This is a genomic window from Ktedonobacterales bacterium (genome assembly GCA_036557285.1).
GTDB lineage: Bacteria > Chloroflexota > Ktedonobacteria > Ktedonobacterales > DATBGS01 > DATBHW01.
Genome location: DATBHW010000081.1, coordinates 1 through 57,671 on the forward strand (window position 1 = coordinate 1; position 57,671 = coordinate 57,671).

Annotated in this window: 47 protein-coding genes (1 of these 47 running past the window's edge); 22 read left to right on the plus strand and 25 right to left on the minus strand. The window is 59.6% G+C overall.

What is annotated here, in order from left to right:
• Positions 1 to 235 precede the first annotated feature (235 nt).
• Both VH599_21805 and ltaE read left to right on the plus strand, forming a co-directional pair.
• On the plus strand, positions 236 to 460 hold the full coding sequence (locus VH599_21805; GenBank protein ID HEY7350959.1) for a hypothetical protein: 225 nt from the start codon (positions 236 to 238) through the stop codon (positions 458 to 460).
• Positions 461 to 476: 16 nt separating this feature from the next.
• Entirely contained in the window at positions 477 to 1,535 is a 1,059-nt protein-coding gene (gene ltaE / locus VH599_21810) for a low-specificity L-threonine aldolase (GenBank protein ID HEY7350960.1), read from the plus strand.
• 5 nt (positions 1,536 to 1,540) lie between these two features.
• Here ltaE and VH599_21815 read toward each other — a convergent pair whose 3' ends face one another.
• A complete protein-coding gene (locus tag VH599_21815; GenBank protein ID HEY7350961.1) occupies positions 1,541 to 2,167 on the minus strand; it encodes a DNA-3-methyladenine glycosylase I in 627 nt (208 codons plus the stop codon).
• A 216-nt stretch (positions 2,168 to 2,383) separates the two neighbouring features.
• Here VH599_21815 and VH599_21820 point away from each other — a divergent pair, with 216 nt between their 5' ends.
• The 3 genes from VH599_21820 (at position 2,384) to VH599_21830 (ending at position 5,316) form a co-directional block, all read left to right on the plus strand.
• Positions 2,384 to 3,079 (plus strand): metal-dependent transcriptional regulator, encoded by a 696-nt coding sequence (locus VH599_21820; protein ID HEY7350962.1) that lies wholly within the window; start codon positions 2,384 to 2,386, stop codon positions 3,077 to 3,079.
• Between the two features lie 81 nt (positions 3,080 to 3,160).
• Positions 3,161 to 3,964, plus strand: coding sequence for a ZIP family metal transporter (locus VH599_21825; protein HEY7350963.1), 804 nt, complete (start codon positions 3,161 to 3,163; stop codon positions 3,962 to 3,964).
• A 17-nt stretch (positions 3,965 to 3,981) separates the two neighbouring features.
• A complete protein-coding gene (locus VH599_21830; protein HEY7350964.1) occupies positions 3,982 to 5,316 on the plus strand; it encodes a heterodisulfide reductase-related iron-sulfur binding cluster in 1,335 nt (444 codons plus the stop codon).
• Positions 5,317 to 5,335: 19 nt separating this feature from the next.
• Here VH599_21830 and VH599_21835 read toward each other — a convergent pair whose 3' ends face one another.
• The 7 genes from VH599_21835 to VH599_21865 all read right to left on the minus strand — a co-directional run bounded on the left by VH599_21835 (position 5,336) and on the right by VH599_21865 (position 11,998).
• On the minus strand, positions 5,336 to 5,554 hold the full coding sequence (locus VH599_21835) for a hypothetical protein (GenBank protein ID HEY7350965.1): 219 nt from the start codon (positions 5,552 to 5,554) through the stop codon (positions 5,336 to 5,338).
• A gap of 28 nt (positions 5,555 to 5,582) precedes the next feature.
• Positions 5,583 to 6,944 carry a protein kinase gene (locus VH599_21840; protein HEY7350966.1) on the minus strand — a complete coding sequence of 454 codons (1,362 nt, stop codon included), beginning with the start codon at positions 6,942 to 6,944 and terminating at the stop codon, positions 5,583 to 5,585.
• A gap of 144 nt (positions 6,945 to 7,088) precedes the next feature.
• Positions 7,089 to 7,877, minus strand: a complete 789-nt coding sequence (locus VH599_21845) for a Sir2 family NAD-dependent protein deacetylase (protein ID HEY7350967.1) — start codon at positions 7,875 to 7,877, stop codon at positions 7,089 to 7,091.
• A gap of 141 nt (positions 7,878 to 8,018) precedes the next feature.
• Positions 8,019 to 8,207 carry a hypothetical protein gene (locus VH599_21850; protein HEY7350968.1) on the minus strand — a complete coding sequence of 63 codons (189 nt, stop codon included), beginning with the start codon at positions 8,205 to 8,207 and terminating at the stop codon, positions 8,019 to 8,021.
• Positions 8,208 to 8,314: 107 nt separating this feature from the next.
• Positions 8,315 to 10,624, minus strand: coding sequence for an NAD-dependent DNA ligase LigA (ligA, locus tag VH599_21855; protein HEY7350969.1), 2,310 nt, complete (start codon positions 10,622 to 10,624; stop codon positions 8,315 to 8,317).
• Positions 10,625 to 10,894: 270 nt separating this feature from the next.
• Positions 10,895 to 11,188 (minus strand): antibiotic biosynthesis monooxygenase family protein, encoded by a 294-nt coding sequence (locus tag VH599_21860; GenBank protein ID HEY7350970.1) that lies wholly within the window; start codon positions 11,186 to 11,188, stop codon positions 10,895 to 10,897.
• A gap of 60 nt (positions 11,189 to 11,248) precedes the next feature.
• The gene (locus VH599_21865) at positions 11,249 to 11,998 is read right to left on the minus strand and encodes a class I SAM-dependent methyltransferase (GenBank protein HEY7350971.1); all 750 of its coding nucleotides are present in this window, start codon (positions 11,996 to 11,998) and stop codon (positions 11,249 to 11,251) included.
• On the opposite strand from VH599_21865, the gene VH599_21870 reads away from it, so the two are divergent.
• On the plus strand, positions 11,991 to 12,266 hold the full coding sequence (locus VH599_21870; protein ID HEY7350972.1) for a hypothetical protein: 276 nt from the start codon (positions 11,991 to 11,993) through the stop codon (positions 12,264 to 12,266). The two genes, VH599_21865 and VH599_21870, sit on opposite strands and share 8 nt — an antisense overlap.
• A 48-nt stretch (positions 12,267 to 12,314) precedes the next feature.
• On the opposite strand, the gene VH599_21875 is transcribed toward VH599_21870, so the two are convergent.
• A complete protein-coding gene (locus VH599_21875; protein ID HEY7350973.1) occupies positions 12,315 to 14,537 on the minus strand; it encodes a sodium-translocating pyrophosphatase in 2,223 nt (740 codons plus the stop codon).
• A gap of 568 nt (positions 14,538 to 15,105) precedes the next feature.
• On the opposite strand from VH599_21875, the gene VH599_21880 reads away from it, so the two are divergent.
• Both VH599_21880 and lpdA read left to right on the plus strand, forming a co-directional pair.
• Positions 15,106 to 16,131 (plus strand): alcohol dehydrogenase catalytic domain-containing protein, encoded by a 1,026-nt coding sequence (locus VH599_21880; GenBank protein HEY7350974.1) that lies wholly within the window; start codon positions 15,106 to 15,108, stop codon positions 16,129 to 16,131.
• Between the two features lie 33 nt (positions 16,132 to 16,164).
• Positions 16,165 to 17,586 (plus strand): dihydrolipoyl dehydrogenase, encoded by a 1,422-nt coding sequence (lpdA, locus tag VH599_21885; GenBank protein HEY7350975.1) that lies wholly within the window; start codon positions 16,165 to 16,167, stop codon positions 17,584 to 17,586.
• A gap of 18 nt (positions 17,587 to 17,604) precedes the next feature.
• Here lpdA and VH599_21890 read toward each other — a convergent pair whose 3' ends face one another.
• On the minus strand, positions 17,605 to 18,414 hold the full coding sequence (locus tag VH599_21890) for a PIG-L family deacetylase (GenBank protein ID HEY7350976.1): 810 nt from the start codon (positions 18,412 to 18,414) through the stop codon (positions 17,605 to 17,607).
• 18 nt (positions 18,415 to 18,432) lie between these two features.
• The gene (locus tag VH599_21895; GenBank protein HEY7350977.1) at positions 18,433 to 19,158 is read right to left on the minus strand and encodes an RluA family pseudouridine synthase; all 726 of its coding nucleotides are present in this window, start codon (positions 19,156 to 19,158) and stop codon (positions 18,433 to 18,435) included.
• A 288-nt stretch (positions 19,159 to 19,446) separates the two neighbouring features.
• Here VH599_21895 and pgsA point away from each other — a divergent pair, with 288 nt between their 5' ends.
• The 6 genes from pgsA to VH599_21925 all read left to right on the plus strand — a co-directional run bounded on the left by pgsA (position 19,447) and on the right by VH599_21925 (position 26,385).
• The gene (gene pgsA, locus VH599_21900) at positions 19,447 to 20,067 is read left to right on the plus strand and encodes a CDP-diacylglycerol--glycerol-3-phosphate 3-phosphatidyltransferase (protein HEY7350978.1); all 621 of its coding nucleotides are present in this window, start codon (positions 19,447 to 19,449) and stop codon (positions 20,065 to 20,067) included.
• A 438-nt stretch (positions 20,068 to 20,505) separates the two neighbouring features.
• Positions 20,506 to 21,783 (plus strand): branched-chain amino acid ABC transporter substrate-binding protein, encoded by a 1,278-nt coding sequence (locus VH599_21905; GenBank protein ID HEY7350979.1) that lies wholly within the window; start codon positions 20,506 to 20,508, stop codon positions 21,781 to 21,783.
• Positions 21,784 to 21,989: 206 nt separating this feature from the next.
• Positions 21,990 to 22,967, plus strand: coding sequence for a branched-chain amino acid ABC transporter permease (locus VH599_21910; GenBank protein HEY7350980.1), 978 nt, complete (start codon positions 21,990 to 21,992; stop codon positions 22,965 to 22,967).
• 31 nt (positions 22,968 to 22,998) lie between these two features.
• The gene (locus VH599_21915; protein HEY7350981.1) at positions 22,999 to 24,366 is read left to right on the plus strand and encodes a branched-chain amino acid ABC transporter permease; all 1,368 of its coding nucleotides are present in this window, start codon (positions 22,999 to 23,001) and stop codon (positions 24,364 to 24,366) included.
• The gene (locus VH599_21920) at positions 24,363 to 25,685 is read left to right on the plus strand and encodes an ABC transporter ATP-binding protein (protein HEY7350982.1); all 1,323 of its coding nucleotides are present in this window, start codon (positions 24,363 to 24,365) and stop codon (positions 25,683 to 25,685) included. The genes VH599_21915 and VH599_21920 overlap by 4 nt, the downstream gene beginning before the upstream one ends.
• Complete coding sequence (locus VH599_21925; GenBank protein ID HEY7350983.1) at positions 25,678 to 26,385, plus strand: ABC transporter ATP-binding protein; 708 nt, start codon at positions 25,678 to 25,680, stop codon at positions 26,383 to 26,385. Before VH599_21920 ends, VH599_21925 begins: the two co-directional genes overlap by 8 nt.
• 131 nt (positions 26,386 to 26,516) lie before the next feature.
• On the opposite strand, the gene VH599_21930 is transcribed toward VH599_21925, so the two are convergent.
• Complete coding sequence (locus VH599_21930; protein HEY7350984.1) at positions 26,517 to 26,723, minus strand: hypothetical protein; 207 nt, start codon at positions 26,721 to 26,723, stop codon at positions 26,517 to 26,519.
• 34 nt (positions 26,724 to 26,757) lie between these two features.
• On the minus strand, positions 26,758 to 28,098 hold the full coding sequence (locus tag VH599_21935) for a hypothetical protein (protein ID HEY7350985.1): 1,341 nt from the start codon (positions 28,096 to 28,098) through the stop codon (positions 26,758 to 26,760).
• A 163-nt stretch (positions 28,099 to 28,261) separates the two neighbouring features.
• On the opposite strand from VH599_21935, the gene VH599_21940 reads away from it, so the two are divergent.
• Both VH599_21940 and VH599_21945 read left to right on the plus strand, forming a co-directional pair.
• Positions 28,262 to 29,092, plus strand: a complete 831-nt coding sequence (locus VH599_21940; protein ID HEY7350986.1) for a chlorite dismutase family protein — start codon at positions 28,262 to 28,264, stop codon at positions 29,090 to 29,092.
• A 220-nt stretch (positions 29,093 to 29,312) separates the two neighbouring features.
• Positions 29,313 to 31,313, plus strand: a complete 2,001-nt coding sequence (locus VH599_21945) for a bifunctional homocysteine S-methyltransferase/methylenetetrahydrofolate reductase (protein HEY7350987.1) — start codon at positions 29,313 to 29,315, stop codon at positions 31,311 to 31,313.
• Between the two features lie 144 nt (positions 31,314 to 31,457).
• On the opposite strand, the gene VH599_21950 is transcribed toward VH599_21945, so the two are convergent.
• The 4 genes from VH599_21950 to VH599_21965 all read right to left on the minus strand — a co-directional run bounded on the left by VH599_21950 (position 31,458) and on the right by VH599_21965 (position 37,625).
• Complete coding sequence (locus VH599_21950) at positions 31,458 to 32,876, minus strand: prolyl oligopeptidase family serine peptidase (GenBank protein ID HEY7350988.1); 1,419 nt, start codon at positions 32,874 to 32,876, stop codon at positions 31,458 to 31,460.
• A gap of 358 nt (positions 32,877 to 33,234) precedes the next feature.
• Positions 33,235 to 34,215, minus strand: a complete 981-nt coding sequence (locus VH599_21955; GenBank protein HEY7350989.1) for a dihydroorotate dehydrogenase — start codon at positions 34,213 to 34,215, stop codon at positions 33,235 to 33,237.
• A gap of 105 nt (positions 34,216 to 34,320) precedes the next feature.
• Positions 34,321 to 35,781 (minus strand): MFS transporter, encoded by a 1,461-nt coding sequence (locus VH599_21960; protein HEY7350990.1) that lies wholly within the window; start codon positions 35,779 to 35,781, stop codon positions 34,321 to 34,323.
• Between the two features lie 395 nt (positions 35,782 to 36,176).
• Positions 36,177 to 37,625: an MFS transporter gene (locus VH599_21965; protein ID HEY7350991.1), complete on the minus strand. Its 1,449-nt coding sequence runs from the start codon at positions 37,623 to 37,625 to the stop codon at positions 36,177 to 36,179.
• A 342-nt stretch (positions 37,626 to 37,967) separates the two neighbouring features.
• Between VH599_21965 and VH599_21970 the strand changes: the two genes are divergently transcribed.
• The 5 genes from VH599_21970 to VH599_21990 all read left to right on the plus strand — a co-directional run bounded on the left by VH599_21970 (position 37,968) and on the right by VH599_21990 (position 45,897).
• The gene (locus VH599_21970; protein HEY7350992.1) at positions 37,968 to 38,675 is read left to right on the plus strand and encodes an LppX_LprAFG lipoprotein; all 708 of its coding nucleotides are present in this window, start codon (positions 37,968 to 37,970) and stop codon (positions 38,673 to 38,675) included.
• Positions 38,676 to 38,684: 9 nt separating this feature from the next.
• Positions 38,685 to 40,460 carry an MFS transporter gene (locus VH599_21975; protein HEY7350993.1) on the plus strand — a complete coding sequence of 592 codons (1,776 nt, stop codon included), beginning with the start codon at positions 38,685 to 38,687 and terminating at the stop codon, positions 40,458 to 40,460.
• Positions 40,461 to 40,513: 53 nt separating this feature from the next.
• Entirely contained in the window at positions 40,514 to 41,230 is a 717-nt protein-coding gene (gene radC / locus VH599_21980) for a DNA repair protein RadC (protein ID HEY7350994.1), read from the plus strand.
• 403 nt (positions 41,231 to 41,633) lie between these two features.
• A complete protein-coding gene (locus tag VH599_21985; GenBank protein HEY7350995.1) occupies positions 41,634 to 44,885 on the plus strand; it encodes a GAF domain-containing protein in 3,252 nt (1,083 codons plus the stop codon).
• A 4-nt stretch (positions 44,886 to 44,889) separates the two neighbouring features.
• Positions 44,890 to 45,897: a DMT family transporter gene (locus tag VH599_21990; protein HEY7350996.1), complete on the plus strand. Its 1,008-nt coding sequence runs from the start codon at positions 44,890 to 44,892 to the stop codon at positions 45,895 to 45,897.
• A gap of 66 nt (positions 45,898 to 45,963) precedes the next feature.
• Here VH599_21990 and VH599_21995 read toward each other — a convergent pair whose 3' ends face one another.
• From VH599_21995 to VH599_22030, 8 genes are all read right to left on the minus strand, one after another.
• On the minus strand, positions 45,964 to 46,257 hold the full coding sequence (locus VH599_21995; protein HEY7350997.1) for a hypothetical protein: 294 nt from the start codon (positions 46,255 to 46,257) through the stop codon (positions 45,964 to 45,966).
• A gap of 104 nt (positions 46,258 to 46,361) precedes the next feature.
• The gene (glnA, locus tag VH599_22000; protein ID HEY7350998.1) at positions 46,362 to 47,738 is read right to left on the minus strand and encodes a type I glutamate--ammonia ligase; all 1,377 of its coding nucleotides are present in this window, start codon (positions 47,736 to 47,738) and stop codon (positions 46,362 to 46,364) included.
• A gap of 9 nt (positions 47,739 to 47,747) precedes the next feature.
• On the minus strand, positions 47,748 to 49,430 hold the full coding sequence (locus tag VH599_22005; protein HEY7350999.1) for a molybdopterin-dependent oxidoreductase: 1,683 nt from the start codon (positions 49,428 to 49,430) through the stop codon (positions 47,748 to 47,750).
• Between the two features lie 60 nt (positions 49,431 to 49,490).
• On the minus strand, positions 49,491 to 50,801 hold the full coding sequence (locus VH599_22010; GenBank protein HEY7351000.1) for a pitrilysin family protein: 1,311 nt from the start codon (positions 50,799 to 50,801) through the stop codon (positions 49,491 to 49,493).
• A 148-nt stretch (positions 50,802 to 50,949) separates the two neighbouring features.
• Positions 50,950 to 52,923: an ATP-dependent zinc metalloprotease FtsH gene (ftsH, locus tag VH599_22015; protein HEY7351001.1), complete on the minus strand. Its 1,974-nt coding sequence runs from the start codon at positions 52,921 to 52,923 to the stop codon at positions 50,950 to 50,952.
• Between the two features lie 104 nt (positions 52,924 to 53,027).
• Complete coding sequence (locus tag VH599_22020) at positions 53,028 to 54,377, minus strand: sodium:proton antiporter (protein HEY7351002.1); 1,350 nt, start codon at positions 54,375 to 54,377, stop codon at positions 53,028 to 53,030.
• A gap of 125 nt (positions 54,378 to 54,502) precedes the next feature.
• Positions 54,503 to 54,943, minus strand: a complete 441-nt coding sequence (locus tag VH599_22025) for a DUF4190 domain-containing protein (GenBank protein ID HEY7351003.1) — start codon at positions 54,941 to 54,943, stop codon at positions 54,503 to 54,505.
• A gap of 261 nt (positions 54,944 to 55,204) precedes the next feature.
• Entirely contained in the window at positions 55,205 to 55,642 is a 438-nt protein-coding gene (locus VH599_22030) for a DUF4190 domain-containing protein (GenBank protein ID HEY7351004.1), read from the minus strand.
• 290 nt (positions 55,643 to 55,932) lie between these two features.
• Between VH599_22030 and VH599_22035 the strand changes: the two genes are divergently transcribed.
• Positions 55,933 to 57,671, plus strand: the 5' portion of a protein-coding gene (locus VH599_22035) for an SMC family ATPase (GenBank protein HEY7351005.1). 1,393 nt of this gene lie beyond the right edge of the window; 1,739 of the gene's 3,132 nt are visible here — the first part of the coding sequence; the start codon lies at positions 55,933 to 55,935; its stop codon lies beyond the right edge, outside the window.

Sequence of the window (57,671 nt, forward strand, 5' to 3'; positions counted from 1 at the left end):
CAACTTGATACAAGTGGTTCTTATGAGGGTTTCGCTCATAGGAATGAGTATACTACAGACGAGCCTATCTGTCAAGCGAGAGGAGGGGGCGCTTCCTCCCACGTCGAAAGCGCGTGGGTATCCGCGCCCAAAAACTCATGAAATAATGCCTGCAATGGGACTTGCAATTTATGCAAAAGGAGGGTATTTCTATGGGTGCGAAACGCACTAACTGGACAAGGCTGCCGATACGCATGTGCTAATAGCAAGCAAGGGGCTAGGGCTGATTGGGGCCAAGGTGTCTGCGGACCAGGCGCACGTAGTCTTTGAGCGCATCGTGCCCGCCGAGTGGGCGTACCCCTTACATGTGAATCTGATTCGGCATGGGCGGCGGGTCTGCCACGCGCAGCGCCCAGACTGCGCGCATTGCCCGCTGCGGCTGGAGTGCGCCTATTATGCAGGCTTGCAAACAGAAATATAAAATATAGAGGGATGCCATGATTGATCTGCGAAGCGATACTGTAACTCTGCCCACGCCCGCGATGCGCGAGGCGATGTACCGCGCGGAGGTGGGCGATGATGTCTTTGGCGACGACCCAACCGTCAAAAAGCTGGAGGAACTGGCCGCCGCGCGTATGGGGAAAGAGGCAGCTCTGTTTGTACCCAGCGGCACGATGGGCAATACGGCTGCGGTGATTACGCACTGCCAGCGCGGCGATGAGGTGATTTTGGGGGATCGCGCGCATATCTTGCTCTATGAAGGCGGAGGCGCGGCGACGTTTGGCGGATTGCCCCTGCGGGTATTGCCGAATCTGGAGAATGGTTCGCTGGACCCGGAGCAGGTCGAGCGAACGCTCCAGCCAGCCGACTGGCCCTGGCCGGGTACGGGGCTGCTGTGCCTCGAAAATACGCACAACGATTGCGGCGGGCGCGTGGTGACGATGGAGCAGATGCGCCGATTGAGCGAGATTGCGCATCAGCGCGGCACGCCGGTCCATCTCGATGGGGCGCGCATCTTCAACGCCGCGCTGGCGCTGGACGTGCAGGCCAGCGAGATTGCCGCCTATGTTGATTCGGTGATGTTCTGTCTCTCCAAGGGACTGAGCGCGCCGGTTGGCTCGCTGCTGACCGGAACAGGTGAGTTTATTGCGCGCGCCCGCCGGACGCGCAGAATGCTGGGCGGCGGGATGCGCCAGTCGGGTGTGCTGGCCGCAGCCGGAATTGTGGCGCTGGAGCAGATGGTGGACCGTATGGCCGAAGATCACGCCAACGCGCGCCGATTGGCCGATGGGCTGGCCGAGATTCGCGGGCTAAACGTTGATCCGGCGGTAGAGACGAATATGGTCTTTTTCAACCTGCGCCGCGCCGATGGCACGCCGCTTGACCAGCAGCCCTTTATGCGGGCGGCACGCGAGGCGGGCGTGCTGGTGATTGATATGGGGCCGGGCCGCATTCGCACCGTGGCGCATTATGGTATCACGGCTGAGCATATTGATACGGCGCTGGTGGCTTTCAATAAGATTTGCCGGGAACAACCGGCGCTGATTGGGCGCTAGAGCGTCTAAAGCTCTGGTTTGCCTTTGTCCTGGTCCACCAGCGAATAGCGAAAGCAATCGCTGGTGTGATCGTTGACCATCCCCGTTGCCTGCATGAAGGCGTAGCAAATGGTCGAGCCGACGAAGGCAAACCCACGTTTTTTCAAGGCTTTGCTCATGGCAGCGGATTCTGGTGTCTGCGCCGGAACGTCTGCTAATGTGCGCCAGGTGTTTGTTCGGGGCTGGCCGCCGACAAACTGCCAGATATAGCTGGCAAAACTGCCGTACTCGGCGCAAATGGCAAGGAAGGCTCTGGCGTTCTGAATGGCTGCCGCAATCTTCAGGCGATTGCGGATGATGTTCTCATTGGCGAGCAGTTGCGCGACTTTGCGCTGGTCATAGGCGGCGATGCGGGCAGCATCAAATTGATCGAAGGCCACGCGGTAGCTCGCGCGTTTTTTCAAAACGGTTTCCCAACTCAAGCCTGCCTGGACCCCTTCCAGGATAAGGAACTCGAAGAGCTTCCGGTCATCATGGACCGGCACGCCCCACTCTTCGTCGTGATACTGCATCATCAGCGGGCTTTTTGCCCAGGCGCAGCGGGTGAGCGCAGCAGAAGGATGCGTTGTTACTTGATCTGGCTGTGATTCCATATCGCTCCTCTCGGTTTCAATGGACCTGCTCATAGAACGAACGAGGGCAATCGGAACGTTGTATGTTCTTTCTTATCTATTGCTCTTGACCGTTTTATCTTTGCTATGCTACAATCCTGGCAGACATTAGCATGCCCTAATATCCTAGTAAGCAACTAGGATATTGGCGCACCCCCGACTCTGTTATTCATCCAACGATGCTGAGGAAAAAGCTCTATGGTGTCTCAACACACGGGAGCCGCGACGGCCAAGGTCGAGGAATATCTGGAGACGATTTATAACATGGCGATGGAGGGTGAGGTGGTAATTGGCGCGCGGCTGGCTGAAAAGTTTCAGGTTGCGCCGCCGTCTGTGACGGAGATGCTCAAGCGGCTGGTGCGCGATGGCTATGTGGAGATGGACAGCCGCCGCCTGGTGACGCTTACCAGCCAGGGTCAGGAGCTTGCCGAGGGGGTGCTGCGCCGCCACCGGCTGACGGAGCGTTTTCTGGTTGATATGCTGGGTATGGGCTGGCATGAGGTGCATGAGGAAGCCTGCCGTCTGGAACACTTCATCTCCGGCGCGATGGAGCAGCGGGTGGTTGCCACGTTAGGCAATCCGACGACGTGTCCACATGGGAATCCTATCCCTGGGGCAGTGCCGGATGCCAAAGGCTATCTCGCTGCCCAAAACGCTTTCCGGCTCACCCAGGCCGATACCGGGGAACTGGTGCGTATTCTGTGCATCTCGGAGGTGGTGGAGGATGAGCAGGAGTTGATCTCCTATCTCAATGAGAAGGGACTGAAACCCGATCAAACTATTCGCCTGGACGGCTACAGCGAGGCCGAGGCATCGGTCTTGCTGAACGTGGCCGACCACGAGGTACACATTCCTGAACGAGTTGCCAATAAAATCTGGGTGGTGATGGCCTGAGCCGTTGCGCCCATCCCCGATGAAAGAAAAAAATTGTAGATCATCCGGGAAGCCTCATTACCGGAAAGGATAGTAATACGAATGTCCAATGGGATGATTCTCCTCTTAGGCGCGTTTGCCGGTTTCACCATTTACTTAGGACTTCCCTTTGCGCGACTATCAAATCCCCCGCGCACGCTGCAAGCCTTCCTGAACGCGCTGGCAACGGGTATCCTGATCTTTTTGCTCTACGATGTGGTCGCAGAGGCTAGTGAGCCGATTGACGATGCGCTGAAGAGCGCGGGAGAGGCGGGAGGTTCGATGGGGCCGCTGCTGGGCGATGTGGCTCTGCTGGCGGTGGGGCTGGGTGTGGGGCTGCTGGGGCTGGTGTATTTCAATAAGTTTGTGATCGCGCGCGCGAAGCCGCAGGTGACGGGCACAGAAATCACCGAAGTGAATCCGCGCACGCTGGCCCTGATGATTGCCGCCGGGATTGGCCTGCATAACTTTTCTGAGGGTCTGGCGATTGGGCAATCGGCGGCGATTGGCGCGTTGCAGCTTGCCTGGGTGCTGATTATCGGGTTCGGGCTGCATAATATGACTGAAGGCTTTGGCATCGCTGGCCCGGTGAGCGGTTCGCGCGTTTCCTGGGGCTTCATTGGCCTGGCGGGCCTGATTGGCGGCGGTCCGACGTTCCTGGGAACAGCCCTGGGTATTTCGGTGCATTCTCCCCAAATCTTTATCCTCTTCCTGGCGCTGGCGGCAGGCGCTATCATCTATGTGGTGGCTGAACTGCTGGCCGTGGCGCGCCGCTTCAAGGCGCAGGAAGTGATTATGTGGGGCTTACTGGCCGGGTTCCTGCTGGCCTATTGCACTGATTTGATTGTGTCGTTCGCCGGTTCGTGAGATGAGCGCGATTTCCCATGCTGCCTGTTATCCAGGGTTTTGACGAGCGGGATCGCCCCGATCCCGCTATCTTTTCTGCCTGCGTGCGCTGTGGCCTCTGTCTGCCGCACTGCCCCACGTATCTGGAGACGCTGCGCGAGACTTCTTCGCCGCGTGGGCGCATTCATTTGATTCAGGCCGTCTCTGAGGGGCGCTTGAGTGTGACCAGCCCTGGCTTTGTGGGCCAGATGTATCAATGCCTTGATTGCCGGGCGTGCGAAGATGTTTGCCCATCCGGCGTGCAGTATGGTCGGCTGGTGGAGGCGGCGCGCACGCAGATTGAGCGCGCCAGACCGCGCCCGCTCTCGCAGCGCGTGCTGCGGCGGTTTGTCTTCGGCGTCTTATTTGATGATATGCGCCTCTTTCGCGCGGCCAGCCGTCTGCTCTGGCTCTATCAGTGGAGCGGCGCGCAATGGCTGGCGCGTCGGCTGGGCATTTTGCGCGCGCTGGGGCTGCGAGAAGCTGAAACGCTTTTGCCGACGCTGCCAGCGCGCTTTTTGCGGCCAGGCGGCCAGGTCTTTGCGCCGACCTGGGGCGAACAGGGTCGGCCCTATAAGCGGGTCGCCCTGTTTGCGGGGTGTATCATGAGTACCGCCTTCGCGGAGACGGATCGCGCGACGGCGCGGGTGCTGGCGGCCAATGGCTGCGAGACGCATATTCCGGCGGGCCAGGGCTGCTGCGGCGCGCTGACTATCCATGCGGGCGAGATTGATCGCGCCCGCGTGCTTGCCCGCCGCACGATAGAGGCGTTCGAGCGCCTGGAGGCGAAGGTACCCTTTGATGCAATTATCGTCAATGCGGCAGGCTGTGGCGCGGCGCTCAAAGAGTATGGGCATCTGCTGCGTGAGGACCGGCAATTTGCTGGACGCGCCGCAGCCTTCAGCGCGAAGGTGAAAGACATCACCGAGTTTCTGGGCGATCTGGAGCAGCGCGGCGCGCTGAACCCGAATATGCGCCCGCTGAAGCTGACCGTTACCTATCAGGAGGCGTGCCATCTGGCGCATGCTCAGCGCGTCAGCGAACAGCCCCGACGCCTGCTGCACGCTATTCCGGGTTTGTGTCTGGTGGAGATGGATGAAGCGGCGCTGTGTTGTGGCAGCGCGGGTATCTACAATATCACCGAGCCGGGGATGTCGCGCCGCCTGCTCGCGCGCAAGATGCAGCACGCGCTGGCGACTCAAGCAGAGATGATTGTCTCCACGAATCCCGGCTGTATGCTGCAACTTCAGGCGGGCGTGCGCGCCGCTGGCGCGCCTGTGCGCGTGGCGCATCTGGTTGATCTGTTGGATGCCGCCTACAAGACAGAGCGATGAAGCAGGCTGCCCGATGGGTCTATGCTTTGGGGCGCTTGAAAACGAGTTGGGACCAGACAGGCGTGCTGCTGATGGTGCTGACCAGTTCCCATCCTTGATCCCCCAGGTGATTCGCGTAGGCATAGGCGAGCCATCGTTGGCCCCATACTTCCTGGCCGTTTACTGAAAATACTTGCTGGCCCTTATCCGAGCGTATTTCGCCCGCCACGGTTACGAACAAATATTCCCACTTCTGCATGGCTCGCTTCTTTCCAGTACTCTTCTGGTTAATACTCGAAAATCATCTGGAGCAGGCCAAGCTTGATGGTATCGTGACGGCGCAGCAACTGGCGCTCGTAGGGGGTGAGTTCCAGTTCGCCCAGCGCGGTTTTGTTGACGCTGCCTAAATCTTCGATGTAAAAGAGGCCACGCTCGTACCAGATACGGGCGTGCAGACGGCTAATGCTGCGTTTCGTATCGTAGGGGGCCAGGTCAATATCTGGCCTTTGCTGGCGGTTTGGGTCGGCGCGGCCCAGGATGGCGGGGAAGCGCGCGATGGGGACGACTTTTTTGCGCTCGCTCTTGCCCAACAGGAGCCGCGCCCGGCCAGGGATATGCAGGGTATCTCCTTCGTGCTGATCTACGTGGTCGAGGGTGATGTCTGCGTCAGGATCAACCGCTGGTGTGGCCTGCGCGGCGGCTGATTGCGCGCTGGCTGTTCCACTTTTGAGCGATTCGAGCGGGGCAGTGCGGAAGGAGTACAACTGGGGAGCCAGCCTGCTAGAGCCGGGCGCGCGTTTTGGCAGGCGCTCTTGCAAGGCTTCGATGGTAGCCCCAAAGGTCGGCATGTCGGGAAAGCGCAGCGAGGGATGCTTGGAGAGCGCCTGCTCGATGAGGGTCTGAAGCTCAGGCGGCGTTTCGCCGCGCAGAGGCCGCAGATTGGGGACGGGCTGGCTCAATTGAAGGACGCGCGTGTCAGCCGCCGAGCGTCCTACAAAAGGCGCTCGCCCGGCGATCATCTCGAATAAGACCAGGCCCAGCGTATAGACATCGGTTGCCGGACTCATGTCGCCATTCTGAAGCTGCTCCGGGGCAGCGTAGCGCGGGTCGGTCTGAAGCAAGGGGGTTTCGGCGCGCTCTTGCTCATCATAGCCCAGCGCCTGGAGGAAACCGCGCAGGCCAATATCCGCCGCCAGCGCGGTGTCGTAGCGCCCGGCGGTTTCGATATGGATGCGTTCGGGGCGCAGGTCCAGCCCGACAACCTTTCGGCTGTGAAGGGCGTTGATGCCTTGCGTAAGCTGCTGGGTGATTTCCAGGGCGCGAGCCAGTGGCAGCGCCTCTTGATTGAGGAGTTCGCGGAGCGGGCGGCCTCGCAGGTCGGTGACGAGAAAATATTCCCCTTGATCGAAGCCAGCCTCTTGCAGATGCAGCAGGTGTGGATGGAGCAAGGTGGTCAACGTCCTGGCCGAGCGCAGTGCCTGCTGCGCGTGGGTGTGATCGGCTCTGGCTGGAGGGCGGGCGAGCAGAAGCGCCACCGGATCGTTTGTTGCTGTGTAGGTGGCACTGAAGAGAGCGGCAGCCGCGCCGGGGATCAAAGCTGGTCCCAGGTGGTAGAGGCCATTTACGATGCGAGGGGGCTGCTGCGCCAAGACTCTTCACCCGCTTTCCTGGTGGAAAATCCTGTCCTCTTCAGGATTCCCTGCGCCCTGTATTCTAAATTGCCTTTCTCTGAATGTCCAGCGCGGCAGGAAATCTTATGTACCTGGCTTGATAAGAAAGAAGGTCAGGGTGAGCTAGCTCCTTTCGTGAAGCAGAGCCATGAGGCGCGACATCGTTTCGCCCGCGTTGGCGCGCAGCACGATGTCGGCGCGCTGGTCGAGCGGCGTGGGTTCGCGGTTGATGATCACCAGCGGCGCTCCACGCTCCACTGCCAGCATTGGCAGGCGCGATGCCGGGCTGACACGCAGGGATGAGCCGATGACCAGAAAGAGATCACACGTTTTTGCCAGGGCGATGGCTCGATCCAGTTCGGCGCGCGGCACCGGCTGGCCGAAGAGGATGGTGGCGGCTTTCAGATAGCCGCCACAGCGTTCGCACTGCGGGTCTTCATCTCCGGCCTCGACGCGCTGCTGAAGTAGACTGATTGACGAGCGCGTGCCGCAGCGCGTGCAGGCTGCCATGCGCGACGTGCCATGTAATTCGATGACGCGCTCTGGCGAGTTTCCGGCGTCCTGGTGCAGCCCGTCAAAGTTCTGGGTGATGATGCCGCTGAGCTTATTCAGACGCTCTAGTTCGGCCAGCGCGTAATGCGTCGGGTTCGGTTTGGCTCCAACAACCTGCCCACCCAGCACGCGGCGTAGTTCCCAATAGCGTTTGCGCGCCTCTGGTTTGCTGATGAAATCCTGATACGTGCCAGGGGGATAGCGCCGCCAGATGCCATCCGGGCTGCGGAAGTCGGGGATGCCCGATTCGGTGCTGGCTCCCGCGCCGGTGAGTACGACAATCTGGCTGGATATTTCCAGAAACTCAAGAAGGTCTTCAATCGCTTCTTGTGGGCCAGAAGAGAGCGATTCAGATGCCATGAGGCGCCCCTATCTCTCACGCCTATTTCTCAAAAGAAGCCCTCCAGATGGCTGCCAGGTAGTTCAGATGGCTGGCGGCCTCCCTGAAGGGCTAGATCATACCATGCGTACTGTTGGTGGGCGTGCTGGCAGGCTAGCGCGCTAGGAAAGCTGGTAGTGGGTCTTGTGGTAATAGACCATGCCCTGGTTAGCTACCTTGACGGGCAGCAGTTCCTTGAGCATGATGAATTCGCCGCATTTCGCGCACTGCCGCGCGGTGAGGTGGTTCATTTCCTCGCGGTTTGCCAGCGAGGCGCGCGCTGTCTTGGAAAGTTCGCCCCTTCTCGCCATCTTGTTGTACTCCTTCGGGTTGGATGATGTTGTGAGACTCTATCGAATAGTACTGGAGAGGTTGTCGTTTTGCCGCACTGCGCCGGGCAGCGCGCTCCTCTATTATATCATGCCTGCCCCGGCTTGTCTAATAGCTCCTGGCTTCCGCTGGCGCTTTCGACGCCAGGGCCGCGCTGCTTGTGCTGGGCAAGCAGCGCAATCAACCAGGTTTCGTCGCGGATGGGTACGCCGAGCTTCTGCGCTTTGGGCAGTTTGGAGCCTGCGTCCTCGCCGACGATCAGATGGTTGAGTCCTTTGCTGACGCCGCTGGCAATAGCTCCGCCAAGCTGCTGAATAGCTTCTTCGGCCTGGGGGCGCGACATGCTTTGCAGCCGTCCGGTGAGCAGGAAAGTCTGCCCGGCCAGCGGCCCCGTTGCCAGCGCAGCGCCGCTGCGGTCATTTTCCATGCGCGCGCCTGCCACCTGGAGTTTTTCGATGACTTCGCGGTTGCGCGGCTGCTGAAGCCAGAGATAGAGGCTGTGGCCGATCTTGGGGCCAATGCCAGCCAGCGCGGTGATCTGCTCTTCGCTGGCGGCCAGAAGCTTCTCCATCGTCTCAAATGAAAGCGCAACGGTCTGAGCGGCTTTTTCGCCGACGTAACGGATGCCCAGCGCAAAGAGCAGGCGCGAAAGCGGGCGCTGTTTGCTGGCCTCAATGGCATTGATGATGTTATTGGCTTTCTTTTCGGCGAAGCCTTCCAACTTAAGCAGGTCGTCTTTGGTCAGGCGATAGATGTCGGCAGGGTCTTTCACATAGCCAGCCTTGATGAGATCGTCGCAGAGTTCATCGCCCATGCCTTCGATGTCCATTGCGCCGCGCGAAACAAAGTGGCGGATCAGTTCGGTCAACTGCGCCTGACAGTTTTCCGGCAGGTTGGAGCAATAGGCCATCGCCTCGTCTTCGTTGCGAATGACGGGCGCGTCGCAAGACGGGCATTTGTCGGGCAACTGGTATTCGGGCGGTGGAGGATCGGGCCGCTTCTCGATGATCGGCTTGACGACCTGGGGAATGACATCCCCTGCGCGCTGCACCACGACCCAATCGCCGATGCGCAGGTCTTTGCGGCGAATGTCGTTTTCGTTGTGCAGGGCGGCGGCCCTGATGATGGTGCCGCCGATGTTGACGGCTTCCAGCACAGCATACGGATTGAGCGAGCCGGTGCGGCCCACGTTGACGCGAATGTCGAGCAGGCGTGTCGTCTGCTGGATGGGCGGAAACTTGAAGGCGATGGCCCAGCGCGGGTCGTGAGCGACGACACCTAGCTCATCCTGCTGGTGGCGATCATTGATTTTGACGACCACGCCGTCAATCTCGTAGGGAAGCTGGAAACGATCCTGCTGCCATTTCAGACAAAAGGCGATGACATCTTCCAGGTTATCGAAGAGTCGGGCGTTCGGGTTGACCGGAAAGCCCCAGCCGCGCAGCAGTTCGAGCAACTGCCATTGAGTGTCAACGCGCAAGTTGTCATCCTGGATGTACCCGATCTGGTAGCCGAAGTATTCCAGGTTGCGCCTGGCAGTAATTGACGGGTCTTTCTGGCGCAATGAGCCAGCGGCGGAGTTGCGCGGATTGGCAAAGAGCCGGGGGCCTTTCTGCTCACCCGTCACGGCTGCGGCGGCTTCGGGGAGGGTGGCTGCAATGGCCTCAACGTTTGCTGCTTCTGTGGCAGCGGCGGGCGAGGCGTTGGTAGTGGAGCTGGCCTGGCGCGCGCGCTCGGCGGCAAGGGCGATCTGTTCGTTAAGCTGCTCAAAGCTCCTGGTGGGCATGTAGACTTCGCCGCGCACCTCTACCTTCCGTGGGGTGGGTCCGCCGTTGTTTGCGCGCAGGCGCTGCGGGATGGGGCGAATGCTGCGGATATTGGGAGTGATGTCTTCGCCCACAAAGCCATCGCCGCGTGTGGCTCCCAGGGTCAGGCGGCCATCTTCGTAGGTGATAGCTGTCGCCAGGCCATCAATTTTGAGTTCGCAGACATAGGCGAAGGTGGCGTTGGGCAAGATCGCGCGGGCTCGACGCTCCCAGGCGCGCAGTTCCTCGACGTTGCGGGCGTTTGCCAGACTGAGCATCGGGACCGGATGGATGTGCTTGGCAAAGTCGGTGGTGACGGCGGCAGCGCCTACGCGCTGTGTGGGCGAGTCGGGCGTCTGAAGTTCGGGATGCTCCTGCTCGATGGCTTGAAGCTCGCGCACCAGCATATCGTAGTCGTAATCGCTGATGGTCGGGTTGTCCAGCACATGATAGTTATAGTTGGCATCGTCTATCTGGCTGCGCAGTTCGTCAACGCGCTTGATCAGCGCGTCGGCGCTTTCCAGGGTAGATTGGCCCTCGGCGGCTGGCGCGCGTGGCGCGACCTCTTCAGAAGCAGTTGGGTCGTAGGCCATAGAAAACCCTCCCTTGCTACAAGCTGATGGGTGATGAGCGTGTTACTGGTCTATTTCTTCCGGCTTTTCTTTCTCTAGCTTTTCTTTGTCTTTCCCTTCTTTTCGATTCTTTCGGATGCGGCAATGAGTGTTCCCGCCTATTGGGGAGAGCCAGGAACCAATGGCTTCTTAGAATGCCTCACACAACCGACGGGTGGCCCCACCCCTGCCGCCTGGAAGGACGGCGCTCCAACCCCGCCCCTGCTCGTGCGGAGGTTGTGTGAGGCGCTCTTAGGAACTGATGGCTTCGTAGTGATGGACGACAGGGCTATCCTGAAAGAGACCGGCGATATGGCTGCGATATTCGGCAAAGAGCGGCGATTTGCGGAAGCCTTCGGTGTGCGCCTCCAGACTATCCCATTGTACTACGAGCATGAAGCGCCCGGTGTCTTCAATGCAGCGGTGAACGGCGACGGAGTGGCACCCGGCGTCACGGCGCACCACTTCGATTCCCTTCTGGATGCCCTGCGCGAAGGCTTCTGCTTTGCCGGGGACGGCCTGAAAGATGGCGATTTCGGTTATCATGGTTTCGCGTTCCTTTCTCTTTTTCAGCTCTTTTTCAGCACTGCTCTTTTCAACGCTTTTTTACTGAGGTGCTCGCTCTTGGGTGGTTTTCTCAAGCACGATCTGCATGCGCGCTACATCAGACGACGGAGCGATGTTTTCATCGGCCCAGGTACAGACCAGGCGTGGTGTGAAGCCGCACGCGGCTGCCAGGGCGCTGAACTCGTCGGGCGTGAACATCTGGAAATCAAAATGGTCGCCGCCGCGCTCGCCCGCTTCATCCAGGTACCGCAAGACCGAATGCAGGCGACGGTCTTGCAGGTAGGTGTTCGATTCGACGATGATGCCGTTGATCTCCCGACGTTGAGAACCCTGCTGGCGCTCGTAGAAGGCGCGATTGTACATGTCAATGATGAAGCGGCCACCAGGCGTTAGCTTGCGATGCATTTGCCGCAGCAGATCAATATTGGTCGCCTCATCGAAATAACAGAAGCTCTGCCACATGTTGATCACGGCGTCGAATGCGCCGGGTACCTCCCCAACCTGGCGCATGTCGGCGATCAGATAGGTGATTGCCTGGCCTGCCCGCGCCGTGCGCTGCTGGGCTTCGGCGATGGCTGCTGCGTCTCGATCAAGGCCCGTCACCTGATAGCCGCGCCCGGCCAGTGGGAGGGCATGTCGGCCATAGCCGCAGCAGAGGTCGAGCAGGCGTTGATAGCGCGGCAGGGGGAGCTGTCGCGCCAGGAAGGCCACGTCTTTGCCCGTCCATTCCTCAGTCTGCAAGGGCATAAAAAGCTGAAACCATAACGATGAATAGGCGTTGGTGGTCATAAATCCTCGCTATCGCTACAGAGACGGGGCTGAAGCCAAATGGACGCGGCTCCAGCATCACGCGCACATCCAGTCCCTGATTGGCGGCGTTCTCCAGCGCGTTGATCGGGGAAGGGGAGCGATGCAGAGCAGCGCGGCCAGGCTGCGCCAGCCAGCGACACGGAAACGCAAAGCCACTCGTTCTATCGCTACCAAAACGCTACAAGAAACTATCGGCGGCTCGGTTATCCGGTTTTGCCCGGATAGCAGCAAGTCGCCGATAGCGTAAGCTCTGCCAGAGGGTGTTGTCAACTCCCTGCTGTAGTATCTTCCAGCCTTATGGGTGTGGGTGGAAGAAGATGAAGAGCGGGGCCAGCACAAGCGTGATGGTGCTGAGCAGTTTGATGACAATGTGCAGCGATGGTCCGGCGGTATCCTTGAAGGGATCGCCGACGGTATCACCGACGACGGCGGCCTGATGGGCCGGGGTCTTCTTGCCCAGGATGGCGCCCTGATCATCCTTCAGGAAGCCTGCTTCGATGTATTTTTTGGCGTTGTCCCACGCGCCGCCGCCGTTGTTCATCACCAGCGCCATCAGAATGCCGCCAACGGTGCCAACCATCAGGAATCCGGCGGCAGCCTCCGGGCCAAGCGCCAGACCGACGATAATGGGGCAGGCCACGACCAGCACGCCAGGAATGACCATCTGCCGCAGGGCGGCCCTGGTGCTGATGTCTACGCAGGTGGCGTAGTCGGGATCGGCCTCACCAGCCATGATCTTAGGGTTGGCCTTGAACTGGCGGCGCACTTCCTCGATCATGCTCTGGGCAGTTGCGCCAACGGCCCGAATTGCCAGCGAGCTAAACAGGAAGATCAGCGCAGCGCCCAGCAGCGCGGCGATGAAGATCGGCGGGTTCGCCAGGTTGACGCTGTAACTGGTGCCGCCCGTGGGGGTGTAGCTGCTGCGCTGGAGAACATCCAGATAGGCGCTGAAGAGCAGGAACGCGGCCAGCGCGGCGGAACCGATGCCATAGCCTTTGGTGAGGGCTTTGGTGGTGTTGCCCACGCTGTCGAGCGCATCGGTGACGACGCGCACTTCGTCAGGCGCGCCGCTCATTTCGACGATGCCGCCCGCGTTGTCGGTGATGGGGCCAAAGCTGTCCATTGCCAGGATATAGGACGCGCTCATCAACATTCCCATTGTTGCTACGGCGGTGGCGTAGATGCCACCTGTGCTGATGATGCCGCCAGTCTGACTGGGGATGCCTGCGAGGGTGCCAAGCCAATAGGCCAGGCCCAGCGAGGCGCAGATGGCAAGCACCGGCAGCGCCGTGTTCTCAAAGGCAACGGATAGCCCCGCGATGATATTGGTGCCTGGGCCGGTCTTGCTGGCCTCAGCGATCTGTCGCACCGGACGCCACTTGCCGGACGTGTAGTACTGGGTGATGTAGACGAAGGCGATGCTGTTGAGGATGCCAACCACGCCAGCCGCCGCGAAGTAATACCAGCTATCTTTATCCAACAGGAAATAGCTTAAGGCGACGATGCCAATGAGCGACAGTGCTGCGGTGACGTAGTAGCCGACGTTCAGGCGGCCCATAGCAATCACGCCTGCATCGCGCTCTGCGCCTTCGCTCGGCTCTTTCAAGCCGGTAGAACGAACGGCCAGAAGGCCGATCATCGAAGCGATGATGCCAAAGCCAACCACGACCAGCGGGAAGATGATCCAGCCGACATTCTGCTTGCCCAGGCTGACGTAGACAGCGGCGCCCAGGATCATCGCGCCGATGTTTTCGGCGGCGGTGGACTCGAAGAGGTCAGCGCCACGTCCGGCGCAGTCGCCCACGTTGTCGCCTACGAGGTCGGCGATCACGGCGGGGTTGCGCGGGTCGTCTTCGGGGATGCCTGCCTCAACCTTGCCCACCAGATCAGCGCCGACATCAGCCGCCTTGGTGTAGATGCCGCCGCCAAGCTGGGCGAAGAGGGCTACGAAGCTGGCCCCAAAGCCGAAGCCGACGATCAGCACCGGGGTATCTTCTACCGAAGAGCCAAGCGCGTTGTAGATCACATAGACAAGGGTGACGCCCAGCAGACTCAAGGCGATGACCAGGAAGCCGGTGACTGCGCCCCCACGCAAGCCCACCAGCAGCGCGTCGCCAAGGCCATTGCTTGCTGCGCTGGCAACCCGGCTGTTGGAGCGAACGGCGACGTTCATGCCCACCAGGCCGGAGAGAATGGAGCAGCCCGCGCCGATCAGAAAGGCGATGGCCGCGCGTATGGCAATGCCAAGCGGCATTACCCCTGCGATTGTGCTGCCGTTGCCACTGAGCAAGGCGAGCAGCACGCCTACGACAACGGCGGCTCCAAGAGCGAGTAGAGCGATGGTAAGATACTGGCGTCTGATGAACGCCTGTGCGCCCTGGAAGATGGCACGCGCCACTTTCTGCATACCCTCATTGCCTTGATCGAGCCGCAGTACCCAGCGGGCCAGATAGATGGCGAGGAGAATTGCCACCACGCTGGCGGCGAGCGGTACAGCAATCCAAATGAAATTGTCCACGTAAACTTTGCCCTCCTAGTGCTATCATCAACGCCGCGCTGCGTTGGAGCAGGGCCGCGCGAACATGTGTCCATTCCATGCTGCCACCGCCGCCATATACCAGGAAGGGGATTGCTTGCGGTGTCGCCTGGGGGACGTGCGGCCATGCAGAAGCCACCCACATGCCTTGCGGTTCTCTCAGACGTTGGATGTTGGCATTACTATAGCATAGTGTTTGCGAAATTGACAAGTTGCTTGTAAGAAACCCGTCTCGGTACTCAAAAAGCCTTCCGAGAAGGCGTCTCAGACTACTCAGGTAAGTGGCTGAGTTTGCAAGAAATGTGCCTACCAACAATCGAGGGGCGCGCTGCCTGAAGCACATATGCTATACTGTTGGGTGGCGCTCTCGCCCGCGCCTTCGGCGGCGGGTGCTTGCAGGCCGCTGACGCGGGGCAGCCCTTGTGGGAACCGGGTTCCCGCATTCTCGCTCGGCTGCGCCTCGCTCGCGGGCTGCCACTGGGTTCCCGCACTCTCGCTCCCGTTGGTCGCTCGCGCGCCCGCGCCAGAACTCTTGCAGAAGGCCATATCTGTGAAAGCAGTTATCTATCACCGCTACGATGATGTGCGTGTTGAGGATATGCCCATTCCTGAGATTGGGCCGGATGAGTTGTTACTTCGGCCCGCCGGATGCGGCTTGTGTGGGTCGGATATTGCCAAGATCGTCGGGCAGATCGCGCCGCCGGTCATCCTGGGGCATGAGCTGGCGGGGCGCGTGGCGGCGGTGGGCGCGGAAGTCGCAGCGTTTCGCCCAGGTGATCGCGTGGTGGTAGCGCACCATGTACCCTGCGGCGCGTGTCACTATTGCCGTCATGGGCATCCTTCGATGTGCGCTCGCTTCAAGACCAGCAATATCTTCCCCTCCGGCTTCGCCGATTACGTGCGTGTGCCTGCTGAGAACGTTCGCCAGACTACGCTGCCTCTTCCCGATCACCTCAGTGATGAACACGCCTCGTTTACCGAGCCGCTGGCCTGCTGTGTGCGCGCGGTGCGCCGCTCCGCGCTTCTGCCGGGCGATACGGCGCTGGTGATCGGGCTGGGGTCTATCGGCTTGCAGATGGCGCAGGCCGTGAAAGCAGTGGTGGACAGGGCGCGGGTGATGGGCATTGATATGCTGGAAGAGCGGCTGGAACTGGCGCGAGCGTTGGGTGTGGACCTGGCGCTGCACGCGGAAAGGGGCGATCTGGCAGAGCAGGTGCGTGCCTGGACCAATGGGCGCGGTGTGGATGGTGCCATCCTGACGGCGGGCGGCGCTCGCGCCGTCCAACAGGCGCTGGGGCTGGTGCGCGCAGGAGGAACGCTCAACCTTTTTGCCTGCCCGCCGGGTCTGGTAGCTTCGATTGATCTCTCGATGGTCTATCATCATGAACTGACGCTCACAGCCAGTTATTCGTCCTCACCGGCTGATCTGCGCGCATCGCTGGAGTTGCTGTCTTCAGGGCAGGTGCGCGTCGCCGACCTCATCAGCCATCGGCTGCCGCTGGAACAGTTTCACGAAGGCGTTGAACTGGCGCGCGCGCAGCAGGCGCTAAAGGTGTTCTTGGTCAACCAGGCGTGAGAAATACCCTATAAAAGATAAAGGAGCAGGTTTGTGGCAGAACAAAATCAGTTTGATGTGCTGGTGCTGGGGGCTGGCGTCGGCGGCTATCCTGCCGCGATTCGCGCCGCCCAGCTTGGAGCCAGGGTGGCGATTGTCGAGAAAGAATATCTGGGAGGCACCTGCCTGAACGTGGGCTGTATCCCCTCCAAGGCGCTGATCCATATTGCCGATACGCTCAGAAACTTCGATCTGTATGAGGATTTTGGCATTCACACGGAGAAGCCGAAGTTCGATATGCGCCAGGCGGTTGCGTTCAAGGAGAAGGTGGTGAAGCAGTTGACCGGCGGCGTGGGACAACTCCTCAAGGCCAACGGCGTCAAAGTTTTTGAGGGGCTGGGTACGCCGCTTTCGGCAAATCGGGTGCGCATCGAGGGCAAGGATGGGACGCAAGAGGTGACGACGAGCAAGCTGATTCTGGCGAACGGCTCGGTAACGCTGAAGCCGCCGTTTCCGGGCATTGATGGCGAGCGCGTGATCTTCAGCGATGACGCACTGAGCCTGAAAGAAGCGCCAAAATCGCTGATCTGCATCGGCGGAGGCGTGATTGCCGTTGAACTGGCCTGCGCCTTTGCGGCGTTTGGAACTAAAGTGACGGTCATCGAGATGCTGCCGTCAATTGTCGCCACCGAAGACCCGGATGCGATCACCTTGCTGACGCGCGAGATGAAGAAGCAAGGTATCGAGATTTTTGTTGATTCGACGGTACAGTCCATTGGCGAGAGCGGCAAACAGAAGCAGGTCATTGCTAAGACGGCGAGCGGCGAGCAGGCGTTTACCGCTGACTATGTGCTGGTGGCGGTGGGGCGTGGCCCCAACAACGCTGGACTGGATGAACTCAAGAAGCAAGGGCTGGCGATGGACCGCGCTCGCGTGAAGACGAATGAGCGAATGGAGACGAACCTGCCGGGCGTCTACGCGGTTGGTGATCTGGTTGGCAAGACGATGCTGGCGCATGTGGCCTCGACGGAGGGCGAAATAGCGGCGGAAAACGCGATGGGCCACGATGCGACGATGGATTATAATGCCTATCCGCGCCCTATCTATACGCACCCGGAGATTGCTTCGGTGGGGCTGACCGAGGCGGCGGCCAAAGAGCGCGACGCATCAGCGCGCGCGGAAAAGTTTCCCTTCCGGGCGAACGGCAAGGCGCTCTCGATGGATGAGGCGGATGGCTTTGTCAAAGTCATTCTAGGGCAGTATGATGAGGTGCTGGGCGCGACGATCATCGGCCCCGACGCGACGAATCTGATTACCGAGTATACACTGGCGATGCGTGCCGAACTCACCAGCGACGAGATTATTGCGACGATCCACCCGCACCCGACGCTCAGCGAGGCGCTGCGCGAGGCGGTGCTGGCGGCGGAAGGCCGACCTATTCATATTGCCCTCCGCCAACCAGCCGCGCGGCGCTAAGCGTTTCTCAAACGCATCTTATTTGAATTGCCAGAAACGCTCGATCTCGATGCCAGGATAGGTGCGGCGGAGCGAACCCATGTAGTCTTCGAGGGACCGCTGCATCTTATCGGCGCTGCCAAAAAGGACCGGAATCTGGCTCTTATAGCAGATGAGCGCGTCTTCTTTCAGGCGCAGCGAGCCGGAAACTTCGACAAGCTCGGCTTCCAGGCTGCTGCCCAGTTCTCGCCTGCGCGTGTCGAGCGCGCCAGGCGTGGCAACATAGGGGAAATCTTCGTAAAACTTGATGTTCGCGCCCTGCTGCGCCAGGCGATCACCCGCCGAGCAGCAAAGCTGGTGATCGACGTGGTGGCCGACGCCCAGCGGCACATAGAAGGTTGCCAGGGGGGCGCGCCGATAGACTTCCAAGAGGAACGTTCCAAGCTGCTCATCCAGGCTAAAGTCATTGGCATCAACCTGTCCAAAGAGTGCTTCGTTGTTTTGGTAGTAGGGCGGTACGCCGCGATAGATGGCGTCGAAGTGGTCCAGCCAGAAGGTATCTGCTCCCAAGGTGGAGATGGCTTCTTTATCTTCCCGCCGCCGCGCTTTGACGACTTCGTGGGGACTGGCGGACAGGCCCATGTCCTGATGGGTCTGGCGGGCGAAGCCGCCGGGCTGCTGGTCTTCAGGTGGCACGCCTGCAAAGGCGGTGATAACCAGCGCCTTCAGTCCACAGGAGGTCTGAAGGCCGATGGAGCCGCCACAGGAGAGCGCAGCGTCGTCGAAATGTGGCGAGAGATAGATATGGCGATAGCGGCGATCAATCTGTTCAAGGCTGGTGATTTCCACGAGTTGTATCCTTTCTATCTAAAAACAACGTTCTGGTGAAGTCAAGGTCGTCAGAATGGTTTGTATGTCCTGGGGCAAAGGCGATACCACGCTCAGGCGGCTGCCGGTGGTGGGATGCTGGAAGGTGAGTATGTGCGCGTGGAGACATTGGCGCGGCGGCGCGAGCGGCCTCCAGGGGTCTGAACCGGCGTAGAGGGTGTCACCCACAATGGGCGCGCCCTGCGCCGCCAGATGGATGCGAAGCTGGTGCATGCGCCCGGTGATGGGCTGGAGTTCGATCAATGCAAAGCCCGGCCCCAGCGTTTTGAGGGTCTGGTAGCCGGTGCGGGCTGGCGCGCCTTGCGAGTCGATCTGCATGCGTCTGCGGTCAGCAGGATCACGGCGTAGGGGCGCGTCAATCTCGCCGCAAGCCGGATAAAGCGCGCCACAGACCAGGGCGAGATAGGTTTTGCGAATGGCGCGCTGCTCAAACTGGCGCACCAGATGTCGCCGGGCAGCCTCGGTTTTTGCCAGCAGAACCGCGCCAGAGGTGTCTTTGTCCAGGCGATGGAGCAGACAGGGTTTGGCTTCGCCGCGCATCTGCATATAAAGGCTGACGGCATCAAAGAGGGTTCCATCGGGATGCTTGTAGGCGGGATGAACCACCAGGCCCGCCGGTTTGTCGGCGACGAGCAGGTCTCTGTCTTCATAGAGGATAGGGAGGATAGGAACGCGGGGCGCTGCTATCTGGATTTCGCTGGACACGGATGATCTTCCCTCTGGGTGGCGCTGGATGGGCGCGCAGATATGTGGCGAAGGATGCGCCTGCATTGTGTAGTCTAGTACAAACCAGAGGCTAATTCAAGGTTTCTTACGCTTGATTGCTATCGCTTGCAAAAAGGGGTGGCAATCTTCTACACTTAGAGGGATAGAAGAGGCGCGCCTGCCCGGTGTCTCCCGGCTCTTGTGTGGTGTCTGACCGCTCGGGCTGACGAGGCGCTGCGCCGGATGGCAAAGCGCCTGTTTATTCTACTTCACTTGAGGAGCAGCCTTGTGCGCGAAGTACCCAATCTCCTCAGTATAGGGCGTTTACTCAGCACTGTGCCGCTGGTGGTTCTGGTGCTGCTTGATACTCCCTGGGCTTATCTGGCGGCTCTGGCGTTGTTTGTGCTGGGCGCGATCTCTGATTTGCTGGATGGCCGTCTTGCCCGCAGATATAAGCTGGTGTCGCACCTGGGCGTTTTTCTGGATCTGACGGCTGATAAGGTCTACGTCAGCGCGCTGCTGGTGGCGCTGGTCCAGGTGGGGGTGCTTCCTGCCTGGCTGGTGGTGATCATCATCAGCCGCGAGTTCATTGTTGCTGGCCTGCGTTCGCTGTCGGCTTCCGAGGGGGTTGTGATTCCCGCCGGACGCTGGGGCAAGCAGAAGACGGCCATTACGATGCTCGGACTGGCCGGTTTATTGCTGGCGAAGGCGTTGGAAGCGCAAGCGTCTTTCCCCTGGGGCGCGGCTTCATCGGCTGGCGTGGTGTTTTCGGTTGGCAATGTGGCTGGCGCTGTGTTGATTGCCTCAGATGTCATTATGCTGCTTGCGCTGATCTGGACCATCTTTTCTGCGGTGGAATATGTGGTCGGTGGGTGGTCCCTGTTGAAACGTCGTGTCCCCCAGGGCTAAGGTCCAGGTGTTTTTGTGTGAGACCACCAATATTCTTAGAAAATATTGGGAGTTGGGGGCTTGACAGCCGTATAGCTTGCCCGTATAATCCTCGCCAACAAGGATGAAGTTGGCTGTTTCTCCTGATCAGCTTGCCCATGATGCCGCAAAGAATCTGCCTTGCCTTCAATTGACCTCATCATTGGGGTATGGTGTTCCAGATATGGCCTGGTTGGGTGAAGCAGCGCCGCGAGAATCTCGCGTGAGTTTATGAATGCCTGAGACGTAATATAGATATGCGGGTTCTCTGGCAATTTTTCCTGCCAGGAATCGGCGTTGGTTCGGGCTGGCACAACCATCCAGGTATGGACTGCGCTTGCCTGGATTGATGCCTGCCTGTATTGGTCTTGAGCAGGGTGGAGTCTTTAGTACATTTTCTTTGAGGAGGGCAACAGGTTCATGCGAAAATGGTATCGGACCATTACCTACGCGCTTGGTATTGCAGCGCTTTCTGCTGCTTTGGCAGCGTGCGGAGGTGGTACTACTGGTACGGGAACCAAGCTGTGCAATGGACAGATCAGCATTGCCAGCGATCTGCCGACGACTGGCACCGATGGCTCTGAGGGGAAGCCAGCCGAGAACGCAGTCAAGCTCGCTGTGCAGCAGAATACCGACGTAGGCGGCGGCTACACCTTGAGCCACATCGCGTATAACGACGTTTCAGCGGCGCTGGGTAAGCACGATCCTGACACGGGCGCGAAGAACGTTACCGACATGGTGGCGAATAAGTGCATCCTTGGCTTCGTCGGACCGTTTAACAGCAACGTGGCAGGAGCTGAGATCCCCGTTTCTGAGAACGCTGGCCTGGTGATGATTAGCCCGGCCAACACGAATCCTGGCCTGACGATTGAAGACGCTGCAAAGCCCAACGGCTTTGACTGGGCTACCCTCCATCCGGCAGGCAAGCCAGAGAGCTATTTCCGCATCCCTGGCAATGACATCGCGCAAGGAACCCTGGATGCTGATATCGCGGTTACTGATCTGGGCGCCAAGACGGTTTACATTGTGGACGACCAGGAAGTCTATGGCGTTGGTATCGCCAACTACTTCTCCGATGAGTTCAAGAAGAAAAATGGCGACGCCTCGATCCTGGGGCGTGATGGCATCCCGGCCAATGGGGCGGCGCAGATTCCGGGGCTGGCAGCGAAGATCGTGGCTAAGAATCCTGATGTGGTCTACTACGGTGGCGTGACTTCTGGTGGCGGCGGCACGCTCAAGGCGCAGTTGGTCGCAGCCGGGTACAATAAGCCGCTGGTTGGCGGAGATGGCATTGGCGCTGATGATGGCTTCCTTGATCAGGCGGGTGCGCAGGCGGCCAATAACACCTACGGTACGGTAGGTGCGCCAGATACGGGCAGCCTCACGAATGCTGATGCAGCCAAGTTTAGGACTGACTACAAAGCGGCGTTCCCGAACGAGAACCTGGGGGCCTACAGCGCCAACTCCTACGATGCGGCGAAGATTCTCATCAAGGCTATCGAGGGCATCATCTCCGGTGGGAAAGATCTTAACCGCGCGGCGATGATAGATGCTGTGCAGGCTACCCAGTATGATGGGGTGACTGGTCACATCAGCTTTGACGCGCATGGTGACAACTCCAGCGGCGGCGTCTGGTCCCTCTATAAGGTGGATGGTGGGAAGTGGGCGTTCGTGAAGAACGTGGTTTTGGGCAGCTAGTCATACGCTGACCTGATCGACACCTGATCCTTGGTGGGAGAGCTGGCAACACTCAAGGAGAGCCAGCTCTCTCACCTTGTATCACATGAGCTGCAACTGTTCCCTGGCGCAGAGGGATGCCCTTAGCAGGAAAACAGGTGAAGGCATCTGCTCCGCCCTATCCTTGCCCCCTGGGGGATGTGTAGAAAGGAGCAGTGGCGTATCCCTTGCCAAAAGCGAGGGCTTGCGCGCTGTCATCGCTGATGATTCTTGCTGAAGGTACGCTTCCAATCTTGCAGGTGATCGAGCAAGGTGTCACCACAGGAGCCATTTATGCCTTGATTGCCATTGGCTATACGCTGGTCTATGGCATTATCCAGTTGATCAATTTTGCGCATGGCGATGTCTTCATGTGGGGTACCCTGGTCACGTACTTTATGCTCACAAGGGTATTGAAGCTGAACCAACCGATCACCAATCCTTTCGAGTTGATCGGAATTGTCTTGTTATTGATGGCGCTCTCCATGGCCGCTTGCGCAGTGATTGCCTTCACGGTGGAACGCATCGCCTACCGCCCCCTGCGAAAAGCAGCGAGCGTTGCGCCGCTGATTTCAGCTATTGGCGCTTCCTTCATTCTCGAAAACCTTGGCCTGTTCGCCGTTGGCCCATCGGCGGTCAATGTTCCCAATCTTTTCCCCAATGTCACCTGGACCATTTTTGGGGTGAACTTCAAGAACCTCGATGTTTTTATCATGGCGCTGGCGGTGATCCTGATGTACGCGCTGGCAACCTTTATCAGCCGGACCAAGATGGGCCGCGCGATGCGTTCGGTGTCTCAGGATAAGGAGGCCGCATCGCTCATGGGGGTCAACATCAATCAGGTCATCATTATCACCTTCCTTATTGGGGGTGCGCTGGCCGGAGCGGCCAGTGTGGTCTATGCGATGCGGTTACAGGTAGCCTTTTTCTTCACCGGCTTCGAGGCTGGCTTGAAAGCCTTCACCGCGGCGGTGCTGGGTGGCATTGGCAATATCTATGGCGCCATGCTGGGTGGTCTCTTTATCGGATTGGTCGAGGCATTTGTCACCGCATATATAGAGAATGGTTTGAGGTGGGCAGATGCCACCGTCTTTGCGGTGCTGGTGCTGGTGTTGGTCTTCCGCCCTTCGGGGTTGCTAGGCAAGCCGGAAATTCAGAAGGTGTAGCGGCTGAAGCCGGAAGGAAAGGGAACACACAATGCAGATACCGTTGAAGAGACGCAGTATTCGGCCCTTTGAGTGGCGTCGGGGCATTTTTGGTGGCTGGGGTCTGGGGCTGATCGCTTTTCTGCTCTTCTTATTTATGCCGCAGTTCTTTTCCGATGTGCTTGCCCAGGCATCCAGCGCAATTTTTCCGACGGTTGATGGCGATCAGTGGCTGGGCGTTCTCACCTCCGCTGGCATCTATATCTTGATGGCGTTAGGCTTGAATGTCGTGGTGGGGTTCGCCGGATTGCTGGACCTGGGCTATGCCGCGTTCTTTGCCATTGGAGCCTATGCCTACGGGGCGGCAAACTTTAGCGATTTTCATGTTCCCGTCTGGCCCTTGCTCCTGGCCTCTCCGGTGATTGCCGCGATGTTCGGCGTGTTGCTTGGCGCGCCGACTTTGCGCCTGCGCGGTGACTATCTGGCAATCGTGACCCTGGGGTTTGGCGAGATCGTTCCTATTGTGTTTAGGAACTCATCCACAGTGACCTTTCCGCTCTTAGGGGTTGTCAATTTGCACGGCGTTAATGGCCTGAACGTGCGCAGCCCAACTCCCCTGGCCTTCCCCTTTGGAACCTACACTTTTGAACTGAGCAGCGTCCTCCACGCGGATGTCACCAATTTCTATTATCTGGTGTTTGGGCTGGTGGTTCTGGCAACCATTGGCGTGGTGCTGCTGCGCAGCTCGCGGATTGGGCGTGCCTGGGTGGCGATCCGCGAAGACGAAACGGCGGCTGCCTGCTCAGGCGTCAATCTCGTCAGAACAAAGCTGACGGCTTTTGCCATTGGCGCTTCGGTTTCGGGGTTTGCCGGTGTCCTCTATGGGGCGCAAAATCATATCGTGTCCCCTGAGCAGTTTGGCTTCTCTGTCTCGATTACCGTGTTGGTGATGATCGTGCTGGGTGGAATGGGCAGCATCCCTGGGGTGATTACGGGCGCGCTGCTGCTGAGCATCGTCAGTCGCCTCCTCGTCATCGTTCCCGTCGCCATTCAGGTACCCACCAGCGCGCTCCACTTCCTCGAGGCCAAAGTGCCTAATCTGGCCGAGCAGATTAATAACTCGGAATTCTTGATCTTTGGTGTCATTTTGCTGCTGATGGTCATCTTACGCCCGCAGGGGTTGATCCCCAGCACGCTGCGCAAACGAGAACTGAAGGGTGAAACGGTTGCCCTGGTAGATAGCGAGACGGGCAGAGAAATTGTCGTGCCTGCTGGCGCGCCAGAGAGCGAGGCGACGATTGAATCCTTCCAGGAACTGGAAGAGATAGAAGCCGAGGCGCTGGTTGAAGCGATGGACTCCCCCGCAGGCCCAGAGGGAACCGCTCCTCCAGGCCAGGGGAAGGCAGGAGGCGTCTCATGAGTATTCAGGTGGAACAATCTCCGATGCCCTCGCCTGGGGCGCCTGAGCCTGGCACGCGAACGGATGAAGTGCTGCTCGATGTGCAAGGTATGAATAAAAGCTTTGGCGGTCTGGCAGCAGTTGGCGACCTTGATCTCAAGATCTATCGCGGGCAGATTTACAGCATCATTGGCCCCAATGGCGCGGGAAAGACCACCGTTTTTAATGTGATTACGGGCATCTATCGCCCAGATCGTATCTCGGTTGGCTTTCTGCGAGAAGCCTGGGGCTATCTGGCGATGCTGCTGATCCAAACCTTCCTGGGGATTACGGTTCGTCATCTCGTCGGCGTGGCGTTGGGGACGCTGTTGGGCTATCTGCTGAGCGATCTGGTGTTTACGCTGGTCAATGCGGCTATGCCAGACTATGCCGTGCTGCTGGCAGTTATTGTGGGTGTGCTGCTGGCCCTTGGCATTGCCGCCTATATGCTCCTCGCCCGCAGACGGCTGGGTGGCAATCTCCAGGGGTTGATCGTGGGCATCGTGGAAGCGGTTGGTTTAGGACTGCTCTTTTTTCTGATTATCTCTGCCCAACTGACGCTGGTGGCTGCCGTCGCGGTCTTCCTGGTAGTAGCAGCCGCCGTTTATGGGCTATGGGCGCGCTACGCCAGCCCTTTCGTTGAACCGCTGTTGATTCGCGCGGAGAACTACTTCCGCCCATACCAGGGGAAGATTTTGCTGCGCGGGCGCGAGTTGATCGGGTTGTCACCCGATCAGATCTTGCACCAGGGGGTGGCGCGCACCTTCCAGAATATCCGCCTCTTCAACAATATGTCCATTCTGGAGAACGTTCTGGTCGGCCAGCATGCCCGCCTGCGCTCCGGTATTTTCTCTTCGGTTACGCGCTTGCCAACGATGACCTCGGAGGAAGAGCGGGCGCGCGAGAAGGCCATCGAACTGCTGCGGTTCTTTGGCGAGCATCTGGTGCAGCGCAAAGATGATCCGGTTTCCAGCCTGTCCTACGCGGATAAGCGCCGGGTGGAGATTGCCCGCGCCCTGGCTTCTGACCCGGTGTTGCTGCTGCTGGATGAACCAACCGCTGGCATGAACGAGCGCGAAACGGAGGATGCTGTCCGTTATGTTCGCCGTCTACGCGATGAACGCGGCATTACCGTTCTCTTGATCGAACATAAGCTCACCGTCACGATGGGTATCTCTGATTGGATTTCGGTGCTGGATTACGGGCGCAAAATTGCGGAAGGGTTGCCAGGCGATGTCCGCCGCAATGAGCGCGTGATTGAAGCCTATCTTGGAAGGAAGGCGGCGGCCCATGATGCTTGAACTTCGGGGGGTTGACACCTTCTATGGCCCCAGCCATATCCTTCAGAATGTGTCTATTCAGGTGGATCAAAACGAGATCGTCTGTCTGCTGGGAGCCAATGCGGCGGGTAAGACGACGACGATGAAAACGATTTTTGGAATTGTGCGCCCGGTGAGGGGATCGGTCATTTTTGAGGGCCAGAAGATAGAGCGCGCTCCTACCTCAAAGATTGTGGCCTCCGGGCTGGCAATGGTGCCTGAAGGGCGCCATATCTTCGCGCGTATGACCGTCGCTGAGAACCTGGAGATGGGTGCTTATCTCCATTCGGATCGCCAGCAAATCGCGGAGGATATGGAGCGGGTCTATACGCTCTTCCCACGCCTGAAGGAGCGTCTGAAGCAGGCGGGGGGCACGCTTTCTGGTGGCGAGCAACAGATGCTGGCGATGGGGCGAGCGTTGATGGCGCGGCCCCGGCTGCTGTGCATGGACGAGCCTTCTATGGGCCTTTCGCCTATTCTGGTAGAGCGAGTCTTCGATACGATTACGGAGATCCGCAAGCAGGGCGTGACCATTTTCGTGGTGGAACAGAACGCGAATATGGCGCTGAATGTGGCGGATCGCGGCTATGTCTTGCAGAACGGCAAGATCGTGTTGGGCGACACCGCGCAGAATCTGCTGACGAATGATCTGGTGCGCCAGGCGTATCTGGGTGGCGGGTGATCTCTGCTGCGCTCTTCTCTGCTGATCCCTAAGAATTGACGCGGGATGTGTACCAGCCTGCCCAGGCGCTGTGCTGCCTTTCTGGTAGTCACAGCGCCTTGTTCTGTAATATTGTATTTCATTATGGTATTTCAGCCTTCCTCGGTGTCCAGTGCTTGATGGAGGGCTGCGATACGCGCCTCGATTTCCGCGCGGCTGGAGACTTCTAGTTCCTCCATCTCCTCCAGCAAGCTCTCCAGGCGCTCTAGCAGGAGCAGCGTGTCGTAATCGGGCGCGTCGGGCGCTTCTTCTCGCCTGGCGCGTTGTGGTCTGGCTTTTTTGCGATGGATGTCTGCCATTGGCGCACGTCCTTCTTTCTGAACGCTGGTGGTCCTAGATCATGAGAAAGGAGCAGTTGGGGTCGAGCGTGGTCCAGGCCACGCTTTGATGTTCGCCCCAATTGATGAGCGTTGGAACCTGTGGGGCGCTGCTTTGCCCGGCCAGCGTGACCAGATAGAGGCCATCGCCGCTGCCGCTGCCGGTGGGGAGTGTTTTCCCTGGCGGCGATTCCCAGGTTCCATGTCCGTCGCTGGTGAGCAGGAAGGCGCTGCTCTCCCTGTTCCAGGGGCTGCTGGCGGCTGGCCGCAAAAACGGGGCCTGGGTAGTATCGCCGGGGGCTGGGGGCAGGGCGAAGGCTCCGTTCAGCAACGTCTGGCGCTGTTGGGTAGCGATATTGACCAGCGAGGCGCTGCCAGGGTCCAGGACGAGCAGCCAGTGGCTATCTGGCGACCAGAAGGGCAGCGATGCGGGGCTGGTGTCGTTCCACATGAAACGCAGCGCGCCTGTGGCGCTGTAGAGGCGGTACTCACTGGCGGTGCGCACCAGTAATGCTTGTCCATCGGGCGACCAGGCGTACTGCTGGAGGTTGGCGAGGGTCAGGAGCGGGTGCACCGCGCCGCTGCTGTCTCTGAGGACGAGGGTGGCGACATTGGGAGTGGGACCAGCCGAGGCGACGGCATAGAGCAATGCCCCGCTGCCGGGCTGCCAGAGCGGGCGCGCGGGGTAGCCAGGGGAGAGGGGCAGCGCGATAAGCGCCCCGGTTGCTACGACGCTGGCCGGGCTGCCGGGAGCGCCAACCAATAAGCGCCCGCTGGCATCAATGCTGGCAACGCGGGCGCCATCGCTGTTGATGGCTGGCAGGACGACGCTGGCGGGCAGGTCTTTGCGCGCGACGCCTGCGGGTTGATCGGCCTGGGAAAGCTTCCATTGAGGCGCGGCGGGCTGCCCATCCGATCCAGATGGTTCTTCGCGGTACAGCAGGCGATTGCCGCTGGCATTCCACCAGGCATCGCTTCGCCACAGGCCGCTATCCGGCGGGGTGATCTGGAGAATGGCGCCGCCATCAACGCTGGTGACGCCTAGCTCGCTCTTGAGATCGCCGAAGCCGAAAGTATGCGGATCGGCGGGGGGCGTGCCGTTGGACATGCGCAGGACGATCTGGTGGTGATCGGGCGACCAGGAAAAGCCGATCAGGTGATCTGAGGCGATCTGGTGCAGGTTGCTGCCGTCCTGGTCAACTTCCCAGAGGCTATCTCCGCGCAGGAAGGCGATCTGGTTGCCGCCACTATGCCCAGGGCTGCACGCGCCGAGGGCTGCCACCAGGATGGCGACCAGCGCCAGGATCGCTATCCAGCGCGCGGCGGTTGCCTTAAATATTGCGCTACGTCCATTCATGATGGCTCTTATTGTAAGAGCCGCTTGGGCGCAGATCAAGGGTCACATCCTCAGATAACGCTATCCTGACGGGCGAGTTGGCGCTTTTTCTGTGAACTATGCTAAGATATAGGTGATTCTCTCCTGAGTACTGGATTCTTCAAGGATAAGGTCAAGATCGGTTATGGAACAGCAAACACCTCATGAGCATGTAGAACATACCGGGCAGCACACCAATGGCGCGGCCCAGCCCCACGCGGCTGAGCAGGAATCTTCTGCCCCGGCGGCTGCCCCCAGGAAGCGGCAGTTTACGCGCTTCGTGTTTTTTAAGGTTGCGCCGGAGTGGCGGCGTCTGCCCGCTGAGGAGCGCGAGCAGCAAAAACGCGAGTTTGCCCAGGTGGTCGAGCATCTCCGCGAGCAGATGATGGTCGAGAGCTACAGCACAATGGGCACGCGAGGGGATTGTGACTTTCTGCTCTGGATGGCAAGTCCTGAGATAGATATGCTTCAAGAGGCCGCGACACGCCTCTTTTCCACCGTCTTTGGACAGCATCTGAGCGTCACTTATTCGTACCTGGCGATGACCAAGCGCTCGATCTATATTGAGAGCCATGTTCATCCGGGCCAGGAAGGCATGCGGCTGCAACTGCGGCCAACGAAAGCAAAATATCTGTTTGTCTATCCCTTTGTGAAGCAGCGCCGCTGGTATGAGTTGTCCAAGGCGGTACGCCAGGCGATGATGGATGAGCATATCGAGATCGGCCACCGTTTCCCTACGGTGCGGCTCAATACCACCTACTCTTTTGGGCTGGACGATCAGGAGTTTGTAGTGGCTTTCGAGACGAATGTGCCGGAGGATTTCCTGCAACTGGTCATGGACCTGCGCGAATCGCAGGCGAGCGCCTATACCGAGCGCGATACCCCGATCTTTACCTGCCAGCGGATGGGTATTACCGCCGCGCTGGAGGCGCTGGGGGGTGTTCCAGCGCGCGTGGCGCTTGGCTCATTCTCGTAGGCTTTCCGTTCTGGCGATCTGACAGCGCGCTCTTGCTTGGCGCTGAATCGCTGCCGTCTTTCTGAAACTGATATGCTCCAGGCCCTCTCTTACGGGGAGAGGGCCTGGTCTTTTACGATATAATAAGGGCCATCTTGTGTGATACAAATGTGAAGATATGTTGGTTGGAAGCCAGCATATTGCTATGAAGTGGAATCAGGCGGATTTTGCTGGAGGTTTTATGAAAGAGCCGTTTTTGGAGCGTTTGCAGCAAGGGCCGCTGCTGGCAGATGGGGCGATGGGGACGCTGCTCTATTCGCGTTTGCCCGGCGCTGCGGCGCGGGCGCGCTGCTTTGATGAAGTGACGCTTTCGCGGCCAGAACTGGTGCGGGCGATTCACCAGGAGTATATTCGCGCAGGCGCGCAAATCATCGAGACAAACACCTTTGGGGCGAACCGCTCGAAGCTGGCAAATTATGATCTGGCCGACAAAGTGCGCCAGATCAATATCGGCGCAGCCAGGCTGGCGCGGGAAGTGCGCGAGATTACCGGCGAGAGCGTTTTCCTGGCCGGGGCTGTTGGGCCATCAGGCCGCCCGCTGCAAGCGCCCCTGACGGTCGAACGGGATGAACAGCGGGTGCTGGAACTGCGGGCGATCTTTCGTGAGCAGGTGGAGGGGCTGCTGGAAGGTGGCGTTGATCTCATTATTCTGGAGACCTTCTCTGATCTGGCTGAACTGCGCCAGGCGGTGCTGGCAGTGAAAGAAAGCTGCGATCTGCCGGTGGTGGCGCAGATGAGTTTTGGAGAAGATGGGCGCACGCTGGGCGGGCAATCGCCTGCCAGAGTCGCGCTGGCGTTGGCGGAGCTTGGCGCAGATGTCATTGGCGCGAATTGCAGCGTTGGCCCTTCCGGCACGCTGGATGTGATCGAAGAGATGGCGGTGGCGGTGCGCCGGTTGCCCCAGGTGACGCTTTCGGCGCAGCCGAACGCCGGACTGCCCAGCCGCATTGAGCAGCGTTTTTTGTATGTTTCCACACCGGAATATTTTGCCGATTACGCCCAGCGTTTTGCAGCGGCGGGAGTGCGCCTGATCGGAGGCTGCTGCGGCACGACGCCGCGCCATACGCTGGCGATGCGCCAGGCGCTGGACGACAAAGCAAAGGCGCAGACAGCAGTGAGCATGGCGTCTGCGGCGCTTGCTGTGGCGGCGCGCGCGCCTGCGAACGGGGCGCTGCTGGAAGAAGAAGGGGTCGCGGTCAAAGCTGGGATGCCCACGCGCCTGCAACAAAAGCTGGAGGTGGGTGAGTTTGTGGTGATGGTGGAACTCGACCCTCCCAAGGGCTTGAACCCGGCGAAGATTCTGGAGGGGGCGCGACAGGTCAAAGAGGTGGGCGTTGAGCTTATCAACATTGCCGATAGCCCGATGGCGCGTGTGCGGATGAGTTGCCTGGCGATGGCGCGGTTGATCCGCGATCACCTGGACCTGGAGGTGATTATTCACTTCACCACTCGTGACCGCAATTTGATGGGGCTGCAATCAGACTTGCTGGGGGCGCACGCGCTGGGGATTCGCAATATCCTGGCGCTGACGGGCGATCCCATACACGCGGGGGATTATCCCAATCTGACGGGCATCTGGAACGTGGATTCGGTAGGGCTGATTCGCATTCTCAAGGGGATGAACAAGGGCCAAGACGCGGCAGGGGCCTCGATTGGCGGCGAAGCGTCATTTTACGTGGGCGCCGGGCTGAACCTGAATATGAACGAGGAGATCATTGACCTGGACCGCGAACGCTCGCGGCGCAAGCTGAAAGGGGATGGTGAAGCAGAAGAGGAGCCGCAGATCAGCGAGATTGAGTTGGAACTGGAACGCTATGATCGTAAGCTGGCGGCGGGGGCCGATTATATTATGACCCAACCCATCTATGACATCACGGTGCTGGAGCGTTTTTTTGAGCGCAAGGGGAAACCGCCAGTCCCCATGATTCTGGGGATGATTCCGCTGCATAGCTTCCGGCACGCGGAACGTCTGCATAACGAGGTGGCGGGTATCACGATCTCCGATGCTGTACGCGAGCAGATGCGCGAAGCGGGGGAGCGTGGGCGCGAGGTGGGCATGGAACTGGCGCGCCAGCTCTTGCTGGAAGCGAAGGCGCGCGGCTATATCCAGGGCTGCTATCTGACGCCTTCGTTCGGGCGCTATGATGTGGTCAGTTCTGTGGCGCGTTCGCTGCTGGAATAGCTGGGAGCATCGCCCTTATTAACCCTGCCACTGCTCAGATAGCCGCCCGTACCGCCAACCTCTATGCAGGCGGTACAGGCGGTGTTCAATCGGATTTGGTTTGATGCGGCGCTGACCACCAGCGGTGGTCAGCGCCACGCCTTGCTAGTGGTGAAAGCCGTGATGGTGCGGATTATCAAAAGGGCGCAGGAAAAGAGTTGGATGGAAGCGGATGAACGCTGGAGGCGCGATGTTGAAGGGCTGACCCAGCGCCGCTGCTTCCTGGTTGAGCAGGTTCGGATCGGTGGAGTCATCCCACCTGCCGGTATTCAGGCGGTTGATGAGTGTCTGGAACGCGGCGAGGGTTTCCGCCGGGGTGAAAGTGCAGTGGCCTGCGCGATGCACGAACACCTGGCGCAGCAGGTTAGCATCGCCCGCTTTGTCCACGACGCGCTTGTATGCCTGCTCATCCTGGTTGACGACCAGGCCGTCACCAGTGGTGTGCAGGGTCAGCACAGGCATATCCAGGTCGCCGTTGAAGGTAATGAAGTGGTTCAGGTAGTTGACGGCCTGGGGGTCAGCCGCAATGCGTGGGGCATGATTGAGGGCATCGAGGTCGTGGTTCAGGCTGAGTCCAGCCTGATTGTACAGCGCCTCAACTTCGTGCTTGTTGGCTGACTTGGCAAACTGCACGCGGTAGTTGACCCCGGTGTTCCACGATGGGTTGCCACCAGCGCGGGCCTCCAACTCGGCGCGAGCAAAGAAGACGAAAGCGAAATCAACCTGGCTTGCCCAGAGGAATTGGTTCGCTTCCTGCGTAGCGAAGTCATTGGCCGCTGGCTCAGGCGAGGCAGAGTTAAACCAGCCGGGAGTATCGCCGAAAGCCGAGAGCAAGGCGATGCGCGCCCGACCTTGAGGCGTCTGCTGCGCCGTCGCCAGAATCCCTTCAGCCTGAGAGAAGTTTGCGCTGATCTGCGCCGGATTAAAGTGGACGATGGGCAGCGCGTTTCCCGCCAGCAGGACATTGAAGGCAAAGGCGCCATCGAGCGCCTGATTCCAGGTGCCAATGCCTCCGGCAAGGACACCGCACATAGGCAGCGCGGCGTCGAAGCGATCAGGGAAGAGTTGGACCAATCCGGCAGTGATGATGCCGCCCAGCGAGTGCCCCCAGGCAATGGTTCGGGTGGGATGGCCGCAGGTCTGATCGAAGAAATCGAGCAAGGCGATCTGGTCAGTGAATGCCTGCTCAAGCGCCCAGCCCTGCTTGCTATAGGAGGAGCCAGCCAGCGCGTAGCCCTGGCTGAGCAGTGCGCCGCCGGTCAGGGCATCGCCGACATCAGATGCCGCCGGATTCGTTGGGCCAGGGAAGACATACCCATGACTATAGAGGACAAGGGTTCCATTCCAGTTTGCCGGAACCTCAATCTTATAGTTGGCTCCGCCTATTGTTCCAATGAGGGCAGCAGGGCCAACGTCACCAGCGCAGCTTGATGTGGCAGGGGCAGCGTAGGCGACCCTGCTGGTCGTCATCACACCACCAACAAGCACAAGCAGCGCCAGCACCAGGAGATAGCGCAACTTCATTGAGCAAGCCTCATTTCTTTAGACAATAGAGTAAGCAGTGCTACGAATGGCTGCGCCTGGCATCGGACGCAGTTACTTTCTTCCTCTAGCGTTGGAGGCCGCTCCCGGTCTGGTTGCGGAATGAAGAATGAAGCGAGAGGGATAAAGTCAGGGTGGGGCGCTCCAACGGCTGCGACCACCTGCCTTTCTCAAGATGGTGGGCTGATGGGGGCGTTCACACTGCTCGCTCGCAGCGTGTGAACCAGCGAAGCCCACATCTTGCATCAAGAGTCTACCAGGCACACGTCCTTTGATGCAAAGGAGCATGACTTTTGGGTATGGCTGCGCATGCCTTCATGGATGGGATTACGTGAGGGTGTTACACCGGCTGCTCTGTGGCGCTCGCGGTGGGCAGAGCCGCGCCAATGAGGGGTTGAAGGCTGCTCATGCCCTGGCGGCGCAGGAAGCCTTGAAGGCTGTCGGTGATCTCCAGACCGGCGCGGGGGTTGATAAAGTTGATGGAGCCAAGTTGGATGGCGCTGGCCCCGGCCATGAGAAACTCTAGGGCGTCTTCGAGATTGGAGATGCCGCCAATGCCGATGATCGGAACGGGACGCCCGTTCACGCCCGCGCGCAACTCTTGCGCGACCTCGTAGACCATGCGCAGGGCAATCGGCTTGATGGCCGGGCCGGACAACCCGCCGGTGACATTTGCCAGCAGAGGTTGGCGAGTGTGAATATCTATTTTCATGCCGGTGATGGTGTTGATAAGAGAGATGGCGTTGGCCCCCGCCTCGGCGGCGGCTCTGGCGATGGGACGCAGATCGGAAACGTTGGGGGAAAGCTTGACGATGAGCGGCAGGCTGCTGGCCTGGCGCACCGCTGCCGTGGTTTCAGCGACAATTTCCGCGTCGCTGCCATAAACGCTGGCGCCAGCGCGCAAGTTGGGGCAAGAGATATTGAGTTCGATGCCTGCGACTCCAGGGACGCCCTCCAGTTTGGAGGCGAGCGTGACAAATTCCTGAAGCGTCTCCCCGGCAATGTTGACGATGACCGGAACGGTCCACCCTGCCCAGATGGGCGCGCGCTGGCGAATCAGTTCGTCAATGCCAGGATTTTGCAGGCCAATGGCGTTGAGCATGCCGGCGGCGGTTTCCACGACGCGCAGCGCCGGATTGCCCGCGCGCGGCTGGAGGGTGGTTCCTTTGCTGATGATGGCCCCCAGGCGCTGTATGTCGGTAACGCTGGCGTATTCTGTGCCGTAGCCGAAGGTTCCAGAGGCGGTCATGACGGGATTCCGCAGGCGCAGGCCCAGCGGATGTCCTGGCGCTAATTCGGTTGTCAGGTCTGGCTCACTCATGCTGCTGCTCCCTGGCGAAAGACGAAGAGGGGCGGTAATCCTGGCGCTGTCCTCATTCTACCGCATGAGGGTGGTCTTTGCTCTGCACGCTGCTCTCTGCATGATTTAGAGGGTGAGCCTGCCGCTGGCTCGTCGCACGTCCTGGGCGACGAAGCGACTGCCCCAGATGCCGATGATTCCGGCGATCAGCAGGGCGGCAGGGCCAGTGATGAGCATAGCCTCGGCCAATTTGGATTGGCTATGAGGGTCGAGCCAGTACGAGATGCCACCCACGATGGAGGGGGCAGCAAGATCACCAAGCAGATGAGCCAGCATAAACGCCAGGGCAACTGCTGAGGAGCGTATCGCTGGCGGCACAGCGTCTTGTAAGGCGGCATTGAGCGGGCCGACATAAGCATTGAGCAAGGCGCCGCTGAGGACGAAGAAGGGCAGGAAAACCCAGATGCTGGGGCTGATCAGAGCGAGCGTGAAAATGGGCGCTGCTAACAGGAAGCTAATCCCGCCAGCCATCAGGCGGCCCCCAACATAGCGTTTGGTGAGCCAGTCGGCCAGGTAGCCGCCGCCCAGCGCGCCACCGATGCTTGCCAGGGCCAGCAGCAGAGCTGCGCCACCGATGCCCATCAGCGGGAGGTGATAATCACGCCTGAGGAGTGGCGAGAAGAAGATGGCCGCAGGTGTGATGACAAAGAGTCCCAGCGCCTGAATGATGACGCATATCACCAGCGTGCGGATGCGCAGAAGGCTTCTGATCTGCGCCAGGATGGAGCGTAAACCGCCGCCAGGGTGGTAGCCGTGTGGCCCGCTCTCGCCAAGTCCCTCGTCTTCTGCCTGCCGGGGTGGTTCGCGCGTTTTCCACATCAGGAAGGCCAGGAAGAGTCCAGGTGGGCCGATGAAGAAAAAGGCCAGCCGCCAGCTATGTGTTATTTGGGCGACGAGGCCGCCGACGAGAATGCCCACCGCGAAGCCAACCAGCGCCCCGGCTGCCCAGCGGCTGAGGATTTGGGCGCGGCGTTTGCCAGGGAAGTATGAACTGAGCAGCGAGGTGCCTGCCGGGGTGTAACTGGCTTCGCCGATGCCCAGCCAGGCTCGCGTGGCGAGCAAACCAAAAAAACTGTGGACGAAAGCAGTGAGGAGCGTGGCGGCACTCCAGAGAGCGACACCAGCGGCAATGACATCTTTACGCTTGATGCGATCTGCGAGGAGTCCCAGGGGCAGCGCGCCCACCGCGTAAATGAGCAGGAATGAACTGCTGAGCAGCCCCGTCTGGAAGTCATTGATGCAGAAGGTGGCGTGAACGCCGCGACGGCAGAAGGACTGGTCTGTCTGGATCAAGGGGAGCAAGAGGCTGAAGACCCAGCGGTCCACGTAATTCATCAGGTTGATGCAGAACATCAGCCAGAAGATATAGCGGCCATAGCTCCGCGCGTAGGCCCAGGCGCTTGCAGCACTGGTCTCGCTTTCGGCCTGCGCTGTTCCTTCTGCCCGGGCGCCGTATGCTGGATCGTCGCTAATGGTAGGTTCAAGCATCTCCATCACCTCCCTATCCTCATCCCTAGAGCGTGCCATTTCCAGTTCCCCTTGCCAGTCGTACTATCCTTGCGAAGCGTGTGTGAGGTCTTCGCTGTCTTAGAAGGCAGAACCTTCAAGAGAATGATAACGAACAAGTGTCACAGAATGGTGACGCAAACGTTACGAACTGGTAATGTCTGTATGTCTTTTCTATGGCGAGAAGCTGTTCTTCTTTTGTGCTTAAAGGATCGCTTGCGCAAGATTACTGCCAACTGCTCTGTTTGCGGCTTCTTCTCTCAGGATACATGCCCTTTCCAGGCTTGTCTATGTTGTACTCCACTGGATTTTTTCGGATTGGCGGCTGGTCTGCATAACGAAAGCGCCCACCCAGGCCGCTATAGTATAGAACGCTCAGGGCGGCGCTTTCGCTACGAGGCTGATGGAGCATCTTGCTATGCAGTCACCTGAACACGCTCCTGGCGTTTGCTCTCGACGATTTTCAAGTCTTTGCGCACGAAGTTGATGCCCAGCAGGCCAATCAATCCCGCCAGGGCCAGCAGAACGGGCATGGTTATCAGCATGGCGGTAGCGGTATAGATACCGCCCGGGTCTTGTGTACTCAAGTTGCCACCACTCTGATTCAAGAGATCGAGGACAGGGTGGCCGCTCAATTTGTTGATCAGCAAACCAATCTGGAAGGATGATGTTGCATCACCAAGCAGGTGCGCGATAAGCAGGGAGATGGCAACCGACATCGCCCGCAGCTCTGGCCGCACCACGTCCTGAGAGAGGGCGCTGAGCGGGCCATTATAGACGTTGAGAAGCATGCCGGTCAGGAAAAAGAAGGGCAGAAAGACACCCAGACTTGGGCTGATGAGCGCCAGAGCTATGAGCGGCGCGCTGACAAAAAATCCCAGTGCGCCGACGATGAGGCGTCCGCTGATCCAGCGGCGGTTGCAGAGATCAGCCAGCCATCCACCCAGCAGTGCGCCAAGAATGCCAGCGATGACCAGCACCGCGCCAGAGAGCAGGCCAGCATTGCCTTCTGAGATACCAAAGCGAAGCTGTAAGTAAATGGGGAGCCAGTTGGCGGCTGAGCCAAGCACCCAGAAGGCCAGAATCTGGACAGTGATGGTGATAACAATCGTGCGGATGCTGAGCAGTTCCTTGAAGGCGCGGCCCAGGGGGACCGCGTGGCTGCTCGCTGTCTGCGCCTGCTGTTCGTGCGGTTCGCCCGCTACCCAGCCATCGGCCTGGCCGCGCCGAGGCTCGCGCAGCCGGTACGCCAGGTAGGTGAAGAACAGGCCAGGGATGCCGGCCACGAAGAAGGCAAAGCGCCAGGCGCTGATGCCCCCGATAGTGCCGATGTCGGCGATCTCACCGCCGATAGCGAATCCCAGGGCCAGGCCAATCAGAGAGCCAGCCGTCCAGCGGCTCAAGATTTGTGCGCGTCTCTTACTGGGAAAATAGTCACTGAGCAGGGAAGTTCCCGCCGGATAATAGCCCGCTTCGCCTACGCCTACGGCGGCGCGTCCTATGAAGAGGGTAGGGATATTGACGGCAAAGCCAGAGATGAATGTGGCGATGCTCCAGAGGCCAACCCCAAGCGAGATGACATTCTTGCGAATGCCCCGGTCAGCCCAATAGCCCAGGGGCAGCGCGCAGATGGCATAGACGGTGAGGAATGCTGAGGTCAATAGCCCGGCCCCACCAAAGCTGAGGTGAAGGTCAGCAGAGATGGAACTCAAGGCCCCCGGAAGGATGTAGCGATCCAGATAATTGAAGAAGTTGATGGCGAACATGACCCAGAAGACATAGGATGCGTACCGCGCGCTTTTTTGCGCCCGGGAGTCCTGCTGTTTGCCGTCCTCGCTTTCGGCTGGCAGCGGCATATCGCTCATACTCGCTCCTTTTACGTCGGCCTGCTCCCCTGCTCGCATGGCGGGATCGCCTGGCCCGGCGCTGATGATACGCCCATGATAGCATAGGTTCTGTTGAGCGGCAATTGCGCCTACACGCCTGGCTGGCTATTGACGGCACAGTTCTTTTTGCTCATAATGGACCCAATCAAACCCTGCAATGCTTCATGGGGTGAGCAGAGCCTTCAGCGTGTGTGGTTGGGCAAGAGGGGGCGGGCGCGCGAACGTCGCTCACATCAGCTAGCTTTTTGGGAAGGTCAGGTAAGCATGGTTCGTTTTTCGTCCCTATTTGCTCGGAGGGCTGCGCACTGGCGAAGAGTACTGTTGGCGCTGTCGCTTGCCCTGGTGGGCGCGCTGGTCCTCGCGGCGTGCGGCGGTGAAGACGTAAGCCCTCCCAGCCCAGGCGCGTTGATTCAGGCTGCCCAGAAGGCGATCAATAGCGATACCGCCTTTCATTTTAAGATGCGGGTCGATCATCCGGGAACCCCCAGCGTGGGGGCGTTGAGCATTGACGCGGCTGATGGCGATGTCAAGAAGCCCGATCAGATTAAAGGGACGGCGACGGTATCCATGGGCGGGCCGGACATTGCTGTGCAGTTTATCGGTATTGGCGATCAGGAGTGGGTGCTGACACCTCTCAGTCCAGATTGGGTCTCGGCAGATGAATATGGCATAGACCTGGGCAAAGTGCTGGACCCTGATGTCGGGATCAGCGCGGTGCTGGGCGCGATGCAGAACCCAAAGAATATCGGCGATGATACCGTATCTGGAGGAGGGGATTGCTGGTTGGTGCAGGGAACGGTACCCTCTGGCGCGCTGGCCGCGGTTGTTGGCGGCGATCCCGACGGGACGACCCCCATTGATACGACGGTGTGCATTGCGAAAAATCTGGACGGCAAGGGCCTGCGTCAGCCTTACGAGATTATCATCAAGGGCGTGGCCGCTGAGGGCGATACGGCTCAGACGACGCGCACATTTACCCTCTCGAAGTTTAACGAGAGCATCACTATTGAGCCGCCTCCGCAACAGTAAGGGGCAATCATGGGTGAGAGAACAGAGCCAGGCCAGAAGGACGGCGAGCCAGCGCAACCCGCAGGCACTCCGGGCGGGAGAGTAGGGCGTTCGGCGGCCACGCTGGCGCTGGTTATTGCCTGCATGGCGGTCTTTGTGACGGCCCTCGATCAGACGGTGGTTGTCACCGCGCTCCAGCCGATCATGAAAGACCTGCAAATCCCTTCAGAACATCTTGACCAGGCGGCCTGGATTATTAGCGGCTATCTGCTGGGCTATGTGATTGTGATGCCGCTGATGGGGCGAGTGTCGGATATGTACGGGCGGCGGCGCATCTTTATGTTGTGTCTTGCCATCTTTGGTCTGGCCTCGCTGGCCTGCGCTCTGGCAAATCCAGCGATCCTCGAAAGTTTTGGGGTGTCGCTCTCGTTTCAGCACAAGTTTGCCAATGCGCAAGATCAGTTTGCGCTCTGGCTCAAGCCGCTGGGGCTGAACTCCTGCGCCGCCGATAATGCCAGCTCGCAGTGTGTGCAATCGGGGCTGGTCTGGCTGGTCCCCGCGCGCTTCATTCAGGCGATTGGTGGCGGCGCGGTGGTGCCAGTGGCGATGGCCCTGGCCGGTGATTATTTTGGTATCCGGCGGCGCGGCCTGATGCTGGGCATCATCGGCGCGGTCACAGAGGCGGGCGGCGCGTTGGGGCCGCTGTATGGCGCTGGCATCATTCAACTCTTCAATGGGTGGGCCTGGATTTTTCTGCTGAACGTGCCGCTGGTTTTCATCTTGATGGTGGCTGGCTGGTTTCTGGTACCCAGAGGCGGGCATGCTCGTGCGCGTGTGGATTGGCTGGGGGCGCTTTTGCTGGGGGCGTCGCTGGCCTGTTTGAGCCTGGGGCTTTCGCAGAACGCGGGGCAAACGGGTTTTTCGCTGACAGCCACCGCCGAAAATAATCCCCTGCTGGTTGGGTCGGCGCTGCTCCTGCTGGTGTTGTTTGTGGCGCGCGAGATTTTTTCGCGCTCGGCAATGATCGAGGTGCGGCTTTTCAGGCAGCGCGCCTTCAGCGCATCCATTATAAGCAGCCTGCTGGTTGGCGCGGTCTTGATTGTGGCGCTGGTTGATATTCCCATCTTTTATCTGACGGTGGTGAATGGCACGATCCTCCAGACGGGACTCTCGCTGCTCTGCATGACGGTTTGGATTCCGCTGAGCGCGGTGGTTGGCGGCTGGCTCTGCCACCGTATCGGGTGTCATCTGACAGGGGCGCTGGCGCTCCTCCTGATCGCGGTCGGATTCTTCTTGATGCGCTTCTGGCCGGTCAACCTGGGCTGGCCGCAGTTAATAGGCGATACCTTGGTGATGGGGGTGGGCTTTGGGCTGGTGGTTGCCCCATTGGGTACCTCCACGCTGAACGCGGCGGGCGCAGCGCGCGGCGGCATGGCCTCGGCGGTTGTGACCTCGGCGCGGATGATTGGCATGATTCTGGGCCTGGCGGCGCTCACCTCCTATGGCCTGGCGCGGTTTCGGCAGTTGAGCGCGGGCTATACCCTCCAGCAGTTGAATCAGCCCGGGGCGTTCAGCGATTTGCTCCGTGAGCTCTATTCAGAAATATTTACGGCTGCCGCGATCCTCTGCCTGGTGGCGCTGCTCCCGGCTGCGCTGCTCTGGCGGGAGGCGGATCAGGAGCGTCTGGCTGCCGCTGCGCCTCGCGGGGAGCTTGCCGCGACGGAGCGTGATGCTGAGCAGCGTGGTGAGGCTGCGCTGCTTTTGGATGCGCGCCCGCGCGAGGACATACCTGGAAACCATGACTGACGGTTCCTGGCGCTTTTGGAGTTGTTGTAGCTGTTTTTGTAGGGAGGCGTCGTATGCTGCTTACCAAGTCGGAGAGGGTTGAATACCATGCAACCGTTCGTGAAATGGCGGTGGATGATCGCCCACGCGAACGCCTGCAATATTACGGCCCGGAGGCCCTTCAGACGGCTGAATTATTGGCGATTATTTTGCGTACCGGAACGACCAAAGATAATGTAATTGAACTCGCCACCAAGCTGCTCCAGAAGTATGGCGGCCTGGCAGGGCTGATGCGCGTTGATTTTGGGGAACTCTGTCGTGAGTATGGGTTGGGGGCGGCCAAAGCGTCGCAGATCAAGGCGGCCCTGGAACTTGGTCGTCGGCTGGCGGCCCTCCAACCAGAGGAACGCGCGCAAGTGCGCTCTCCAGGCGATGCCGCCAAACTGGTGATGCTGGATATGGCTTTTTTGCAGCAAGAGCATCTGCGTGTCATCTTACTCGATACGAAGAATCATGTTATCCATATCGAGCGGGTCTATCAAGGCAGCGTGAATATGTCGGTGGTGCGCACAGCGGAGGTCTTTCGGGCGGCGGTGTCGCGTAACTCACCCTCGGTCATTATCGTGCATAACCATCCCAGCGGCGATCCGACCCCATCCGCTGAAGATGTGCGCACCACTGAGCAGCTAGTTCAGGCAGGCAAGCATCTTGATATTGAGGTGCTCGATCATCTGGTGATCGGCCATCAACGCTTTGTCAGTATGAAAGAGCGCAAGCTTGGATTTTCCTGACTTGACAGCGTATTTGCGCTATGATACGCTAGGCCGCAATGGTGTGTGGATAGGTACACCAGAGCTGTCCTATGCCCCTCTCATCCATTCATGGGGTGTTCTTCGTAGCGTTTGTTTGTTCCCACACACCTGTCTAACATTCTGAAAAAGAACGTGCGCCCTGGCGTTGGCAATATGACAGCACCGACGGACATCCTGGTATCGCGGCTCCGTTTTGGAAAAGCTATTTTCGCGTGCTTTTACCGGGCCGCGCGGCAAAGGAGATATGGTTCGATTGCGAGGCAGGTGTGCGGCGGGCGAAGCAGAAAAGCCCCATTAGCTGGCAAGCAGCAGCTTTCTCTTAGGATGGGCAGCCCCCGAAGCGCGGGGAGGGCCGAGTGGATAGGGAGAGGAGGCTGCGTTTTTGGCTAAACAACGTGGCGCCGGGCGAGATCAGATTGGCAGGCTGATGAGACAACCAGAACCAGAACTTTCACATGCGCTCAATAAGCAAAGCCAGCGCTGGCAGCCCACGTTGCCAGAACAGCGGCTGGCCGAGGTTCTCAGGCGCATCCACGCGACACCTGTTTCTTTAGCGCCTGGACAAAGTAGCCCGCTTGCCTCTACTCTGCAAACCATATGCCAGGCGGTGAAGAGCGCCTGTGCAGTCGATCAGGTGCAACTCTGGCTGGTTGATGACTACAGCGGGCAAGGGCCGCGTGCGCGCCGATTGAAGCGTTGGGCCTGGTCGGGGAGGCGCTCTGACCCCGCTGCGCCAGCCCTGGTCGATCCGGGGAATGACTCGGTAATCTCTCATCTGCTGTGGGCAGGACATGGGAGTTCCCAGCATATTCTGAACAAAGAGGCTCCAGGCACACTGGTTTCTGCGCTCTTTACGGGGGCCGCAGGAGTGCTGCTGGTTCCGCTGGCGATAGATGAGCGCCCGCTGGGGATGTTGGCGCTGCTCAATGAGCGTGCAGCGGAGGACTTTCCTGCTGATACCGCCGCGTTGGCAGAACTTCTGGCCGGGCATGTGGCGCTGGCGGTGCAGAACGCGCAGCTTTTCGCAGCGGCGCGGGAGCGTGCCGTTACCTATGAGCGCGGACTCGGCGTGGTAGCGCATACCGCAGAAACCATCACCTCGACATTACATTTGAGCGAGGTCTCAGAACAGATTGTTTCCGTCATTTGTTCGTTCCTTGGAGCGCAAGCGTCCTGGTTAATGGTCTATGATGAAGAGGCCGATCTGCTGCGCATAGAGGCGATTTGTGGGTGGGATGCGGTGCGCGATGTCGAGATCGTTCCTGGGAAGAGCGTTGCTGGTGAGGTGCTGTTCACCGGACGCCCGACGTTTGTGCCGGATGTCCAGGCTGATCCACGTTTCGCCGTGAAGCGCGAGGCTGCTGAGGCGGGGATTATTGCGATGCTTGGATTGCCATTGATGGCGAATGGGCGGGTTGTGGGGGTGCTTGGTGTCAACCCGGCTCCTGGGCCAGATGGCATCGCGCGCAATCCGCTGGAAGGGCCAGACGGCGATTGGTTGCGCCTCTTTGCGGGGCAGGCTGGCGCGGCTGTTCAGAACGCCCGACTTTATGAGAGCCTGCAAGCTGAGCATGCGCTTGCCGAGCGTATGGCCCATGCCTCGCAGCGGCACGCTGGTGAGATGGAGACGATCTTTGAGAGCATGGCGGAAGGGGTTGCTGTCTTCGATACCAATGGGCAACTGGTCCGCCTCAATCGAGCAGGGGCGTCGCTGGCGGGGGTTTCAACCTCAAAGCTGCTCACGCTCTCAGCAACCGCGCTGGGGACAGGTATTTCGGAAAAGGTGGCAAGCAAGGAGTTTGGGCTGGTACGCCATCCCTTGATCTTGCGGGCGCTTGCGGGCGAGGTGATAAACGGCGAGGAGCTGACAATGACGCGAGCCGATGGCGTTCAGGTGGCGCTTCAGGTCAGCGTGGCGCCACTTTACGATAGGCAGGAGCAGGTAGCTGGTGCTGTGGCGATCATGGAGGATGTGACCGAGCGGCAGGAGTATCAACGCAGGCAGCTTGCTGTTGGCTGGGTGGCGGCGGCGCTCAACCATCCGCTGGACTTGAAAGAAACCCTCGATACGGCTGTAGAGGCGCTTACCGCAGCCCTTGGCGCTGATGATTCGGCGATTATGCTGGCTGATGAGGGCCAGGGCGTACTTCGTATAGCCTCGCAGCGTGGCTATGGGGGATTTAGTAAAATCTTTCCGGTGCTGCCAATTGACGCGCCGTTAAATCCCTCGCTCGCCTTCAGAACGCGCAAGGTGCAGGTGTTTGATACCAGTGTGGGCGATGCCCTTGGTGGATCGCATCCGCTGTATGAGGCGCTGAAACAAGACGGGCTTCAGGCAAGCCTGTCAGCGCCGCTTCTGGCGCAAGATCAGGCGCTGGGTGTGCTGGTCTATTCCTATACCAAGCCGCACCATTTTTCAGCAAACGAGCAGCAGGTGGCGCGCGCGATTGCCGATCAAATCGCGCTGGCGGTGGTGAACGCGCGGCTGTATGAAGAGGTAGCCGATTATGCCGCCTGGGAAGAGAACGAGCGCCGAACTCTCCAGACCATCATTGACGCGCTGCCTGCCGGAATCATTTTGCGTGATGAGCATGGAAAGCTGTTTATGTACAATGAGGCGGCGCTGAAGTTGGCCTTCAACTATGCCGAGATGCAATCCGCCCGCCAGGCAGGGCAAATGTCCGTTGAGCCAGTGTGGAAAGTCACCAGGCCAGATGGCACGCCAGTAGAGGCGGGCGCTTTCCCGTCTCAATTAGCGGTTCAGACAGGCAAGCCAGTCAGAGAAATGCAGTTTCTGCTGCGCCAGACTGATGGGCGCATGGTACCCGTTCTGACGAATGCAGTGTCGGTGCAGGATACCGATAGCAATTTCACGCTGGGCCTGGCGGTCTTTCAGGACATTACGGCGCTCAAAGAACTGGAGCGGCATAAAGACGAGTTTATCTCGGTTGCCAGCCACGAGTTACGTGGCCCGCTGACGGTGATTCGGGGGCAGGCGCAGTTACTCCAGCGCCAGTTACGACGCCAGGAAAAGCAGGGGGAGCTTCCCCAGGCGCTGCTGCATGTGATGGAATCTATCGAGAGTATCGAGTCCCAGACAGCACGCTTAAATGATCTGGTCAATGATCTGCTGGATGTTTCGCGCATTCAGGCGGGCAAGCTGACACTTCAGCGCGGGACGGCGCTTCTCGCGCCGTTGGTTACGAAGGCGGTGCAGCACTGGAAACCGGCGTCTGATCGCCACACGCTCAGCCTGGAGATGAATATTCCCACCGAGGAGGTGGTGGGACATTGGGATGCCCGGCGGGTGGAACAGATTCTGAATAACCTGATCGCTAACGCGCTGAAATATAGCCCGGAGGGGGGCGAGGTGAACGTTTGCGTGGAGGTTGAGGACGAGAGGAAGCAAGTGCTGATTAGCGTGCGTGACGAGGGGGTGGGCATCCCGCCAGAGGCGCTGCCCCATCTGTTCGAGCGTTTTTATCGGGCAGGGAATGTAAGCAGCATCGGCGGAACAGGTCTGGGTTTGTATATCAGCCAGCGGCTTGCTGTGGCGCATGGCGGTGATCTCTGGGCGGAGTCGCCTGGTCTGGCGAAGGGCAGCGTCTTCTACCTCCGGCTGCCCCTCGAATAGCGCCATGAAACAGGAGGAGCGCGAGGGGAGTGCCAGCGTTGCCTCGGATGCGCCCGCTTGGGGGCGCGCGCGAGACGGTAGCCAGCGGCAAAACGCTCTCATTGGCCTGGCGCTGGTCCTCACGTCGGCGGCAGGCTATGGCTCGCAGGCGATCTTTGCCCGGCTGGCCTACGCGGCAGGCGCGAATGTTTCTACGGTGCTGCTGCTGCGCTTTATCCTGGCGATTGCGGTGTTGTGGCCGGTGCTGCTGCTGGGTGGGCGTGGCAAACACGCCTGGGCCGCCATCAGGCGGCCAAAGCGCCTGCTTTCGCTGCTGGCGCTGGGCATCCTCTTTTCGGGCAATTCCATTGCCTTCTTTACGGCGCTAACCTATCTGCATACAGCGGTGGTGGAACTGCTGCTGTACCTCTATCCAGGGGTGGTGCTGGCGCTGTCGGCGATCTTTTTGCGCGAGCGCCTGGGGCTGTTGAAGGTAGCCGCCTTATTGTTTGCTGTAGGCGGCTCGGCCCTGACGGTTGGGCCATTGGGCGCAGTGGCGCTGCCAGGCGTCACTGGAGGGAAGGTCGCGCTGGGGTTGGCGTTGGGGATGAGTGCCGCCCTGGTGTATGCGGTCTATATTTTGATCGGCAATCGGCTGACGGCAGGGACTCCGGCAGATGTGACCGCCGCCGTGAGTATGACTGGAACAACGCTGGTTTTCGCGCTTGGGGCACTGGTGGGAGATGGCGCGACGCTGCATCTCTCTCTCAACGCCTGGGCGGCCATCGGCGGGGTGGCTTTATTTTCTACGGTCATTGCCAGCACCTTCTTTCTTGCCGGATTGGAACGGCTGGGGCCAAGCCGCGCGGCCATTCTGGCAACGGTTGAGCCGGTCGTGACGCTGATCCTGGCAACACTGATACTCAATGACCCGCCGCTCTGGTTTCAGGTGGTTGGCGCCGCGCTGATTGTGGTAGCCGTCGTGCTGGCTCAATTTGCCCCACGCGCACAGACGCGCCTGGCAGAAAAATAGGTAACGCTTTGCCCAAAACGCCGCCAGAGACGGCGAAATTACAGACAGGCGTCCGTTTCGCCTTGGCTATTTGTTGGGATACATGACGCTCTGCCAGAGGCCAAAAGCGGTGCGGAACATGGCCCAGATGATAAAGAAGGCCAGCCCCATCTCGATCACGGTCATGGTGATCCAGAGCCAGAGCAGAGCATGTTCGGTAGTATTGCCTGGGTTTGCCCCGCGTATGAGCAAGGGGATGAGCAAGACCAGCGGCACCACGACAATAGAGATGCCCAGCGCCAACACAACGATCATCGTAAACGCGCGCCAGGTCTTATCAATCAGCGGCTTCAGCCGCCCCTTGTTATGCAGTGTGCTCATGTGAGATGGGCCTTTCCTGAGCGTGCTGGCGCTGCTGTCGAGACAGGCGCCGCTGCTCTAAAGTATAGCGAAGAGAGACGTGTGCTGGCAAGGCTCAGGGCGCTTTAGAAAAGTTCGAGATACCGATCCAGCTCCCAGGCGTGGACTTGCTTGCGGTATTCCATCCATTCGATGGTCTTGGCTTCCAGAAAGCGATCGGCGATATGTTCGCCCAGCGCCTCGCGGACAATCGGATCGCGTTTGAGGTCTTCGAGGGCTTCGCCGAGCGTTTCCGGCAGCAAGGCGACGTGGCGGCGCAGGCGGGCCGTTTCATCGAGCATATACAGGCTTTCCTCGACAGGCGCGGGCAAGGGCAACTGGTTCGCAACGCCATCCAGCCCGGCTTCGAGCATCACCGCCAGCGCCAGGTAGGGATTGCAGCTTGGGTCCGGGGATCGCAGTTCGATGCGGGTATTCCTGGTCTGGTTCGGGTTCACTCGCGGCACGCGCAGCAGCGCCTCGCGGTTGACCCGGCCCCAGCTAATCATGACGGGCGCTTCATAGCCCGGCGCCAGGCGCTTATAGGAGTTGACCAGCGGGTCCAGAATGGCGCTCATGCCGCGCGCGTGGGCTAGCTGACCCGCCAGGAAATGGCGCGCCAGGGGCGACAGGCCGTATTCGTGATCGGCTGGGTCGGCAAAGGCGTTGGAGCCATCTTCCAGGCGTAAAAGCTGCTGATGGATGTGCATACCAGAGCCGTTGATGCCGTAGAACGGCTTGGGCAGGAAGGTGGCATAGAGGTCGTGCTGCTGGGCAATAGCCTTGAGCGTATAGCGAGCGGTCATAATGGCGTCAGCGCCGGTCATGGCGTCGGCTGGCTCGAAATCCAGTTCGTGCTGTCCGGCGGCGACTTCGTGGTGGCTGCTCTCGATGCGCGGCCCCATAGCCTGGAGCGCCTGGACCATCTCCCGACGGACCGCCGCCGCGAGATCAGTCGAAAGGTCAAAGTAGCTGCCCTGATCGTGAGGGAGCGGGGCAGGCTTGCCTTCGGCCCGCTGAAGCAGAAAGAACTCCAGTTCAGGCGAGACGATATAGTGAAACCCCTGCTGCTCGGCTTTGTGGAGCGCGCGCCGCAGGACGGCGCGAGGGTCGCCCTGATAGCGTTCGCCCGCCGGGGTCAGCACGTCGCAAATGATGCGCGCGGTGACATCGTTGGGCGCGCTCCAGGGAATGATGGCAAAGGTCGAAAGGTCGGGCCGCAGGTACATATCGCTTTCGGCGATGCGCGCAAAGGCTTCAATCGCCGAGCCATCGAACCACTTGCCATGTGCCAGGCAATCAGGAAATTGATCAACCGGAATGGTGACGCTCTTGACGATGCCCACAACATCGGTGAACTCCAGGTTTACAAAGCGCACACTGCGCCGTTCGGCCTCGCTTACCAGGCGCTGTACGTCTTCTTGCGGGGGTTGATTATATGATTGTTCAGGAGATCGGCTCATCTTTTTTCTCTAGCTTGCATCTACGTAGATGCGGTGATAGCCAGTAGCGCCATTGGGATAGGGGGCGGCAAGCACTGGCTGTTGATAATATCCTTGCAGGTCAATCATGCGCGCGACGATGGCATACGTCTCCTTGCTGGTAGGCTGCCAGGGCAATTCCCAGAGTGTCCAGGTAACGGCTCCCAGCGGCTTTTTCAAGGCGGCGCGCCGCCAGGTGCGCCCGTTATCGGTGCTGACATCAACAGCACTCACGCCTTTAGCGCCTGCAAACGCGACGCCAGCGATGGTGGTCTGCTGGTTCACCGGCAGCGAAGCGTTATTGAACGGTACGTCAATGCGCGCGCCCAGGTTGATGACGGCATCGTCGTTCCAGCCTTCCTGCTGCCAGTAGCCTAGAAAATTATAATTGACGACTTCAATCTGGGTAATCCATTTGCAATGCTTCATTCCATAGATGCCAGGGACGATCATCCGCGCAGGAAAGCCATGCGCCTGTGTCAGAGGTTGATCGTTCATCAGATAGACCAGCAGGGTCATGGGGTCCAGTGCTTTGCTGAGATGGATGCTATCGGTGTAGCTGTCGGCGGCGTGAAAGACCACTTTGGTAGCGCCTGCTTTGACGCCCGCGCGCTCCAACAAATCTTGCAGCGGCACACCTTTCCATCGGGCGCTGCTCAGCAGATTGCCGCCCACGACGTTGCTGATACACTCCAGAGTGGTGATCTGCTCAACCGCCGGAAGGTTCATCACATCCTGGTACGAGAGCGTAAAGGGATGCTCGACGCCTTCGCCGTTGACAGTCAGACGCCAGGAACCGGCATCCAGGCTGGGGTCAGTATAGACATTTTTGGAGACATAGTAAAAGTCATTAACGCTGGTCAATTCGGGAGTCTCGCCGTTGACGGTCTGCCACGCGCCATAGGCTGGCGTGGGCGCGGGGGTGATACGCTCTGGCGGAGGGGGGCCGTCCAGGGAGTTTGCGCCTGCCGCGCTGCCGTTGCCGATGCCCTCTGTGATGAACTTCCAGGCCAGCGAACCCACGCCCAGGATGACCAGGCCAATAGAAACCCGCTTGAGGAAGAGGCGGCGGCTGGGCGAAAACGCGCGCTGGAGCTTTGGCGAGCCGATCAGTTTTGGGGCCAGCCAGCGCAGGCCGCGCTGACTCAGAGGGAGACCGACGCCAAAGGCTGCCGCTGGGACCAGCAAAGCAACCATAACCACCAATGTCCCTACCGGCAGGTTTGCGCCAAAGAGGCCCGCGCCCATGAAGGGCAGCGCCAGCGCGCCGCTGAGCAGCCAGGCGCAGGCGGCCAGCGGCGCGCTGAACCACCAGCCAACTGGCGCCTGTATGGCGGGCGCTGCGTCGGTCAAGGCGCGCCGCCGGATGACCAGGCCCCGCATAGCGAACCCAAGAGCAGTGAGCAGCGCCAGGCCAGCTATCTGAGCAAGTGAAATGCCGGTAAAGTAGAGATATTTGGCGGCGTGCCCAAAAACGCCTAGTAGAAACTCGAAGAGGGGGCCAGGGATGAAGCGTGTACCCTGGTCTCCCAGCAACTCAACGGGTGAAGGCAGGCCGGTGATGGTTCGCGCCAGTATCTCGATACCCACAGCCAGCGCACCTGCCACAGCGCCAGCCAGCGCGCCCTCGGAAGCGCGCCCCCAGGTACGGCGAGCGGTTTTTTCCACGCTCATATGCGATTCCCTTTTTGTCGGTTCAATCCGTGTGCCTGGCTTCCCTTTGGGGGCGCGGCGCTAGCCTTTGATACCCAGGTTTTCCGTCAGTTGTTCGCGCGAACAAGGGCCAATGGCGGTGACAACAAGCGGATCAGTGAGGGGAAACCGCTTGAGCAGCCCCACGATTTGCTCGCGGGTCACAGCATCAATCGCTTCGCGCACCTCCTGAATGGTCTTTAAGCGATGCTCGAACCACCAGGAATGGGCGATAGCCCCCATGCGGGCGCTGGAGGTTTCAGCGTGCATGACCAGTTCGCTTTTAAGCTGCACCTTGGCCCGGCGCAGTTCATCATCGGTGACGCCTTCCGCTTCCAGCTTGCGCATTTCTTCAATCATTACCCGCATCGTCTCGTGCGCTTTTTCGGGGGTGGTCCCCGCGTACAGATGAAAACGCCCGGTGACGCTGCTGGCTCCGAAACGCGAGGAAACAGCATAGACCAGGCCACGCTTCTCGCGTACTTCGGCAAAGAGGCGCGAAGTCATGCCCCCACCAAATATTTCGCTGGTAAGTTGCGCGGCGTAGTAGTCGGGGTCGCCAAAGGTGACGTTGGGGGCAGCCAGGCCAATATGCTCTTGCTGCCCATCATAGTGCTGGATGACGACGCGGGAGCCGAGTTTGGGGCGTTCGGAGGCAACCGGCTCGCCCTTGCCCAACCACCCGCCAAAAAGGGTATCCAGACGCTGAATCAGATGGTCCCAGTCGAAATTTCCCGCGATGGCAAAGAGCGCGTTGCCCGGACGATAGAGGCGACTCCAGAACGCGCGCAAGTCTTCTGGCGTCAGCGCCTCCATGCTTTCGCGTGTGCCGATCATGCGGTGGCCCAGGTTGGAGCCAAGATAAAATTGCTCCAACAAGAGATCGGAGAGGCGCGACATTGGCTCATCTTCGCGGCGGCGGATGGTTTGCAGCGCGACCTGGCGCATCTGCTCAAATTCATCCGTTGGAAAGGTTGGCTCCAGCAGCAGATCGGCGATGAGATCGAGCGCCGGGTCTAATTGACGGGCTACAAGCTGGCACCAGAAGGTGCTGGTTTCAGTGCTGGCGCTGCCGCCTTTCCGCGCGCCCAGAGTCTCGAAGGCTTCGGTAAGCTGGCGCACCGTGCGCGATTTCGTGCCTTGAAACATCATGGATTCCATCAGGTGCGCCAGGCCGTACCGCTCCGTCGGCTCATCCTTTGTTCCTGCGCCGAACTGGACGCCAAAGGTGATGGAGCTGAGGCTGGGCATGCGCTGGCCGACAACCTGCAATCCACTGGGGAAGGCATGATAAAAATAATTATGCGGGGCGCTGGCTCCCGACATTCCGACTGCTGGCGCCTCAGTGCTCATGAAGGATTGGTCCTTTCTCGAAGGGATACGCGGCAAAGAACGCCTGACAATTGCGGCGTATGCCACTTATTATAGCATAGGCAGAGACCCGGCAAGCTGTCGCTGCTGGAAGCCTGCCGGGTCGAGGAGTGTGTTGTTGGGCGCTGGTCTAGTTGCGAGCTTCGCCGGTTGGCAGATTGTCGCTCAGGCCATCAGCCTCAACGACATTCGAGCCATTGGAGTGCGGAGCAGCGATGGAAGGCGCGCCATACTGCCCGGCAGGGATCTCGGCGGTGAAGAGAACCTCGAAAGCCACGCCTTCCAGGGTCTCCTCACGAATCAGCTTTTCGCTAATCATCACCAACCGATCTTTATGCTCGGTCAGGACTTTGTGCGCTTTGGCAAAGGCGCCCATGATGATGTCGCGGATCTCTTCGTCGATCTCGCGGGCGGTTTGCTCGCTGTAGTTCTTCTGCTCGCCGATCTCGCGGCCCAGGAAGACCATCTCTTCCTTGTGGCCCAGCGCAATAGGGCCAATTTTGCTGCTCATGCCGTACTCAGTGACCATCTTGCGGGCGATGCCGGTGGCGCGCTCGATGTCGTTGGAGGCGCCTGTAGTCACTTCGCCGAAGATGACCAGTTCGGCGACATGGCCGCCGAGGGCGAAGGCCAGGAAATCCTCGAACTGTGGCTTGCTGTTCAGGTAGCGGTCCTCCATCGGCAGCAGGCGGGTGTAGCCGCCCATCGAGCCGCGCGCCACAATCGAAACCTTATGCACAGGGTCGCAATTGGGCAACGCCCGCGCTACCAGCGCGTGGCCGACTTCGTGATAGGCGGTGATGGCTTTTTCGCGCTCGCTGATGATGCGGCTCTTGCGCTCCGGCCCGGCGATGACGCGATCAATGGCCTCTTCCAGCTCACTCATACCGATAGTGCGTTTGCTGCGCCGGGCGGAAAGAATTGCCGCCTCGTTCAGCAGATTCTGGAGGTCCGCGCCGGAAAATCCTGGTGTTTGTTTGGCAAGCGTCTCAAGCTGCACACTGCGATCCAACGGCTTGCCCTTGGCATGGACGTGCAGGATTGCCAGGCGCCCCTTGATGTCGGGCCGGTCCAATACGACCTGCCGATCAAAGCGGCCAGGGCGCAGCAGCGCCGGGTCCAGCACGTCCGGGCGGTTGGTGGCGGCAATGACAATGACGTTGGTGTTGGTATCAAAGCCATCCATCTCCACCAGAATCTGGTTGAGGGTTTGCTCGCGCTCATCGTGCGAGCCACCCAGGCCCGCGCCGCGCTGGCGGCCTACCGCGTCGATCTCATCAACGAAGACAATGCAGGGCGAGTTGCGCTTGGCCTGATCGAAGAGGTCGCGCACGCGGGAAGCGCCCACGCCGACAAACATCTCGACAAACTCGGAGCCGCTGATGCTGAAGAAGGGGACACCTGCCTCGCCCGCCACTGCCCGGCTAATCAAGGTTTTGCCGGTGCCTGGCGGGCCAACCAGCAGCACGCCGCGCGGGATACGCGCGCCAACGGCGGCGAACTTATCGGGGTATTTCAAGAACTCGACGACTTCTTGCAGTTCCTGCTTGGCCTCGTCTACACCGGCCACGTCGGCAAACGTCACGGTAGGCTTGTTGCCCATGAACATGCGGGCGCGGCTCTTGCCAAAGGAGAGTGCCTGGTTATTGCTGCCCTGCGCCTGGCGCATCATGAAGATCAGCACGCCGCCAATGATGAGAAATGGCAGGAACGCGGTCAGGATGTTCAACAGGTAGCTGAAGGTGCTGGGTGGTTCGTATTTGAGGGTGACATCAGGCTTGTCATGGCTGATCCCCTGCCCATCCACATAAGGGGCGTAATGGATGTTGTTATCCTTGAGCACCTGCGTGATGATGAAATTATCGTCAACAGTTGCGTCCTCCTGGACACCGTTGTGTAGCTTTGCAGTGATCTTGTCATTGGCAACGGTGATGACATCATCATAATAGCCCCTGCCAATATCGCTCCGCACGTCAGTGATGATCTTGGAGATGTCGACATCCTGAACGGTTGTATCGGGTTTAAGGATAAGGAACAGTAACAGCAGGACGGCGATGATAACAACGAGCCAGACACTGCTCCTGATCCATTTTCCACTCATCATGCGCTGGGCCTCCAACTCTGAACAGACAGCCGACCTGGCAAGGAGTCCAGATGCGTCTGTGTTGATTATAGCACAACACCAGCAAATGCTCACCCTTTCCAGGGTTACTCTTCGATTATCTGCTCGTCTGGTTCTGGGTGGGAAGTGCGGCTCTCGCGCCGGAACAAAGGGAGCAGAAAGCGCAGCCCAAATCCCTGCCCAAGTAATGTGACCAGGACGACCCCATAGACAATGACGACGAGTGTCTCGCGGTGCGGGGTTGACAGGGGCAGCGCCAGGGCCAGGGCCAGCGAGAGCGCGCCACGCAAGCCCGCGCTGAGCAGCAGCAGCATCCAGTGGCGTGGAATGAGGCCGGGGGCGATATACAGCGCAACCCTTTTTCCTTCGAGTCGCTGCGCCAACAGATTGTAGAGTGGCAGAAACAGATAGATGATCAGGGCGCGACCAACTACCACGCTCAGCACAGCCCAGGCGATGGGAATAATTCTTCCGGTGATGGGATACTGGCCGATCTGCAAGCCCATCAACAAGAAGAGCAGCGAGTTGGCGATATAGGCAGCAAACTCCCAGAAGCCGTCAACAGCTTCCTGAGTTGCCTGGGTCATGCCTGTCTGGCGGCCATAGCTGCCCAGGACCAGCCCGGCGGTAATAACAGCCAGAATACCGGAGACCTGTGCCGCTTCGCCCAGCAGGTAAACGCCATAGGCAACAACGACGGTAACAGTGGTTTCGATCAGATGATCGTTGACGTGGCGCACCAGCCGACTGACGACGTAGCCAACCACCAATCCCAGGCCGATGCCTCCACCAACCAGGCGCAGCAGATTAAGCATAAGCTCTTCGGTGATGGCTGCGCCGCCAGATCCAGTCTGGCTCGCCGCGATTCCGCTTGCTGAGCCGCCGAAGCTGACCAGGCCGACGCCTGCGCCGATGCTGCTTAAGACCACCACCAGCAGGGCTTGTGTGGTTGCCGCTGCCACGCCGTCGTTGAAGAGGCTTTCCCCTTCGACTAAAACGCGCAGGCGTGTGGATAATCCCAACCGGCGCATGAGCGCCAGCACAGCGATGGGATCGGTGGGTGAGATGATGGCGCCCAGCAAGAATGCGGTGGGCCAATCGAGGCCAACGGCGAAATGCAGAATGAGGCCAACAATGGCAATGGAAATGCCTAAACCCGGCCCGGCGAGCAGGAAAATGGGCAGCCAGTTGCGCAAGAGTTCGCGCTGCTCCAGGTTCCAGGCGCCCTCAAAGAGCAGCGGAGGCAGAAAGATCAGCAGCACGAGATCAGGGGTAAGGATGATATCTGGCAAGAGGTGAAAGAACCCGATGCCCAGCCCGACAACGACCAATCCCAGGGTATAGGGGAGCCTGGCCCATCGCGCGGCCAGGGCAACCCCCAGCGAGATGAGCAGCAGCAGGACGATCAGGCGTATCTCTTCTGAGGTGGTCGTCATGAATGAAACATTTCCGCAGGCTAACCTCACTATCGAGTTTGCCTGATCTGTGCAAGAAATATACACGGGGCGGCGGCTTGCTTTGCCGCCTGCAATTCACCAAGCGACCGCTGCGCCGCTGCGCCCTAGTAGCGCGGGCTGGCTCCTGGACTAAGCGCGCCCAGGAGGAAGAGGAGACATATACATCCCAGGCCAGCGATAGAGATGTAGCCCAGCACCAGCCCGGTAATTGCCATACCTCGGCCACCCTGCATGCCACCGCTGGCATTGATCTCCCCCAGGGCCATATGGCCCAGGATGACGGCGGGAATGCCAGTAAGGAACCAGGCGACAAATACCAGGAGTCCCAGGATCATGGCAGCGGTTGCCTTGCCGTTCGTTTGCTGCCCGACGATGACCGGCTGAATGTATACTGGCTGCGCTGGCGGCGCGTAGAGCGGCGGCGGGCTATATTGCCCGTAGGAGTTCTCCGGCCGGTTGTATTGAGGGTAGGAGTTCTCCGGCTGACGATAGGGATCATAGCTTGATGAGGAGCCGTAAGGATCGGGAGGATACGGATTGCTCATGAACATCTCTCCTGAATAAAAGACGGCTAATACTCATATAATAACGTTTTCCAACGGTTTGCGCTTCATGCTCATTGTACGAGACGCGCGGCAGATGCAAGGAATGGGCGCTAATTCTCCGGGATGGCTCTGCTGGCGCGGGAAAGCGCGGGGCAGGCGATAAGGGTTATGCGCGCCAGGAAGAGCCACACCCAGGAGGCAGCGCACCCCTGGCGCTGTTCCCTTCTGGGTGATAATGTTCATGAATGTCCGGGCTGAAGGTTAGCTGGGAGTGCTGCCTACTGCCAGGATAACGGCGAAGAGAAAGAAGAGGCAGAAAGCCAGGGTGCCTGCGGTGGCGACATACCCAAGCACCAGGCCAACCGTTGCCAGAGGACGGCCTTCCTGAAGACCGCCGCTGGCGTTGATCTCCCTCAGCGCCATGTGGCCGCAGATAATGGCGGGAATGCCAGTCAGCAGGTTTCCAGCGACAGCAAACGAGCATATTCCCAGGATAAGTGAGATGATGGCTTTGTTGTTGGTTTGCTTCTGCGCAACCATCACCGGCTGCACGTAGGCGGGCTGCCCATAGGCAGGCTGCCCATAGCCTGGCGCTTGATTATACTGGGACTGCGAATATTGCGAGTAGTCGCCCTGCGGCTGCGAGTAGCCCTGCTGATAGGGGTCCGAGCCATAAGGTGGCGGATACGGATTGCTCATGATTGCTCCTCCACAGTGGCGGGCGATCCCTCTTCACAGGAAGGATGCCAGTTTGCCCGCGTTGCCCCTCCATTGTAACAGACCGCTTCAAGGATACGCAAGTGGCTTTTTATCGGTGAGGCAGCCAGGAAAGCCCGGCGGCTATGCTATAATGCTTGATGGGCAATGCGCTGATCGTCGCGCAATGCTGGCGGCTGTGTGGCATGTAGATTACCGCTTTTGCAAACCTCTTTGAGAAATTTTCATAAAACCAGAGTTTTTCGTGCGTTGGTGCCAGGGGATATGCTGCCATGTTGATTACCAGAGTTGAGCTAGAAAATATCAAGAGCTATCGCCGCGCCGTCATTGAACTGCGGCGGGGTACAACGGCTGTTCGCGGCCAGAATGGCGCGGGGAAGACAACGCTGGTCGAGGCAATTGGTTTTGCGTTGTTTGATTATCTGCCCTATAACCAGACGCAGTTTGTGCGCGAAGGTGAACGCAGCGGCCAGGTAAGCGTGACGTTCGAGTCGGGAGTGGATCATGAGGAGTATGAGGTGGTGCGGCGTTGTGGAACGCCATCCGTCTGGTATGTCTATGACCCCCAGATTGATAAGCGCCTGGTGGAGCAGAAAGCTGATGTGCTTGACTGGCTGCGCGAGCATCTGCCTGTGCCGGGCGACATCGAACTGGGCGCTTTTTTCTCCGATGCGCTGGGTGTGCAGCAGGGGACTTTTACCAGCGATTTTCTGGCTGCGCCTGCGCTGCGCAAGCGCAAATTCGATGCGCTCTTGCAGATCGAGGACTATCGTAAGGCGTTCGATAAACTGCTGGACACCCGCAACCACCTGCAACAATTGGAGCGTGATGCGGACGCGCAGGTGAAGGCACTGGAGAACGAAACGGCCCATGTGGCCGTCTGGCGCGAGGAATTGGAGGCGCAGCGAGCCGAACGTGATGTCGGGACACAGCGGGTTCTGGCAATCGAGGACGAACGCGGCCAGGCTGAAAAACAGCGCGATAAGTTACGGCGGCTGGGCGAGGAGGTGGCGGGTCTAAAGAGAGATTGGGAGGGGGCCGAGCATGAGTGGCGCTTGAACCAGCAGACGCTCGACCAGACTAAGTGCGATCTGGACGAGGCGAAAGCGGCGCAGCGCAAACTTGAAGAGAGCGCCGAGGATTATACGCTCTATCTGCAAGCCGAAGTTGATCTGCGCCTGGCCCACGAGCAGCAGCAGGCGCGGCAGAAGCTGCTGGAGCAGCAGGCGATACAGAAGCAAGAGCGCACCAAGGCGCGTGTGATGGTGGGGCATGCTGAGACGCAACTGGAGCGGGCGGAAGCGGCGCTCCAGCAGATGGAGAAACTGGCTCCGTTGGTGGAGCAGCAAGCCCGACTGGAGCAGCAAATACGCGCGGCGCAGCAAGACATCAAACGGCTGCGCGACGTGCAGCAAGAGGTGAAAGGGCTGGAGGCAGAACGCGCTCGTCTTGTGGAGGACTTAGACCGGCAGACGCGCCAGATTGCGACAATTGAAGCGCAGCGGGCCGAGGCTGCGCTGCTGGACGAGCGCCAGGCTGAGGTCGAGCGGCTGCGCCTGGAGGATCAGCGCCGCAATGATTGGGAGCGTGAGTTGCAGGAGGCGCGCGACAGCCTGACCGAACAGAAGGCGCTGCGCCAGAAAGCTGACGCCATCGTCGAAAAAAGCCAGGCTGATGTTGCTAAACTCCTGGCGAACCAGTCTGTAGTGGCGACGCTGCCTGGGCTGGAGGCCGCCTGGAACGAGCTGCGCCAGCAGGTGATCTTGCTGTCAGGCAATATCAAGCGCCACAACGAATCGAAACTTCAGTCTGCCGGGGGGCATTGCCCGTTCTTGAAAGAGCCATGCCTGAATATCCGCCAAAAAGGGCTGTTGAGCCTGGAGATATATTTCGATGGGCTGATCGCGCGGGATCAAGCCGCTCTTGGGCCGCTGGAGGCGAAGCAAGCCGAACTCGACCAGCAGGTGCAGGAACTGCGCACAAAGAAGAGTTTCGTTGATCGGCTGGATGA

Excerpts from the sequence above, each read along its gene's own strand:
- ltaE (HEY7350960.1), top strand. The coding sequence starts at position 477 with ATGATTGATCTGCGAAGCGATACTGTAACTCTGCCCACGCCCGCGATG.
- VH599_21815 (HEY7350961.1), bottom strand. The coding sequence starts at position 2,167 with ATGGAATCACAGCCAGATCAAGTAACAACGCATCCTTCTGCTGCGCTC.
- VH599_21820 (HEY7350962.1), top strand. The coding sequence starts at position 2,384 with ATGGTGTCTCAACACACGGGAGCCGCGACGGCCAAGGTCGAGGAATAT.
- VH599_21825 (HEY7350963.1), top strand. The coding sequence starts at position 3,161 with ATGTCCAATGGGATGATTCTCCTCTTAGGCGCGTTTGCCGGTTTCACC.
- VH599_21830 (HEY7350964.1), top strand. The coding sequence starts at position 3,982 with ATGCTGCCTGTTATCCAGGGTTTTGACGAGCGGGATCGCCCCGATCCC.
- VH599_21835 (HEY7350965.1), bottom strand. The coding sequence starts at position 5,554 with ATGCAGAAGTGGGAATATTTGTTCGTAACCGTGGCGGGCGAAATACGC.
- VH599_21845 (HEY7350967.1), bottom strand. The coding sequence starts at position 7,877 with ATGGCATCTGAATCGCTCTCTTCTGGCCCACAAGAAGCGATTGAAGAC.
- VH599_21850 (HEY7350968.1), bottom strand. The coding sequence starts at position 8,207 with ATGGCGAGAAGGGGCGAACTTTCCAAGACAGCGCGCGCCTCGCTGGCA.
- ligA (HEY7350969.1), bottom strand. The coding sequence starts at position 10,624 with ATGGCCTACGACCCAACTGCTTCTGAAGAGGTCGCGCCACGCGCGCCA.
- VH599_21860 (HEY7350970.1), bottom strand. The coding sequence starts at position 11,188 with ATGATAACCGAAATCGCCATCTTTCAGGCCGTCCCCGGCAAAGCAGAA.
- VH599_21865 (HEY7350971.1), bottom strand. The coding sequence starts at position 11,998 with ATGACCACCAACGCCTATTCATCGTTATGGTTTCAGCTTTTTATGCCC.
- VH599_21905 (HEY7350979.1), top strand. The coding sequence starts at position 20,506 with ATGCGAAAATGGTATCGGACCATTACCTACGCGCTTGGTATTGCAGCG.
- VH599_21915 (HEY7350981.1), top strand. The coding sequence starts at position 22,999 with ATGCAGATACCGTTGAAGAGACGCAGTATTCGGCCCTTTGAGTGGCGT.
- VH599_21920 (HEY7350982.1), top strand. The coding sequence starts at position 24,363 with ATGAGTATTCAGGTGGAACAATCTCCGATGCCCTCGCCTGGGGCGCCT.
- VH599_21925 (HEY7350983.1), top strand. The coding sequence starts at position 25,678 with ATGCTTGAACTTCGGGGGGTTGACACCTTCTATGGCCCCAGCCATATC.
- VH599_21930 (HEY7350984.1), bottom strand. The coding sequence starts at position 26,723 with ATGGCAGACATCCATCGCAAAAAAGCCAGACCACAACGCGCCAGGCGA.
- VH599_21935 (HEY7350985.1), bottom strand. The coding sequence starts at position 28,098 with ATGAATGGACGTAGCGCAATATTTAAGGCAACCGCCGCGCGCTGGATA.
- VH599_21940 (HEY7350986.1), top strand. The coding sequence starts at position 28,262 with ATGGAACAGCAAACACCTCATGAGCATGTAGAACATACCGGGCAGCAC.
- VH599_21945 (HEY7350987.1), top strand. The coding sequence starts at position 29,313 with ATGAAAGAGCCGTTTTTGGAGCGTTTGCAGCAAGGGCCGCTGCTGGCA.
- VH599_21950 (HEY7350988.1), bottom strand. The coding sequence starts at position 32,876 with ATGAAGTTGCGCTATCTCCTGGTGCTGGCGCTGCTTGTGCTTGTTGGT.
- VH599_21955 (HEY7350989.1), bottom strand. The coding sequence starts at position 34,215 with ATGAGTGAGCCAGACCTGACAACCGAATTAGCGCCAGGACATCCGCTG.
- VH599_21960 (HEY7350990.1), bottom strand. The coding sequence starts at position 35,781 with ATGGCACGCTCTAGGGATGAGGATAGGGAGGTGATGGAGATGCTTGAA.
- VH599_21965 (HEY7350991.1), bottom strand. The coding sequence starts at position 37,625 with ATGAGCGATATGCCGCTGCCAGCCGAAAGCGAGGACGGCAAACAGCAG.
- VH599_21975 (HEY7350993.1), top strand. The coding sequence starts at position 38,685 with ATGGGTGAGAGAACAGAGCCAGGCCAGAAGGACGGCGAGCCAGCGCAA.
- radC (HEY7350994.1), top strand. The coding sequence starts at position 40,514 with ATGCTGCTTACCAAGTCGGAGAGGGTTGAATACCATGCAACCGTTCGT.
- VH599_21990 (HEY7350996.1), top strand. The coding sequence starts at position 44,890 with ATGAAACAGGAGGAGCGCGAGGGGAGTGCCAGCGTTGCCTCGGATGCG.
- VH599_21995 (HEY7350997.1), bottom strand. The coding sequence starts at position 46,257 with ATGAGCACACTGCATAACAAGGGGCGGCTGAAGCCGCTGATTGATAAG.
- glnA (HEY7350998.1), bottom strand. The coding sequence starts at position 47,738 with ATGAGCCGATCTCCTGAACAATCATATAATCAACCCCCGCAAGAAGAC.
- VH599_22005 (HEY7350999.1), bottom strand. The coding sequence starts at position 49,430 with ATGAGCGTGGAAAAAACCGCTCGCCGTACCTGGGGGCGCGCTTCCGAG.
- VH599_22010 (HEY7351000.1), bottom strand. The coding sequence starts at position 50,801 with ATGAGCACTGAGGCGCCAGCAGTCGGAATGTCGGGAGCCAGCGCCCCG.
- ftsH (HEY7351001.1), bottom strand. The coding sequence starts at position 52,923 with ATGATGAGTGGAAAATGGATCAGGAGCAGTGTCTGGCTCGTTGTTATC.
- VH599_22020 (HEY7351002.1), bottom strand. The coding sequence starts at position 54,377 with ATGACGACCACCTCAGAAGAGATACGCCTGATCGTCCTGCTGCTGCTC.
- VH599_22025 (HEY7351003.1), bottom strand. The coding sequence starts at position 54,943 with ATGAGCAATCCGTATCCTCCCGATCCTTACGGCTCCTCATCAAGCTAT.
- VH599_22030 (HEY7351004.1), bottom strand. The coding sequence starts at position 55,642 with ATGAGCAATCCGTATCCGCCACCTTATGGCTCGGACCCCTATCAGCAG.